We start from the raw sequence: 42,006 nt of genomic DNA, 5'->3' as shown, positions 1-42,006 counted from the left end.
TGAAACCTAATTTGAAGCCGAAGCTTCTAATTGGATTATCATCAACGAGTGCCCACACAGATTGATAGGTCTATATTGTTAAAGAGCTTGCTTTGCGAGAAGTTTTCTCTCAAAGCGGAGGTGCATTCTAGCGATTTGGTTGTTAGTGTCAAACACTTTTTTCAACTAATTTTTTGTAGAAGCTTTTTACCTCTCCGACCCTGCTGAAGCCTTGTGGCGTCTGCCGTGTCGATGGATGCGCATTATAGGGAGAAGATTTTCTTTGGCAAGACTAAAAATACATTTTTTCTAAAAAAGCATGCCAAGTGGATACTTTCCATCCAACCTCAAAATTACCCCGAAATAACACTCAAGATTTCTACAGCTTACCCACAAAAATCTGTGGATAACTACTCATCACTATCGAAGAAGTAAGAAATGCGTGAACGCGGATTAAGATACTCTTTGATTTTCTCCGGCAATTTAGACGGATGAATCGCGTTAACTATCTTTATATCCTTTGATGCAAGATCAATGATTGGCGCCTGCGTCCTTGGCACTGATGGGTCGTAAACCAATACATTTGGGAATAATAGATGCGATGCATTCACTGAGATAACCAAGCCCACCATATTATTGGAAAGCTGAACCACAGTTCCTGGAGGAAACACGCCCATAAACTTAATCAGGATATTCAGGTTTTCTTCTTTATATAGGTGTTTACAGTTCTTATATAAATGAGAGAGTGCGGTATAAGGAATTTTTTGCTCTGAGACTATAGGTGTATGACACAAGTTATCAAATGCGTTAGCTACAGCAATAATTTGAGCAAACTCGTTGATCTCATCTCCTTTCAGACCTTTGGGATAGCCAGACCCATCTCTTAGTTCATGGTGCTGTGCAATCACAACTCTTGCAACTTCGGGAAAACCTTCTATTTGGCTCGCAAGGTCTACTCCATATTTGGTGTGCAACTTTAAGTAGTTAGTTTCTGGTTCCGTCAGCGGTGCTTGCTTTCTTAATATTGCGGTAGGAATTTTTATTTTCCCGATATCGTGGAATAGCGCTGAGAATGAAAGCTCTTTCAACTGCGCAGCTGAGTACCCCTTAGCACGGCCAATCATCATGGCGATAACAGCAACGTTCAACGAATGGAAATAAATATCTTCAAACTCATTTTTACCGTTCATCAGGTGTAGAGTGACATTATCATCACACATTAACTTCTCGACGATATCTTCAATAAGAAGCTTCGCTTCATCAACGGCAGCTGTTGGACGATTACGAATTTTCGTCATGACCGAGCGCATACGCGCAAGAGAGCGCTCAAACTCTTTTTCGCACTGGATAACGCGTCGACGATACGCACTTAACTTTTCTATGCGGTTTTGTTTTTCTTGCCAAAGTTTTTGAGTTTCATGATCTAGCGACGCTTCATTCGTTACTCTATCAGCTTGTATCTGGTCGACTGGAAGTGGTGCGGCATCACTTTGCTCTGGATTAAAGTAAACGAACTTTACACCGAGGTGACGGATCATCTCGACTTGTTCTTGATCTTTAATCTTAAAACTATTGAGTAGAAAAGGGTGATCGTTCCACTTTAGCGGAAGACGGATATGTAATCCGGGTTGAATACGATCGACCGTAAGTTTAATGGCTGCCACTTATTCACTACTGATTTACGTTGCCTAAGAGAGTTAGAATACTAGTAAATTTTGTGAATAAATTCATCAGTAAGTATCAAAACATCAGATGGTCATTTCTAATGACCCATTTAAAGAGCAAAAGCAAGCTACTTTAAGGTTCGATCTGCTTTGCGTATTTTAAGCAGAGCCTCGAACGTTGGCTTATCTATTATTTCTTGACCTTTGACTAATCCCATTAATGTTTGTACCGCTACACGGGCCATATCACTGATAGGAAAGTGCACTGCCGACACTGTAGGATAAAGGCTTTCACAAAGGTCGACACTGTCAAAGCTAGTTAAAGAGATTTGCTCCGGTACTGAAATATTGTGCTCGTGTAAGTACTGCATTGCACCGACCGTCATTTCCTCACTGCAAGAAAAGACTGCAGTAACTTCAGGGTGTCGTTGTAAAATTGCAGCCATTGCATCATAACCACTTTGCCGACCATAATTCCCTTCTTCACACCAGCTTTCGTCAATATCGATACCTGCGTCCTTCATCGCATCAACGTACCCAAGCTTTCTTAATAAACTATTATGACGTTGGGATGGACCGGTAATACAGGCGATTTTTCTATGACCACCAGCTAAAAGATGCTCGACGGCAATACGGCTTGCATGATGATGATTAAAAGTAACGCAACGCTCTTCTATTCCTTCAACATAGCGATCCAGAAGAACGAAAGGCGTAGGCTGTTTTGCTAATTCACGTAAATCATCATCTGACAAATAACGACTATGGAGGACATAGCCATCACAACGCAGATCATTAAAACGCTGAATGGCTTCCTTTTCACCTTCTGCAGAATGATGTCCTTGAGCGGTAATCAGAAACTTTTTATGAATATCCAGCTCAGTCTGAACCTGCTCCATCATCTCGCCAAAGAAGCCCCCCGTATAGTAAGTCACCAATAAGCCAACCATATTACTGGATGAGGTTGCGAGTGAACGAGCAATCGCACTCGGGCGATAATTCAGTTGCGCCATAGCTTGCTCTACTTTTTTTCGAGTTTCTTCGCGAAACTTCCCCTCCCCATTAATGATTCGAGAAACGGTAGAGCGATTTACACCGGCGAGTTCGGCGACATCTTTAATCCTTGCCATAATGCTATTGGGTCCAACTGCAATTGTTATTAAATATCCGTTTGTGTAGAACGGCTGCCAGCAATTCGTAAGGTGCTTATAGGGGGCGAAGCTGGCAGCCTTTAATCATACACCGACCATTTGATTGGTAGAAACGAGCTCAGAGTAATCCGTGACAGCTATACCATGTTGAGCTAACTGTTCTTTTAAAATGGGAGAGGTTAGAACTTGTAACTCTAGCTCTCGCTGAAGCGCATAACCACTATTTAAAATCAGCGCTTGATCGGCCTCTGCCGGGTGGCACATCACCTCAACCAAATCATAGTCTGTCTTTAGACTCAATAAATGCGCCATCAAACCATCTAAACTTACTTTTTGATCGTAAAACTCGTCAGTAAAGACATACCTTGTTGTCATCGATTCTTGACACAAGCCAGTGCCCCGCAGTGGCACTCGGTATTCACTCGCTACCTCTTTAATAACGGGCAAAATTTGAGGGTGAGTATGCGCGTGATGATGGCTATCTAAGTGGCTTAGCTCTAACCCAAGCGATAAAAAATGTTCCACCTGAGCTTTTGCTTCGTCATAAATGACCTGAGTTTCGAAGTCCTGCTTACCCCACAGTTCGTCGTATTTGATAAAATGCGCTCGACCGTTGGTCAAATTAGGGTGCCCAGTTAGAGGCACTCCCGCTGTAAACCTAAGATGAACGCCAATTCTCAAGTCTGGATTATGGCGAGCCAACTCTAAAGCATGTTTCTCAGCATCCATACCGACCATCATGGTGGTTGAATGAACAACACCTTGCTGATGAGCTTTTACGATGCCGTTATTTACACCTCTCGTTAAACCAAAATCATCAGCATTAAAAATGACTTTCATTGGCGCCCTTCCTTAGTACTACAACGTCGTTAGTTTAAATTGAGGTAAATACGGAGCGTTCACCGCTAAGATATCATCCAGAATTGACTTGGCACGACCAATGTCTGGCACCAATGGGTTGTTGGTTAATGCCATGAGCGCTTTGTCATAATTACCTTCAACAGCAGCGTCTATTGTCAACTGTTCATATGCTTTGACTTGATAGAGTAATCCTTTGATATTGTTTGACAGCTCACCAACCGCAAGAGGTTTCGCGCCCCAACTACCAATCACCGCACTACACTCAATCACAGCATCGTCGGGGAGGCCGTTAATCGCTCCGTTATTTAAGACGTTAACAACATGAATACTATTACGATTGTTATAAATTGAATCAACCAAGTTTAGTGATGCATCTGAATAATAAGCCCCACCCCGTTCTTCTAACTCTTTCGGCTTATGATCGAGATTAGGATCTTGATAGAGCTTGAATAGCGCATTTTCTGTTTCCATTACCTGCTCAGCACGAGTGCCCTTTTCACCCGCGCTTTGTTTCTCTTCAGCGAGCATAGCATCGGTTTGATAGAAATAACGATGGTAAGGACATGGTATCGCCCCCAGCGCTTTTAAAAATGCTGGATCCCACGGTTCTTCCCAGATGTTCTTCATGCTGAAGTTAGCACCATCACCGACTTTCTCTAATACCGTTTGAGTAATATCTTCTCCATTGAGCCATGCTTTGTGCACCCAAACGAGATGGTTTAATCCGGCAAACTCCAGTTGTAGCTCTTTTGGCTCGCACTCCATCATTTCTGCGATCATCATTTCCATCGAAACCGGCACATTACATAAACCAATACTCTTTACTTTGGTGTACTTACTGACAGCTTCAGAGACCAAACCCGCAGGGTTGGTGAAATTGAGCATCCATGCATTAGGTGCCAACTCTTCAATATCTTTACATATATCAAGAATAACCGGGATGGTTCGCAGTGCTTTAGCAAAACCACCAGGGCCTGTTGTTTCTTGGCCAATGACGTCGTATTTAATTGGAATTCGCTCGTCATTAGCACGAGCAGCAAGGCCACCCACACGGAACTGCGTCATCACAAAGTCCGCATCTTTTATCGCAGCACGACGATCAAAGTCTGCTTTTATTTCAATCTTTGCACCTGCTTTGTCAACCATTCGCTGCGCTAGACCTTTGATAATCTCAAGCTTCTCAGCTCCTGACTCAATGTCCACAAAATGAATCTTCTTAACGGGTAAATATTCTAAGCGCTTAATAACCCCTTCAACCAGTTCAGGGGTATAGCTACTACCACCGCCAATAATGGCAAGTTTGATCGCCTCTCTAGACATTTTTCTCCCCCTTATTTGTTCGAGATTTTTTTGTTCAGTGCAACGATTTCTACAGCCATTTCTTGAGCCAAAATCGTGGTCATTAAGTGATCTTGAGCATGTACCATCACTAACGTCATCGGGACTTTCCCTTCCCCCTGATCTTCCTCAATCAACTGAGTCTGAATTAAGTGGGCTTTGTTAATGCACTCTCTTGCTTGAGAGAGCTTCTCCTCAGCCGCATCAAAATCTTGTTCTCTAGATAAACGTAACGCCTCGTAGCTCAAACTTCTGGCTTCGCCAGCATTACAGATGATCTCCATCACAACCAATTCTTGTTCCATCATTTTCTCTCCGAAAATCGGGCCGCGGTAATTGCGGCCCATTAAGCACCGTTAAGCAGTAACACCTTCACCTGAAGGTTGCGCCTCATCCTTAGTTTCTTTCGTCGTTGGTAGTTCTTGCTCCAACATTTGCTTCTCAAACATTTTGAAGAATGGGAAGTAGATAATTAGATCAAGAATCAATAAACCAATGACGAGCAATACTGGAGCAAAGGTCCAACCGCTACCCCACGAAGCACCTATCAGTGCTGGTGTTGTCCAAGGCGTTGTAGCGACCCCCATACCCACAAAGCCGACATGCACAGCAAAGTACGCTATCGTAGCGTTGATGACTGGAGCGAAGACGAACGGGATAAACAAGGTCGGGTTCATCACAACTGGGCTACCGAAGATCACAGGTTCATTGATTTGGAAGAAGCCAGGCACCGCACTCATTCGACCAATACTCTTAAGGTGAACAGAACGGCTAAATGACATCAGCATAACAAGAGCAAGTGTTGCACCAGAGCCACCGATAAAGATGTAAAAATCCCAGAAAGGCTGAGTAAATACGTTTGGAATCGGTTCACCTGCAACAAAGGCTTCGATGTTGGCACCAATGTTGGTCAAGAAAATTGGAGAAAGCAGCCCCACAACAATTGCAGCACCATGGATACCCGCAAACCAAAGTAGTTGGCAAAGCAATAGAGCGCCAATAATGGCAGGCAATGAGTTAGACGCACTAATTAAAGGCTTAAAAACTGCCATGACCGCATCTGGAATCAACATGTCGTACTGGGTTTGCACGAAAAGGCTAAGTGGGTATAAGGTAATGAATATCGCTAAGACTGGTAACAGCACTTCAAATGATCGTGCAATCGCAGGTGGAACTTGCTCTGGCATGCGAATCGTAATGTTGTGCTTTTTCATAAAACGGTAGAGCTCTACCGAGAAGAATGCACACATCACTGCGGTGAAGATCCCTGTTCCTCCCATGTGTGACATAGACAACGCGCCATCTTTAGCAGGGGCCGCGATGAGTAAAAAAGACATCAGCGACAATACAGCACTCGTGATCCCATCCATCTTGTAAGCCTTAGCTAAGCTATAAGCAACGCCGAGCGAAACAAAAATGGTCATGATCCCCATCGACATGTTGTAGGGCATCATTATGGTATCAAAATGTGTGGTGGCGAAATCGAGCCAAATTCGACCAAAAGTAAAGGTCGTGTCTTCGGCAAATGGTGGGAATGCAAAAATCAAAATGAAACTACCGACAATAATAAACGGCATTGCAACTATAAAACCGTCTCTCATTGCTCGAACATGGGGCTGATTCCCCACTTTTGCTGCTATAGGGGCTATATGCTTTTCGACTGCGCCTATAATTGCGTCATAAAGCTTCATAGAATCCATCCTTATTTTAGGCAAAAGAATCCCGCATCAAATATTTATATTTGATGTACAGTTATCTTTTTTTAATTTAAAACTATGGTTTAGTTAATTAATTCTAATGCTTGCTCTAGTACTTCTTCTCCCTTCATCATTCCATAATGCTGAGGAGAAATCGCATCAATGTTTTTACCATGCTCTTGCGCCGTTTTTCTTAGCTCTTCTAGCTGAAAACGTACTTGAGGCCCGAGAAGACAAACATCGTACTCTTTAATTGCATCTTCAAATGCATTCACTGACATCGCATCAATTTTGCACTCAATTCCTTTATTTTCAGCAGCTTGCTCCATTTTTTTAACAAGCATACTGGTTGACATCCCTGCGCTACAGCATAAAAGGATCTTTTTCATAGCCTTACTCCCGTTGTGTAAATTTCAACCTGCAAAAACTGTAGCAAAAATAACCAAGACAAAAAAGCGCAACCGGTTGCATTATTCGTGAACACAATCCCAATTTAGAAAATACGACCTGTTTTTTAGTAATTATTTAGGTCTAGGATAAAAGTCAGGAAATAAATTAAGACACCACATTAGGTTTCAAATTATCAATATATTACTACTGACAACGTCGTTATTAATTTCTAAAAAGGAATAGAGAATGAAATTTAATAAATTGGCTATTGCAACGCTTGTAAGTGCTGCACTATCACAATACTCATTTGCTCAAACCGACTCTAAAGGCACCATTTATCTAACGTTTGATGATGGACCAATCAATGCTTCTATTGACGTTATTCAAGTACTTAACCAAGAAGATATCAAAGCGACGTTTTACTTTAATGCTTGGCACTTAGACGGAATTGGTGATGAGAATGAAGACCGTTCGCTAGAAGCTTTAAAGCTCGCATTAGACACTGGTCATATTGTCGCGAACCATAGTTACGATCATATGGTTCATAACTGCGTTGATGAGTTTGGACCTAATAGCGCAGCAGAATGTAATGCTACCGGCGACCACCAGCTTAACTCGTACCAAGATCCTGTTTACGATGCCTCAATGTTTACAGAAAACTTATCTGTTTTAGAAAAGTATCTGCCTAACATTACAAGCTACCCAAATTATAAGGCGACAGAGTTTGCAAGACTGCCCTACACCAACGGCTGGCGCGTGACTAAAGACTTCAAAGCCGATGGGTTGTGTGCAACGTCTGATGACTTTAAACCTTGGGAACCAGGCTACGTTTGTAATATCAACGACCCATCAAACAGTGTGAAAGCCTCAATTGCGGTACAAAACATTCTGGCTAATAAAGGCTATCAAACACATGGTTGGGATGTGGATTGGGCACCTGAAAACTGGGGGATAGCAATGCCAGCCAACAGTCTAACAGAGGCAGAACCTTTCCTAGGTTACGTAGATGCAGCATTGAACAACTGTGCTCCTACCACCATCAACCCTATCAATTCAAAAGCACAAGAGTTTCCATGTGGTACACCACTCCACGCAGACAAGGTCATTATTCTAACGCATGAGTTTTTGTTTGAAGACGGTAAGCGAGGAATGGGCGCAACCAAGAATTTACCTAAATTAGCGGAATTTATCCGACTAGCAAAACAAGCTGGCTATGTATTCGATACGATGGATAACTACACACCAAACTGGCAAGTTGGTCATAGCTACAACGCTGGCGACTACGTCCTACATTTAGGCACCGTTTACCAAGCAGTGACCAGCCATAACGCACAGCAGGACTGGGCACCTTCCCCAACCTCTAGCCTTTGGACCAATGCTGATCCGGCAACAAATTGGGAAGTGAATGTTTCATATAAAGAGGGAGATGTTGTGACGTACTCTGGCAAACGTTATCTCGTCAACGTGCCACACGTATCTCAAGCCGATTGGACACCTTACTCACAGAACACCTTGTTCACAGCTCTATAAGCTGTTCCCTACTATTATCATGTAGTAGCTTGCGCGAGGTAATCCCTCGCGCTTTTTTATTTTTAGAAAAGTAAAAATGGAAAGCAGTAAAGAGTGGACTGACTGGGCCTGGCATTCCTGACGCCACGCTGGATTTGAATTCACAAACCCTATGTACAACAAAGCCCCGACTTACGTCGAGGCTTTATCATATGAATTATGGTACCCGTGGGCAGAGTTGATTGGACAAGCACTCCTACCGCCACCGCAAAGGCAACGCTAACTTTCTTTTGATATTTACAAGCACCTAAAACGACGAAAGGCCGCTATAAAAGCGACCTTTCTATGTATGGTACCGGTGGGCGGACTTGAACCGCCACGCCCGAAGGCAACGGATTTTGAATCCGTCGTGTATACCAATTTCACCACACCGGCATCTTTGGGCTATTGCCCTTTGATGGTTGGCATTATACGGAAGCTTTTGACCTGCGCAAGCAGAAATACCTTAAATAACTATCGTTTGCTGATAATTTCGCCACAAAGTGTGACAAAGCTGTACTCATAAGAAACGTACGCTCCATTTGCTACTACTGATCCAGGTGAAAATGAGTATACGTAACTCTTTTTAAATTCTATTCACTGTAATATCAGAAACATAACCATTCCCAATGCTCGACAAAGCCGTATGGACCATCTCGGCAGCATCTTCCGCTTGCATGAAGTGACTCGTGTCCATCGTGTTGCCGCTTGTCTTCCAGAATTCCGTATCCATTCCACCAGGATAAACCGCGATAATTTTCATCGGCTTTCCTTTTAACTCCAAACGAACCGACTCGATTAATCCTTTGACAGCCCACTTCACAGCGCAATACGTAGACTCTTGCGCTTTTGGTTGTTGAGCGGCTGTGGACATGATCATGACCACTTTTATCGGTTGATCTTTGTAACGCTTTACTAACTCTCTTAACACATGAATCGCAGAATTCAGGTTATTATCAATCAGTTTTTGAATCTCTTCCGGCTCCTGCTCTTCCAGTTCGCCAAAATAACCACTTCCTGCACTATGAATGACCATTTCAGGCGGCTGTTTCATCCCATCAAATAGGTGTTTCACATCTTGATGCAGTGAGAGGTTGCAAGCTTGATATCCGACGTTATGAGAGAGTTGTTTAGCTAATGCGGATAGTTTTTCTGTGTTTCTTCCTATGATATACGTCTCTTTGTCTTCCGCATCATAACGCTTTGCCAGCTCTGCCCCTAAACCGCTACTTGCACCTGTAATTACAATCATGGCTACCTCTTTTCTATCACATACTTTTAATGTATCTATCAATTAAGGTAACAGAATCTTGGTAATTCACACCTCAAGAACACCGTTCTTTGAAGCAAGCGGCTTTCTTACTCTCATGATGCATGAAATTCCAAGTAGAACGAGGAAGATTTAACCTATGCTTAAGCAAGAATAACTTTCTGAATTTTCTATCGACTTTCGAGTAAGAACTGAATAGGAGCATGCGAATGACTGGGTCAAAATGGCAATGGTTACTGAAGCAAATGACGCGCAAATTGTGGGTTCGCACATCACTTTATGCCTTACTTGCTGTCGCCACCGCCCTAATATCCATTGTTTTAAACCAGTTCATTACTCTGCCTCCTGCAATCAACGTCAGTAAGGATTTGCTTAACAACATATTAAATATCCTCGCGACTTCCATGCTTGCGGTGACCACATTCTCGCTCAATATAATGGTCTCAGCGTACAGTGCCGCTAGTGCAGGGGTAACGCCACGGGCCACCAAACTGTTGATGGAAGACAGCACAACACAAAATGCTTTGGCGACCTTTCTTGGCTCTTTTCTATTTAGTTTGGTAGGCATTATCGCGCTAGGCATTGGCGCCTATCATCAACAAGCACAAATTTATCTGTTCATCGTGACCATCGCCGTAATCGTGATGATCATACTCACTCTGCTACGTTGGATTCAGCACCTTTCCGTACTAGGGAGGGTCAGTGAAACCACGTCATACGTGGAGCAAGCCTTGTTAGATGCGATAAGAAAACGGGGCAAAGAGCGTTGGCTAGGTGCTCATCCGTGGAGCCACCCAGAACATAAACCCAGAGGAAGTACACCTATTTTCAGCCAAGAAATTGGCTACTTACAGCATGTTGATATGCATCATCTCGATAGTATTGCCGAAGCAAACCAATGCACCATCTATCTTGAACGACAACCAGGAAGTTTTGTGTATGTGAGTCAACCATTGGCTTGGGTTTGCGGAGCGTTGCCAGACGAAAACGAAATAACGGCAGCCTTCACGATTCGAACGGAGCGTTCCTATGATCAAGATCCTCGTTTTGGATTAGTCGTCATGGCGGAGATCGCCTCACGAGCTCTCTCCCCCGCCGTGAATGATAACGGTACCGCGATTGATGTTCTTGGGCGTTCTGTACGAGCCCTTTCATTATGGGGAGAGTTACTCAGCGAACCTCCCACCAAGACTCGATACCCTAGACTATTTGTGCCCGCATTGAGCTGCCAAGATTTATTTGATGATGTCTTTTTGCCAATCGCGCACGATGGTGCAGCGCAACTCCAAATACAGATTCGCCTACAAAAAGCCTTGCTGGCTCTTTCTAGTATGCACCCCAAGTTGTTTTTATCACCTGCAACCAAGCTATCAGAAAAAGCTTTAGCGCTCTCCTTGAGCCAGCATTATACCGAAGATGAGAAACACCAACTCTCTCATCTGTCTAATCTAGTTACAGACCAAAAAGCTAATTGTTAGGCAAGTAAAATTCAGTTGAAATAGGTTACCGAAAGGCCTTGTACATCATGATATGTGTTCATAACACACAGCAGAAAAGTCACTTCGTTTATGCATAATTAAAGACTCTGTGCGTTAGGTCTCTTTTCTCTTGGTGAGGGAATCTATATTCTGACGCACAATTTTTAAGGTAAGTGATGGAATAATGACGACGTCTACAACTCTTCCACCTGCAGGTCTCTTTCGTCGACTTGCAGCGTTGATTTACGACACATTGATTATTATCGCAATCGAAATGATGGCCGCAGGTATTGTTATGGCCGTTGTATTTGCACTAAATGCAGCAGGGCTGTTGAGCTATGGCGAGTACGCAGATGCCGCTGATATGCTCGGAAAGCACCCTGTATTAAGCCCTCTGTTTACACTGTATCTTGCGGTTGTGTGGATATACTTCTTTGTCTTCTTCTGGACGCGAGCAGGACAAACACTTGGGATGCGCGCTTGGAAACTTCGAGTTCGCAATGCCAAAGACGGCGCGCCGATTACAGTCACTCAAGCCCTGATTCGTATTGCAACATCTGGCTTTGGTTTGGCAAACCTGACTGTACCGATTGATCCCAAGAAACGTGGGTTCCACGACATTTGGGCAAAAACAGAGGTTGTTGTGTTGCCTAAGGCAAACTAACTTATCCGGGAATACAAAAAAGGAAGGCATAATGCCTTCCTTTTACATTTAGTCCGATGAAACATGGTTTATTCGGTGATACTTCAGCTACAGCTTTCTTCTCAGCAGCGCAATCGCAATCGCTAAGAACACCAGGCTCGGGGCCAATGCACCAAACACAGGGGATATGCCATACACCAAGCTTAATGGGCCAAAGAACTCACTGGATATATAAAAAGTAAACCCGGCAACCACGCCCGACAATACCCTTGCCCCCATGGTCACACTTCTGAGTGGACCGAAAACAAACGATAGCGCCATCAACATCATCACGGCAATTGAAAGCGGCTGTGTCAACTTACGCCAAAACGCCAATTCATAGCGAGACGCATCTTGCTCTGAAGCTTTCAGATAGGTCACGTAATCATACAAACCGCTCAATGATAACTCTTCAGGCTTTACCGTCACCACAGCTAGCTTATCTGGAGCCAATGACGTATGCCATTCCATCTGTTCGATGTCTTGCTTCGAAATCACGTTTTCATTTTTCATATCCGTGATTTGTACGTCGCGCATCAACCAATTGTTATCTTGTTGATAGTCGACCTCTTCAGCAAAGATAACCTTTTGTAGATTCTTATCATCATCAAAACGCCACATATTTAAAGCATAAAGCTTGTCGTCTTCGACTTTACCTATAAAGATAAAGTCGTTTGCGTCACGAGCCCAAACTCCAGAACGAACTGAGACAATACTACCTCCCGATATCGCAAACGCACGTAAGTCACGCGCCATCTTTTGTGCTTCTGGAGCGCCCCATTGCCCTAACGTCATAACGATAAGCATAAGTGGCACCGCCGTTTTGAGCACGGATAACCCGATATCCAACTTTGAGAAACCAGCAGCTTGCATCACCACCAGCTCAGAGCTTGACGCCAACATACCCAAACCAATAAGGGCACCGAGTAATGCTGCCATTGGGAAGAACATTTCGATATCACGCGGCACACTGAGCAACACAAAGTACAACGCATGAGTGAGGTCATACACGCCTCGCCCTACTTTACGTAGCTGTTCTACATATTTAATGATGCCCGATAAGCCAACAAACGTCGCTAAAACCAAGGCAGTGGTAGAGATGATGGTTCTACCGATGTAAAGGTCTAAGATTTTGAACACAGCTTACGCGAGCCTCTTCTTACGGAATTTGTCTTTTATTCGTCGAGCAGCAACGCTGTCCATCATATTGGCCATGATTGCGACAATCAGTAACATCGCATTAATTGGCCACATGCCGATTGCCGCCGGAATGTCACCATCTTCTAATGCAGATTTTGTTGCACTAATCGCCAGGAAATACGCTAGATAAATAAGAATCGCGGGCCCCATTTTGGCAAATCGTCCCTGACGCGGATTCACCGCCGACAAAGGAATAACCAGCATCGTTAAGAGTGGAATACACACAAATAACGAAATTCGCCATTGCAGCTCTGCTTGCGCTTCTGGGTCTGGGTGTCCGATCAAATCAACCGTTGGGTACGCTTCCCAATCTCGCCCTTTCTTTTTGACCTCACGCTGGCCGATAACGCCTTCGTATTCATCGAATTTTGTGATCATATATTCAACGCGAGTAGGCACACCTTCATAACGCGTGCCTTCTTTCATGGTGATGACCTGACGGCCGTCCGACAGTTCTTTTACTTCACCAGAGGACGAGAACATCACACTCGGCAATACTGAATCTCTCGGGCGCATCTGCGCGACAAAAACGTTGCTCAATGTATTGTCTTTAATGTCATCAATGAACACAACCGATGAACCATCTGGCGTGCCTTGGAATTGCCCTTTCTTTAGCAAGTCAACGCTGTTTTCTGCCGCCACTTGTTCATAAAGTTGCTCTACACGGTCTTGAGACCACGGCGATAACCACAATGCATTAAAAGCCGCCACAGCAGAAGTAATCAGCGCTAAGTACAAGGCCGCTTGTACCAAGAATTTGTTACCAATACCTGTCGCGTTCATCACGACAATTTCGCTCTCTGCATACAGACGACCAAATGTGATCAATATGCCGATATACAGACTTAAAGGCAGCATTAATAGACCCATTGCTGGCATATTCAAACCAACAATCGAGAAAATCAATCCAGCAGGAATATCCCCATCAGAAGCATCAGCAAGAACACTTATGAATTTCTGGCTTACAAACACCAAAAAAAGTACGAAAAAAATCGCAAATTGGCTCTTGAGTGTTTCGCGGATCAAATATCTAACAATAATCACGCTGAAATTACCTATACAAAACTTGTTTTTTTGGTCGAATCACTATAGTTTCCCGTTGAACCATTTATTTTTTTAAAAATTATAAACTAGATGTTAGTCGCTTAATCAGCTCTGCATGTAAGCCTGGAGCTAAAATTCAACAAGTAAGCGATCATTATCTAACATTTAGAGCAATTTGTCTTCAGGATGTAGGAGTACGCATGGAGTTCAGTGTAAAAAGTGGCAGTCCAGAGAAACAACGTAGCGCATGTATCGTTGTTGGTGTGTTTGAACCACGTCGCCTTTCTCCAGTAGCCGAACAACTTGATAAAATCAGTGACGGTTACATCAGTTCACTACTTCGCCGTGGTGATCTAGAGGGTAAACCTGGTCAGATGCTGCTACTGCATCAAGTACCAGGTGTTTTGTCAGAGCGCGTTTTACTTGTCGGTTGCGGCAAAGAACGTGAACTTGGCGAGCGCCAGTACAAGGAAATCATTCAAAAGACGATCAGCACACTTAACGAGACAGGCTCAATGGAAGCGGTATGTTTCCTAACTGAACTGCATGTTAAGGGTCGCGATACATACTGGAAAGTACGCCAGGCTGTAGAAGCGACTAAAGATGGTCTATACACATTTAATCAATTCAAGAGCGTTAAACCTGAGACTCGCCGCCCACTGCGCAAGCTTGTTTTCAACGTACCAACGCGTCGTGAATTAAACTTGGGTGAAAAAGCAATCACTCATGGTCTCGCTATCGCATCAGGTGTCAAAGCCTCAAAAGACCTTGGCAACATGCCGCCAAACGTAGCTAATCCAGCTTACCTTGCTTCTCAAGCTCGTCGTCTAGCGGACGATTACGAAACCGTAACCACCAAAATTATTGGTGAGCAAGAGATGGAAAAACTGGGTATGACCTCTTACCTAGCAGTAGGTCGTGGTTCTAAAAACGAATCTATGATGTCTATCATCGAGTACAAAGGTAACCCTGACTCAGATGCAAAACCTATTGTGCTAGTAGGTAAAGGTCTAACCTTCGATTCAGGCGGTATCTCTCTAAAACCGGGCGAAGGTATGGATGAGATGAAGTACGACATGTGTGGTGCGGCATCGGTATTCGGTACAATGAAAGCGCTAGCGAAGCTAAACCTACCAATTAACGTTATTGGTGTTCTAGCAGGCTGTGAAAACATGCCAGGCAGCAACGCTTACCGTCCAGGTGATATCCTAACGACCATGTCTGGTCAAACTGTAGAAGTTCTGAACACGGATGCGGAAGGTCGTCTTGTTCTTTGTGACGCACTGACTTACGTAGAGCGTTTCGAACCAGACTGCGTGGTTGACGTTGCAACCCTAACTGGTGCTTGTGTTATCGCACTAGGCCACCACATCAGTGGCGTTATCTCTAACCACAATCCTCTTTCTCATGAGCTAGTTAACGCTTCAGAGCAAGCGAGTGACCGTGCATGGCGTCTACCAATGGCAGATGAGTACCACGAGCAGTTAAAGAGCCCGTTTGCGGATATGGCAAACATTGGTGGCCGTCCTGCTGGTACTATCACTGCGGGTTGCTTCTTGTCTAAGTTTGCTAAAAAGTACAATTGGGCACACGTCGATATCGCAGGTACTGCGTGGAAATCAGGCGCAGCGAAAGGCTCAACGGGCCGTCCTGTCTCAATGCTTGTCCAATTCCTTTTGAACCGCAGCGGCCAAGAGACAGAAGAGTAATTTCTGAACAAAATCTAAAAGGGCCGCAAGGCCCTTTTTTATTATCCTAATTTTCTAAAATGAAAGTGGGACTTAAGATGGTCTTAGGAAGAGACCCAAGGCAAGTGAGAGAATGATGCAAACTGCAACCTTCTACATCATTAACGAAGAGAGCCCGCAAGCAACGGTGGCTGGCTTTGAAGAGTACATTGTGTTTTTGGCGCAGCACTTTGCCCGCCAAGGCGCTAAAGTGTATTTAAACTGCCAAGACAAACCACACGCCGAGCAGCTCGCTGAAGCCTTTTGGCAAGTTGATGCAGACAAGTTCATGGCACATAACCTCGTAGGCGAGGGACCGAAATACGCCACCAATATTGAGATCGGCCATAACGGTGTAAAGCCGTCTTGGAATCGTCAATTGGTAATTAATTTGGCGGAAAATGAGACAACCTTTGCGAACAAGTTTGCTCAAGTGGTAGACTTCGTGCCCTGCGAAGAAAAAGCTAAACAACTCGCAAGAGAAAGATATAAAATTTACCGTCAAGCAGGTTACCAGCTGCAAACGATCGAAATTCAATATCCTTAACGGTCAATCCTTATAGTTAAGGCGATCTTGTTAAGATCCCTCACTTATAAAGATTGACTAAGATTCAACCATCAACGTATCCATTAAAAGAGCGCTATGGAAAAGACATACAACCCAACTTCAATCGAACAAGCTCTGTATCAGACTTGGGAAGAGAAAGGCTACTTTAAGCCACACGGTGACACTACTAAAGAATCATACAGCATCATGATCCCGCCACCGAACGTCACTGGTAGCCTACACATGGGCCACGCGTTCCAAGATACGATCATGGATACGCTTATCCGTTGTGAACGTATGAAGGGTAAAAACACCCTTTGGCAAGTAGGTACTGACCACGCTGGTATCGCAACTCAGATGGTTGTTGAGCGTAAGATCGCTGCAGAAGAAGGCAAAACAAAACACGATTACGGTCGTGAAGCTTTCATCGACAAAATCTGGGAATGGAAAGGCGAATCTGGTGGCACTATCACTAAACAGCTTCGTCGTCTTGGCGCATCAGTAGACTGGGACCGTGAGCGCTTTACGATGGACGATGGTCTATCTAACGCCGTTCAAGAAGTGTTCGTACGTCTATACGAAGACGATCTAATCTACCGCGGTAAGCGTCTAGTTAACTGGGATCCAAAGCTACACACAGCGATTTCAGATCTAGAAGTAGAGAACAAAGATACTAAAGGCAACATGTGGCACTTCCGCTACCCATTAGCAGATGGCGCTAAAACAGCGGACGGCAAAGACTACATCGTTGTTGCAACGACTCGTCCAGAGACCATGCTAGGCGATACGGGTGTTGCAGTTAACCCAGAAGATCCACGTTACAAAGATCTTATCGGTAAAGAAATCATCCTTCCTATCGTTGATCGTCGCATCCCAATCGTGGGCGATGAGCACGCAGATATGGAAAAAGGTACTGGCTGTGTGAAAATCACACCTGCGCACGACTTCAACGACTACGAAGTTGGTAAGCGCCACCAGCTACCAATGATCAACATTCTGACTTTCGACGCGAACATCCGCGACGCAGCAGAAGTATTCAACACTAACGGCGAAGCAAGCGACGCTTACAGCACTGAGCTACCAGCTAAATACCACGGTATGGAGCGTTTTGCCGCGCGTAAAGCTATCGTTGCTGAATTCGACGAGCTAGGTCTACTTGAAGAAGTGAAAGATCACGATCTACAAGTTCCTTACGGCGACCGTGGTGGCGTGGTTATCGAACCAATGCTAACTGACCAATGGTACGTACGTACTGCGCCTCTAGCGAAAACAGCAGTTGAAGCAGTAGAAAACGGCGACATCCAATTCGTTCCTAAGCAATACGAAAACATGTACTTCTCTTGGATGCGTGACGTTCAAGACTGGTGTATCTCTCGTCAGCTATGGTGGGGTCACCGCATCCCAGCTTGGTACGACAACCAAGGTAATGTTTACGTAGGTCGCACTGAAGAAGAAGTTCGCAAGAACAACAACCTAGAGTCAGTAATTGAGCTGCACCAAGACGAAGACGTACTGGATACATGGTTCTCTTCTGCGCTATGGACGTTCGGTACTCAAGGTTGGCCAGAGCAAACTGACGATCTGAAAGTATTCCACCCTTCAGACGTTCTAGTAACTGGTTTCGACATCATCTTCTTCTGGGTTGCGCGCATGATCATGATGACCATGCACTTCGTGAAAGACGAAAATGGCAAACCACAAGTACCATTTAAGACAGTTTACGTTACCGGCCTAATCCGTGACGAAAACGGCGACAAGATGTCGAAGTCGAAAGGTAACGTACTTGACCCAATCGACATGATCGATGGTATCGACCTAGAGTCTCTAGTAGAGAAGCGTTGTGGCAACATGATGCAGCCTCAGCTAGCGAAGAAGATCGAGAAGAACACGCGTAAGACGTTTGAAAACGGTATCGAAGCATACGGTACAGACGCACTGCGTTTCACCCTTGCAGCAATGGCATCAACAGGTCGCGATATCAACTGGGATATGAAGCGTCTTGAAGGTTACCGTAACTTCTGTAACAAACTATGGAACGCAAGCCGTTACGTAATGATGAACACAGAAGAGCAAGATTGTGGTTTTGGTGAAGGTGAGATCGAGTACTCACTAGCAGACAAGTGGATCGAGTCTCAGTTTGAACTCGCAGCGAAAGCGTTCAACAACCATATCGACAACTTCCGTCTAGATATGGCTGCAAACACACTTTACGAATTCATCTGGAACCAATTCTGTGACTGGTACCTAGAGCTAACTAAACCCGTTCTATGGAAAGGTACTGAAGCGCAACAGCGTGGTACTCGCCGTACACTAATCACGGTACTTGAGAAGACGCTACGTCTAGCTCACCCTGTGATTCCTTACATCACAGAAACTATCTGGCAAAGCATCAAGCCACTAGTTGACGGTGTTGAGGGCGAGACAATCATGCTACAAACTCTGCCTCAGTTTGACGAAGCGAACTTCCACCAAGAAGCGCTAGACGACATCGAATGGGTGAAAGCGTTCATCACTAGCATCCGCAACCTACGTGCTGAGTACGACATCAACCCTGGCAAGCCTCTAGACGTTATGCTGAAAGCAGCGAATGAGAAAGACGCCTCTCGTCTAGAAGCAAGCAAACAAGTATTGATGTCTCTAGCGAAGCTAGAAGCAGTACGCGTGCTTGAAGCTGGCGAAGAAACCCCAGCGTGTGCAACGGCACTGGTTGGCAAGTCTGAGCTGATGATCCCAATGGCGGGTTTGATCGACAAAGATGCAGAGCTTGCTCGTCTAGATGGCGAAATCAAGAAGACGCACGGCGAAATCAAGCGTATCGAAGGCAAACTGGGCAACGAAGGCTTTGTAGCGAAAGCACCTGAAGCGGTTGTTGCTAAAGAGCGTGAGAAGCTTGAAGGCTACAAAGAGACACTAGCTAAGCTAGAAGAGCAGAAGACAACGATCGCTGCACTTTAAGCCTCAGTGAAAGAGAAGAACTAACACTTCTCACTTTGAATCCAAAGGTTGGCCATCATGGTCAACCTTTTTTGTATATCTTTCACCAAAAACCATCATCAATAGCTTTCCCCTATCGCAACAATACTCATCATCCATTAGCATTAATGAGAATTATTATCAATAATAAACTCATCGAAACAAACACGATTGAGTAATTATCATGAAAAAGACACTAACTTTCGCAGCACTGCATTTTACTATCGCATTTAGTGTCGCTTACGTACTCACAGGCGACGTTTTAATTGGTAGTTTAATTGCCATGATTGAGCCTTCAGTGAACACCGTAGCCTTCTACTTTCATGAAAAGGCATGGGCAAAAGTCCCAGCACTTAAAGCTCGTCAGTGGATGACCAAATTAAAAACCGCAAGCTTTGCGACCGTACACTTCAGCGTCGCTTTTACCGTGGTTTACTTACTAACAGGTGATGCATTTGTCGGCGGCGTAATGGCGATGCTAGAGCCGAGTTTGAATACGGTGGCTTACTACTTCCACGAGAAAGTATGGATGCGTAAATCATCAGCAAAAACTCCAGCACCGCAGTTTTGTTTACATCACCACGCTTAAACATGGAGGCTCACTACATCTCCTAACGAGCCAAATGACATTTATCATTGACAAAGTTGCGCACCGCAATTAATTTAATTGCGGTGCGCAACTTTATTTTTAGAGGTAAGTGATAATGAACGCTCGTCAACTCCGACACTACTCCCGTCAAGCCGTCCGATTGCTTGGTATGCTCGATAAACAATGCGGCGATGTCGCTCTTACCCCGGTACAAGCGCACGCGTTAGGTGAAATCCAATTGCAGCCATTGACCATCAACCAACTGGCGCAGCAGCTTAGTGTCGACAAGTCCAATGCAAGCCGCACCATTACTGGTTTGATTAAATTAGGTTTGGTTGAGAGCATCGAAAACCCGAAAGATAAACGAAGCCAACTCGTAGCACTCACAATTCAAGGACAGCAGGCGTTAGCGCAACTAGACCAACAACAAAGCAGCTTTTTTGAGCAGTTACTTACACAACTTGATGACTGTGAGCAAGAACAACTCAAACTTGGTTTAGAGACTTACCTAAAAGGGCTAACAAAAGTGTGTCAGGCTGAGGAATACTTTCTTCGACCTCTTACTAAAGCAGACAACCCGCAAGTCGCAGATGTGATTCGTAAAGTCTCTGCTGAATACGGCTTAACCGCAGACAAAGGTTATGGTGTGGCCGATCCAACGCTTGATGATATGTATTCGGTTTACAATCAATGCGGCGCCGCCTATTGGGTCATTGAACATCGCGGAGAGATCGTTGGTGGCGGTGGCTTTGCCCCTTTAGCTGGTGAGCCAAATGTGTGTGAGCTGCAAAAGATGTACTTCTTACCTCAAACACGAGGACACGGTTTAGCCAAACGCATCGTCGCATTGAGCTTACAACTGGCGAAACAGCTTGGGTATCAGCAGTGCTATTTAGAAACGACCGAATGTCTAAGAGAGGCGGTAGGCTTGTATGAAAAGCTAGGCTTTGAGCATCTCGATGCCCCGCTTGGGCAAACAGGGCATGATGCATGTGAAGTCGTAATGCTTAAGGTACTGTAATAAAAATATTATCAGACGTTAAAGCACAACATGGGTAACGCAAAGCTCCCGGCTCAATGCAACAGTGAAGTTTTGGCGTTGTCCATCCAATTCAACAGACAACTGATAGAGATCATTTGGATCAGGGTCATTAAGATCAGCATACTTTGGCGCTTCAATCTGAAAGAGTGCGCTGGCGTGATCTGCACGAACGTCAATTGGGATATGGTAAGTCATGCCATTAAACTTTACCGCTGCTGACACTAGCCCCGGTGCAAATGTCTGGTAATACAAATCGACCTTAAATTCACACCCGCCACCATGGTGCCAAATCTGCTCGGTTGCCACGCGATCTAAACGCACGTTGCGAATAAACTGCAAGTACGGTTCTTGCCACACGCCCAGTCGCTCATCACTTTTCTTATATTGATGTTCAGAAAGCGGGCACAGTTCTGGCTTATCCTCATCGAATAAAAGATCTTCTTCTTCCTCTAGGAACAATATCTCAAAGCGATTACGCCCCATTTGCATGTATGGGCGAATGTCTTTCTTATACACACTTTGCGAGCCATCACAATCAAACACAGCCACGCCGTTCAAACGTACCTCCGCATGGTAATCAACACCACCCATTACCATTTCCACTGCAGGAAATGCCATCATCGCCTCGTCCACTTCAATGTCATGCATCAGGTGCCACTCTTGCTGACGAATTGCTTCTTCCGTCAATTCATCAGGCAGGACCAGACTTAAAGGGGCGGGAAAAGTGATGTCATCCTGTGGAATCGAGAGGTCCGTCAGTGGAGAGACTTGCCATAAACCGGCGAGTGAGAGTTGCATATACACCTTGCGCTAGATCAATTTTCACGCATTATAGGGAGAAATCCCCTATAAACTCAATGTGAATTATTTATTACCTCCACATACATCTGTTGTTGGATGCCATTTTCAAGGTATAAAAAAACCAGCGTTAAACGCTGGTTTTTCTAAAAGAGGTGAGCTTTGATTACTCGTCGTCTTCATCTTCTTCAGGGTAAAGCGCATCTTCGCCTTCGTAGTACGTACCCCAACCGTCATAGATGATGTCGTATTTTTCTGCCAAGTGAATCAGTTTTTCAACTTGCGCATCAATGGCTTCTGCGTCTAATGCTGATTCCATGGTTGCGTCACAGCAAAGCAACTTGTTGCCATCTTCATCTTCAGTTTCTTCCGCTTCAAGCACTTCAAAGCCCATCTTGAATGCTTCAACTACCGCTTTTTCTAGCGTGTCAAAATCTTCTGCAAACAGGTGGTGCTCGATTTCGTATAGCGAATCTGGATCGCTGCCATCTTCTAGCAATGCTGCAATGATATCGCGAGTCTCTTCCTTTTGAATCTCAATTAATTCTTCTACTGATAGATATTCATCTTCGTGAGACATGTTTTGGCTCCAGATTAGTTACTTGATAGAAACACTATACCCGATACTGAGTATGCTGATCCGGTGAAATATGGCATGGATTGCGATGAAAAGCCACAAACAAACATCATACCACCGCGATTCTTATCGGTTATTTGAATATAAATATTAAACCGACCATGCAAAGAAACAAAAAATTAACAAAAAATGGCATTTTTTAATATTCAGAACATCCTAACTGACACTTAATGCGGTTATTTTCTCTTTCTGTGCGTGTTTATGGCGCTTTCTTGAATACACTCACGTGTAAAACGAAGAAGCATAACGAATAAATTTACTTCAATAATGCATAATTGAGAATAAAAATGTACGTTTTATGCACTATGCATGTATTCTTTCTCAATGGGAAAATTAGAATAAAAACGCACGCTCTCCACGTTTCACAAAATAGAATTAAAACCCAAACCAAAACTTCATTAGCAAAACAGGCAAAACTAAAATCTAAAAAACAATAAAAATTCAGAATATAGGCAAAGCGTAGTGATTTGCATCTTTCTAGGAAGCTTGTCATAACTAACGGCTGGAAAATTTGTAAGGATACAAAATGAGCAAGCTGTACGTTGGATCAGAAGTTGGTCAACTTCGACGAGTTCTATTAAATCGCCCAGAGCGCGCCCTAACCCACTTAACTCCATCAAACTGTCATGAATTACTGTTTGATGATGTTCTTGCTGTAGAAGCGGCAGGTGAAGAGCACGATGCGTTCGCACGCACGCTACGCGATCAAGATGTAGAAGTGCTTCTCCTCCACGATTTACTGGTCGAAACCCTCGCCGTTCCAGAAGCAAAACAGTGGCTGCTAGATACTCAGATTTCTGACTTTCGTTACGGGCCAACCTTTGCGCGAGACCTACGCCAATATTTTTCAGAAATGGATGATGAACACCTTGCCAGCATCTTTTTAGGTGGCTTAGCTTACTCAGAGCTACCGATCACCTCATCTTCTATGCTGCCAAAAATGAAGCGTCCGCTGGATTTTGTTATTGAGCCGCTACCTAACCACCTATTTACGCGTGATACCTCATGCTGGGTTTATGGTGGTGTATCGCTCAACCCAATGATGATGCCAGCACGCCAACGTGAAACAAACCACTTACGTGCGATTTATCGTTGGCACCCAATTTTTGCTGGCCAAGACTTTATCAAATACTTCGGTGATGATGATCTGCATTATGATAATGCGAATGTCGAAGGCGGTGATGTGTTGGTTATTGGTAAAGGTGCAGTTCTGATCGGTATGTCTGAGCGCACGACCGCGCAAGGTGTAGAAAACCTTGCAGCGAGCCTGTTTAAGGCAGGACAAGCAACCGAAGTGATTGCGATTGATCTGCCTAAACACCGTTCATGCATGCATTTAGACACCGTAATGACCCATATGGATGTGGACACGTTCTCTGTTTACCCAGAGATCATGCGCAAAGATCTCGACACATGGCGCTTAACACCAAAAGGCAACGGTGAAATGCATGTTGAAGCCTCACATAACTATCTGCACGCGATTGAGTCCGCTCTTGGCTTAGATCAGCTGAAAATCATCACCACTGGTGGCGACAGCTATGAAGCGGAACGCGAACAATGGAATGACGCCAATAACGTTCTAACTGTAAAACCGGGCGTAGTAATTGGTTACGAACGCAACGTATACACCAACGAAAAATACGATAAAGCTGGCATCAAAGTACTGACAGTACCTGGTAACGAGCTTGGTCGTGGTCGCGGTGGCGCTCGCTGTATGAGCTGTCCAATAGAACGAGACGATATATAACTTACTCGTCCCTTTACATTAGGTGAATCAAAACTAAGGTTGATGTGAATACATCAACCTTTTTTAGCTTTAATTAAAAATAATTATTCACAATAAAAGCATTTATATGTTTTAATGAATTCTATTAATCTAATCACATGTACTAAGGGACGAGCTATGGCTTTCAATTTACGTAACCGCAACTTTTTGAAGCTATTGGACTTCTCAACCAAAGAAATCCAGTTTTTGCTCGAACTGTCTGCAGAGCTGAAAAAAGCTAAATATGCAGGAACAGAGCAGAAGACACTTCAAGGTAAAAACATCGCACTAATCTTTGAGAAATCTTCGACTCGTACCCGATGTGCGTTTGAAGTCGCTGCCTTTGACCAAGGTGCTCAAGTCTCTTACATCGGCCCTTCTGGCTCGCAGATCGGTCATAAGGAATCGATGAAAGACACCGCTCGTGTTCTTGGTCGTATGTACGACGGGATTGAATACCGAGGCTTTGGCCAATCCATTGTTGAAGAGCTTGGTACTTATGCTGGTGTTCCAGTGTGGAATGGTTTAACGGATGAGTTCCACCCAACCCAGATCCTTGCTGACTTCCTGACCATGCAAGAGCACGGCCGTGGTAAACAGCTACATGAAATAACCTTCGCTTACCTAGGTGATGCACGCAACAACATGGGTAACTCACTTATGGTGGGCGCAGCGAAAATGGGCATGGATATTCGCCTTGTCGCGCCAAAAGCGTTCTGGCCTGAAGAAGAGCTCGTGGCAACTTGTCAAACTATCGCGCAACAAACCGGAGCAAAAATCACGTTAACAGAAAGCGTTGAGGAAGGTGTGAAAGGTTGTGACTTCCTATACACCGACGTTTGGGTGTCTATGGGTGAGTCTGCCGAGGCATGGGATGAACGTGTAGCATTAATGACACCTTATCAAATCAATATGGACGTGATTAAGCAAACGGGTAATCCACATGTGAAATTCATGCACTGCCTTCCAGCTTTCCACAATGATGAAACCACCGTCGGCAAAGAAGTCGCTGAAAAATACGGCATGAAAGGCCTTGAAGTAACAGAAGAGGTATTTGAATCAGAATACTCCATCGTATTCGACGAAGCTGAAAACCGTATGCACACCATCAAAGCCGTGATGGTTGCGACGCTAGGAAGCTAACCAGCGCGCAAAAACAGCCGCTAAAAACCATGATGTAATCGCTTGCGCTCACGAAAGTTAAGCGTATAATGCTCGGCAATTTGTCTGAGGATTAAGAAATGACCACGCTGATTGCTGACGTAAAAACGCGATTTGCTCTCGCTAAGCGACTACGCTTACGTGGTGTTATTTTCGTTAATTCTATTGAATTTTAAAACCTCCCCATTGGGGAGGTTTTTTTATGTCCAAAATTCCTTTCGGTTATTTGGATGTAGTCATCAATGTTATAGGGAAGAAGATCATGGCGAACTCGCTTTACCAGAAGCACATCATCTCTATTCCAGAGCTTTCACGCGAAGAACTGGAACTTATCGTAGAAACAGCAGGTAGCCTTAAAAAAGCACCTCGACCAGAACTGATTAAAAACAAAGTCGTTGCAAGTTGTTTCTTTGAACCATCAACACGTACACGTTTATCGTTTGAAACAGCGATTCAGCGCATTGGTGGTGACGTGATTGGCTTTGATAATGATGGTAATACCTCTCTGGCGAAAAAAGGCGAAACACTCGCAGATTCAGTACAAGTCATCTCTTCTTACGTCGATGCCTTTGTGATGCGTCATCCACAAGAAGGCGCCGCTCGCTTGGCATCTGAATTTTCAAATGGCGTGCCAGTGATCAACGCGGGCGACGGTGCAAACCAACACCCAACTCAAACGCTACTCGACCTATACACCATCGCGGAAACACAAGGGCGTCTAGACAACCTGAACGTCGCATTCGTAGGTGACCTAAAATATGGCCGCACAGTGCACTCACTGACTCAAGCCTTAGCAAAGTTTAACAACATCCGCTTCTTCTTTGTTGCACCAGATGCGCTGGCAATGCCAGATTACATCTGCGAAGAACTAGACGAAGCTGGCATTCAATATAGCCTACACACAGACATGGAAAGTGTGATTCCTGAACTGGATATTCTGTACATGACTCGCGTACAGAAAGAACGCTTTGACGAATCGGAGTACGCGCACATTAAATCGGCGTATATTTTGACAGCTGCATTACTCGAAGGGGCGCGCGAAAATCTAAAAGTACTCCACCCACTACCACGTGTGGATGAAATCACAACCGATGTTGATAAAACGCCTCACGCTTACTTCTTCCAGCAAGCTCAAAATGGCGTATACGCTCGCCAAGCACTGCTGGCGCTTGTTCTAAACGAAACACTGTAATCGAGGGGAAAAATCATGGCTAAAGAAACTCAATTGCAGGTAGAAGCAATCAAAAATGGTACGGTCATCGACCACATCCCTGCGCAAATCGGCATCAAAGTATTAAGACTGTTCGATATGCACAATTCATCACAGCGCGTTACGATTGGTCTGAACTTGCCATCATCGGCACTCGGTCATAAAGATCTACTGAAAATAGAAAATGTGTTTATTAATGAAGAGCAAGCGAGCAAGTTGGCGCTGTATGCTCCTCACGCGACCGTGAACCAAATCGAAAACTATGAAGTGGTGAAAAAGCTCGCGTTAGAGCTTCCAGAGCGCATCAATGATGTCTTCGAATGCCCAAATTCAAACTGTATTTCTCACAATGAGCCAGTAGAAAGCAGCTTTAGCGTATTCGAAAAGAAACAAGAAATCCGTCTAAAGTGTAAGTACTGCGAGAAAGTGTTCTCACGTGAGATCGTAACCGAACGATAAACACACCGTACGACTAGGCGTGATACGTTTAAAATACCCCGCAATGCCGGGGTATTTTACTCTTTACCTACCACGGGTTTAGAGGCAAACTGAGAATCTTTATTCCCTACAACTGATGGAAAAATCAAATGACGAAAGTACTTCACACTGAATCTGCACCAGCAGCAATCGGTCCTTACGTTCAAGGCGTAGATCTAGGTAACATGGTTCTTACTTCAGGCCAAATCCCAGTAAACCCAGCGACAGGTGAAGTGTCTGCTGATATCGCAGAACAAGCTCGTCAGTCTCTAGAAAACGTAAAGGCTGTGGTTGAATCTTCAGGCCTTAAAGTGTCAGATATCGTGAAGCTAACGGTTTTTGTTAAAGACCTAAACGACTTTGGCACGGTGAACGAAGTTTACGGCAAGTTCTTTGATGAGCACGGCGTAGCAAACTACCCTGCACGTTCTTGTGTAGAAGTCGCTCGCCTACCGAAAGATGTTGGTATCGAGATTGAAGCAATTGCAGTTCGCAAATAATTGCACTTGCTGACAAACATAAAAAACGGGTAGCTCAGGCTACCCGTTTTTTATTGTCTTTTCGTGATGATATCGCAGTAAAACTTAAGCAGCATTACGCTGTTTGACTTCTTCATCTAACGATTCAAGCTTCTCTTTCATCTGTTCACGACAGATATTCGCTAGCTCGCGAATGCCCTCTTTACCATAGCCTTCTGTACTGATTGGAGGTAGCATTTCAACAATCACATGACCATTGTTCCAACGGTTCAGCTTAATTTTATTCGTCGAGCTACATACGATAGGAATGATTGGCACACCTGCACCAATTGCCGCATGAAAAGCACCTGTTTTGAATGGCAGCAAACCACGCCCACGAGAACGCGTGCCTTCTGGGAACATCCACACCGAAACATCACTTTCTTTCATGCTGCTCACGACCTGATCGATAGTACCTTTTGCTTTAGAGCGATTCGCTCGGTCAATCAGAATGTTACCCGTAAGCCAGTAAAGCTGACCAAACAGTGGCATCCAAGCCAAGCTCTTTTTACCTACTGTCACAACTTTCGGAGTCACAGCAGCAGAAACAGTAAACATGTCCCAGTTGTTCTGGTGGTTAGCAATGTAAACATGTTGTCCGCGTGAATACGCATCTTCAGGGATACGCAGCTCTAACTTAATCCCAAATACACGAGACATCTTGGCAAACAAGCGGCCAAAAGTGAAAACGTGCTTAGGGTTTCGGGGGCTTAATAGGCAGTAACCACAACCACCAATAAACATAACAATCGCAAAGATAGCGACAGCAAATACACGTAACAGTGCAATCATTCTTGTTCTCCAGGAACCGGCTTTTGCCAGATACAGCTATTAATTTCTCTCTTTCCATAAAGGATAACTATGGTCATGAGAGTGATATAAAAAAGCCGAAACTCAGGTTTCGGCTCTCTTGATATCCAAGTTACCTGCGGTGCAGTTTAACTTGCCTCGCTCACTCGCTCAATATTTGCGCCAAGTGCAGCCAGTTTATTTTCGATTTTGTCGTAACCGCGGTCGATATGGTAAATACGATCAACGATGGTTTCGCCTTTAGCAATACAGCCCGCAATTACCAAACTAGCCGAAGCTCGTAGGTCGGTTGCCATCACTTGCGCACCGCTGAGTGACTCAACATCACCACAGATAACAGTATTGCCTTCAATCTCGGCTTTCGCGCCCATACGCATCAATTCTGGTACGTGCATAAAGCGGTTTTCAAAGATAGTCTCAGTGATCACGCCGCCGCCTTTCGCCATCATGTTTAGTAGCGTAAATTGCGCTTGCATATCGGTCGGGAAGCCTGGATGCGGCGCTGTACGTACACTCACTGCTTTCAGCTCGCGATCGGTCATATCTACTGAAATCCAATCTTCACCCGTTTCGACAAGCGCGCCAGCTTCTTCTAGCTTGGCTAGAACCGCTTCAAGCAAATGAGCGTTAGTGTTACGACATACTACTTTACCGCCAGATACCGCAGCAGCGACAAGGAATGTTCCCGTCTCGATACGGTCGGCAACCACGTTGTGTTTACAACCACCTAGGCGCTCAACACCTTCAATTGTGATCGTATCTGTACCTGCACCAGAAATTTTTGCACCAAGCTTATTTAGGAAATCCGCTGTGTCTACAATTTCAGGTTCACGCGCCGCGTTGTCTAACGTTGTAGTGCCTTCAGCAAGTGCTGCAGCACACATGATGGTGATCGTCGCGCCTACGCTGACTTTATCCATCACGATGTGCGCACCTTTTAGACGACCATCAACCTCAGCTTTAACGTAACCATCTTCAAGCGTAATCGTTGCGCCCAGCTGCTCTAGGCCAGAAATATGCAGATCAACAGGACGAGCACCGATAGCACAACCGCCAGGTAGAGAAACCTGACCTTGACCAAATCGCGCTACGAGCGGGCCCAAAGCCCAAATAGAAGCACGCATGGTTTTCACCAAATCATACGGTGCGCAGTATTCAGTAATGCTACTAGGATCGACGTGAACAGAACCATTACGGCTTACTTTCGCGCCTAAACGCTTAAGCAGTTCCATGGTTGTATCGATATCACGAAGGTGTGGCACGTTTGCCACTTCTACAGGCTCTTCCGCCAAGATAGACGCAAATAAAATCGGCAGTGCTGCGTTTTTTGCACCGGAAATGGTCACTTCACCAACGAGTGGTTTATCTGACCCAATAACTCGAAACTTTTCCATCAATAAACCTTAAAGCGACATCAGTTTCTTATCACGAGCCCACTCTTCTGGTGTGAACGCTTTAATTGATAATGCGTGAATGTCGTTACGCTGGATGTATTCCATCAGAGGACCATAAATTAACTGCTGCTTCTTAACGCGGCTCATTCCATCGAAACAAGCATCAACAGCAACCACCTCATAGTGGCTACCTTCACCTTTTACATGCACTTCTTGAAGGTTTAGTGCTTCTTCTAATAACTGTTGTACTTTTGCGCTATCCACAATTTACCCCTGATAATTCTGTATGTGTTTGGCCACTAAAGATTCAACATTGCTCAGTTGAAACAAAGTGCGCAGTTGCGCCGGCACGAAACTGAGCATTATATGACAGTTTTGCTTTTTTGCATGCTCTAATAAGTGGATTAACATCACCATTCCTGCAGAGTCGACGCGCTCTATCTCTTTTAACGAGCATTCCAGCTCAGCTTGAGCTGGTTGCCATTGCTGAGCATACGCCCACAATGAGGGCACCGTATCTCTATCAAGTGCCCCTGTTAGCTTAAGAATGTTTTGATCTAATTGCCACTGAGCGGGAGTCTGGGCCATTATTTCTTCGCCTCAAAGCGAACCGGTTCCGCAGCTAATTTTTCTAGATCTTTCGCGACAGATAGAATGCCTTCTTGACGAATTTTGCTATTCCATTCTGACTGTTTGCTAGAGAGTAAACTAATGCCTTCCGCAATCATATCGAACGCTTCCCACTCGCCAGATTTGTTGTCTTTACGCAATTTGAACTCTAGCTTGATGTTTGGACGCGGCGTATCGATGATATTAACTTTAATGCTGGTAATACGCTTAGAGTCATCAATGCTAGGCTCAGGACCAAATTCAATTTGTTGGTCACTGTATTGCGTTAGCACTTGGGCATATGAAGCAATTAAGTACGCGCGAAATGCATCGATAAACTCAAGTACGTCTTCACGTTTCGCTCCTTTTAGGTTTGGACCTAGGAGCTTTAACCCAGCATAGCGGTAGTTGACGTAAGGCATTAGCTCTTCTTCGACAATCACTTTGAGTAAATCTGGGTCTTGTTTGATTTTCGGCTGCTCGGCTTTTAACCTTTCGAACGTGACTTCAGCCACTTGTTTCATCATCTTATAAGGTTCAGTTTTATCCACTTCTGCTGCACTTGTACCAAACGCGCTAAACACAGCACAAACTGAAAGTAATAATCTCGCTAACATAGTTATTCCTTACTTGAATCGTCTGAACCACCTACGCTGTAAAGCACTTGACCAATTAAGTCTTCAAGCACGAGCGCTGATTTGGTGTCTTCGATGGTATCGCCATCGACCAGCATGACTTCATCGTCAAAAACAAAGCCTGGTACTAAACCAATGTATTGCTCACCAATCAAGCCAGACGTCAAAATTTGTACGCTCGACGTTTCTGGGAATTGATTGTATTTGCTATTGATCGATAGAGTTACAACAGGTAATAAGTTATCTGGGTTAAGCGAAATATTGCTTACCCGGCCAATCACAACCCCACCCACTTTTACTGGCGAGCGAACTTTTAAACTACCAATATTATCGAACTCAGCTTTGAGGGTGTAAGTATCACCAGAGCCAATGCTTTTTACGTCAGCAACTTGAAAAATCATCACAAGAATCGCGCAAATTCCCGCTAATACAAAGCTGCCAACCCATAATTCAGTTTTACGTGTTTGTTGCATGATTAATTCCCAAACATCAATGCGGTCAGTACAAAGTCTAGTCCTAGTACTGCTAAAGAAGAATGCACAACAGTGCGCGTAGTTGCTCGGCTGATCCCTTCCGAAGTTGGAATAGCATCATAACCATTAAATAGAGCGACCCAAGTAACCGTAATTGCAAACGCAAAGCACTTGATCATACTGTTACCAATATCCTGTCCTAGTTCAACTGAGGACTGCATCGCTGACCAAAAACTGCCATGGTCAACACCTTTCCAGTCAACACCAACAAGCTGGGCGCCCCAAATACCCACCGCCATGAAAATCATAGCCAGTAATGGCATTGAAATAGCGCCAGCCCAAAAACGTGGCGCAATCACTCTTTTCAAAGGATCTACCGCCATCATTTCAAGGCTAGAGAGTTGCTCCGTCGCTTTCATCAAACCTATCTCTGCAGTTAACGCAGAGCCTGCACGACCAGCAAACAGAAGTGCAGTGACAACGGGCCCTAATTCACGTAGCAATGAGAGCGCCACCATTTGCCCCAAACTGCCCTCTGCGCCGTAATCCACCAGCACAACATAGCCTTGTAGGCTCAAGACCATACCAATGAACAACCCAGATACGACGATTATCGCCAGAGACTGGACGCCTACGGAATAAAGTTGTTTAACGAGCAGAGGAAAGCTTTTAAGCGGTTGTGGCTTAGTAAACAGTGCCCCAATCAGCATGAAAGTCGCACGACCAAATGCTCCGCAGATGGAGAGCGTTCGTCTACCTAGTGAGGCGACAAAATGCATAAAGTTATCGACCATCAAATAAGTCCTTTTCGATACTTTGAGAAGGGAAGCGAAACGGTACAGGGCCATCTGCATCACCTTGTAAGAACTGCTGAACGCGAGGGTCAGGATTCTGATTAAGCTCTTCTGGTGTGCCAAAAGCGATAATTTTGCCATCGGCCATCAGATAAACCCAATCGGCAATACTCATCACTTCAGGCACGTCGTGAGAAACGACTATAGAAGTTAAACCTAACGCTTGATTTAGATTACTAATGAGCTCAACCAAGACACCCATGGTGATTGGGTCTTGTCCGACAAATGGTTCATCATACATGATTAAATCAGGATCCAGGGCGATCGCACGCGCCAACGCAGCGCGTCTAGCCATGCCACCCGATAGCTCGCTCGGCATCAATTGTGCTGCGCCGCGTAGACCGACGGCTTCAAGCTTAAGCAACACCATGGTACGAATCAGCTCTTCAGATAAATTCGTATGCTCTCGCAATGGGAAGGCGACGTTATCAAAGACATTCAAATCAGTGAATAAAGCTCCTGATTGAAACAACATGCTCATTTTCTTTCGAGCATGGTAGAGTTTTTTACGCGAGAGAGAGGGAATATTGTCGCCATCAAACCAGATCTCTCCTTGCTCGGGATACAACTGACCACCAATTAAACGCAGCAGTGTAGTTTTACCTATTCCCGATGGTCCCATAATGGCCGTCACTTTGCCCTCAGGAACATGCAGATCAATACCATCAAAGATCTTGCGCTCTCCCCGTGAAAAAGTGAGGTTGTTCACGGTGACTAAATCGTTGTTCGACATATCATCTCTTCTACTGTCGGAGCGTTGCAACTCACGGCATCATCAACCAGACACACAACGGAGTTGAATTTCACGTTTAATAAAGTAACGTCGGTACATTTATTAGGCTGCAATCATAAGCACATTGGCTTTGAATTTAAAGCACTGTTCAATTAAATAAAGTCGAGTATATACCTGCAATTTTTTGTGGATTACGATCAAATCAGCGCAAAGTGTTTAAATCCTAGACAAGAATTGCTGATTTAAATGAACGACATTTGCATACATTTTCGTTACTAACCTTTAATTTATTCGTCGTTTATCTTCCATTTTAGGCCGCAAAAGGTCAAAATTAGCGGTTATTCATTTTACTTATTTAATACTTAGGAATTCTCATGCTCGAAGCCGTAGCGTTGCTTATAGTCGGTCTTGTTTTGCTCGTATGGAGTGCAGATAAACTTGTTTTTGGTTCTGCAGCGATAGCCCGCAACGTCGGTATTTCACCTCTTGTCATCGGCATGACAATCCTTGCGATGGGCTCTTCTGCGCCAGAGATGATGGTTTCTGCAACCGCAGCCTGGGACGGAAAAACCGATACTGCAGTGGGTAACGTTTTAGGCTCAAACATCGCGAACATCGCGTTAATCCTAGGTATTACAGCACTCATCAAGCCTCTGTCGATTAGCTCCGCGGTCATCCGCCGGGAACTGCCATTAATGATTGCTGTAACAGTACTCGCCGGTATTCTGCTTTGGAATAGCCATCTCGGTTTTTATGAAGGTGTCTTATTGTTTGTACTCTTTGGGGCATTTTTATTTGCTATGTTGCAGATCAGCCGCAAAGAACAAAAATCAGGTGATGTTTTTCTTGATGACCAAGAGTCAGAGATCCCAGAAGGCGTCAGCAACCCTAAAGCGATCATGTGGGTGGTTATTGGCCTGATACTGCTTCCTTTGGCAGCAAGCATGCTAGTGGATAACGCGGTGATTATTGCAAAGTATTTTGGCATGAGCGATCTTGTCATCGGTCTGACTATCATTGCCATCGGTACTAGTCTACCTGAGCTCGCAGCATCGCTTGCTGGTGTTTTAAAAGGTGAAGACGACATGGCCGTCGGTAACATTATTGGCTCGAATGTGTTTAATATTCTGGCCGTAATGGGCATTCCTGGCATCATTAATCCATCGGTGCTGAGTGAGTACGCGATGGGGCGTGACTTCTGGGTCATGTTAGGCGTTTCACTGTTACTTGTCGCGATGTGTTTGGGTAAATCACGCAGTATTAACCGTATTGAAGGTGCAATCTTGTTTGCATGCTTTCTAGGTTATCAAGTGTACTTATTCGCAAACATGGCCGCTTAATTACCACGATAAATAAGTAGAGAACTGATATGTCCAATCAATTTGATTTTCGCGCTGCTGCTAAACAAGTTCTTGATATCGAAGTTGCTGCTCTGCAAGAGCTGGATACCTACTTTGATGATCAATTTGAGAAAGCGTGCGAACTGATCCTTTCCAACAGCGGCAAAGTAGTCGTTATGGGTATTGGCAAGTCAGGCCACATTGGTAACAAGATTGCTGCGACTCTGGCAAGCACGGGGACTTCTGCGTTTTTCGTTCACCCTGGCGAAGCAGCGCATGGCGACTTGGGCATGATCAGCCCTGGAGATATTGTGCTCGCAATTTCTAACTCTGGTGAGTCAAACGAAATTCTGTCTCTATTTCCGGTATTAAAACGCCTGAACATCAAGATAATTAGTATGACAGGCAAGCCAGAATCCAATATGGCAAAACTGTCTGACTTGCACCTACAAATTACGGTACCTCAAGAAGCTTGCCCACTAGGGTTGGCACCGACCAGCAGTACCACGGCCACATTAGTAATGGGAGACGCATTAGCCGTAGCCCTACTCCAAGCGCGTGGTTTTTCTGCCGAAGATTTTGCTCTATCTCATCCAGGTGGCGCGTTAGGGAGAAAACTGCTGCTTAAGTTGTCTGATATTATGCACTTTGGAGAAGCGTTACCTAAAGTTTCTCCAAACGCATTGATTCGCGATGCCCTGCTTGAAATTTCAGAAAAAGGGCTAGGCATGACCGCTATCGTCGATGAACACGATGCTATGCTTGGTATATTCACCGATGGTGATTTACGTCGCACCTTAGACAAACGCATTGATATTCATACGACCGCGATTGGCGAAGTCATGACGACAAATCCAACCACAGCGCACCCTGATATGCTAGCGGTTGAAGGTTTGAACTTGATGCAGAATAAAAATATTAACGCTCTGATTTTATGTAAAGACGAAAAAATTGTGGGTGCACTGAACATGCACGATTTACTAAAAGCTGGCGTGATGTAATATCAGCACAAACATTTAAATCATTTATTACACAAATAAAGGCAATGGTCAGGGAAGTACTGAGCTAAACGATAGGCCTTCATTATATGAGTTTTACTCGCCTTATTTATTTGCTCTTGATCTTCGTTGTCGCATGGTGCGGTTATTACCTACTGACCCCAAAAGGCAACGACGCAATTCAAGTAGCACCAGATTCTGAACTGCCCATGTTCAGTGGTACTGGACTGGAAAACATCACCTATGGTGAAGATGGTGTCCGCAGTTACATCATCCGCTCCACGAACTTAGACCATTATGCTAAGAGTGGAGATACCATTTTTAATAACCCGACTTTGATGGTTTACCGTGAAGGTAGCGTCATTGAATGGAAGGTGACGGCCACAAGAGCCGTGTTAGATGAAGACCAAGTCTTAACGTTATATGACAAGGTCTTAATGCAAAATCTTCTGCCTGGTGCGAGTTTTGATACCATGGCAACAGACAAGTTAGTCATTAATCTAACCAATCGTGATTTTAAAGCTGATCAACAGGTCATGTTGGTTGGGCCACAATTTGAAACTACTGGAGGCGCAATGCAAGGCAACTTAAAGCAGCATACCGCAACTCTGACAGACGAAGTTCAAGGTCGATATGAAACCGTTACACCTTAGCCTACTGGCACTGGTATTGGCGGCGCCTCAAGCGCTGGCACTTAAGTCGGATACTCAACAACCGGTTTACATTAACTCTGACACCCAACAGGTGGATATGAAGAGTAACCAGGTTATCTTTAAAGGCGATGTATCTCTTAAGCAAGGTAGCATCAATATCGATGCTGATAGAATCGTGGTAACGCGCGATCCTAAAACCGAAGCCATCAAACAGATTCAAGCATTTGGTAAACCTGCGAAGTTTTCTCAGCTGATGGACGATGGTAAGACACTGAGTGGTCAAGCTGTGGAGCTGGATTACCGTATTTCTACAGACGAATTGACCATGAAAGGTCAAGCGCAACTGGCACAAGACAACAACACCATTAAAGGTTCTTCGATTCGTTACCAAATTGGTAAACAAAAGCTAGTCGCTGATAGCTCTAAGGAAGAGCGCGTTACGACCATTTTGCAACCCAATCAGATAGAGAACTAATATGGCAGTACTGAGTGCGAAAAACTTGGCGAAAAGCTACAAAAAGCGCAAAGTCGTAACCGATGTTAGCTTGGAAGTTGAATCTGGTCAGATTGTTGGGCTGCTAGGCCCAAACGGCGCAGGTAAAACCACCTCGTTTTATATGATTGTCGGCTTGGTGCCACGAGATGAAGGCACCATCACCATTGATGATAAAGACATCAGTATTCTGCCGATGCACAGTCGTTCGCGTCTCGGGATTGGCTACCTTCCGCAAGAAGCGTCGATTTTCCGTAAGCTGTCGGTAGAAGATAACATCATGGCTGTACTCGAAACTCGTCAAGAAATGACACGTGAAGAGCGCCAAGATAAGCTGGAAGATTTGTTGGAAGAATTCCACATTCAGCACATCAGAACCAGTGCGGGTATGGCACTATCAGGGGGTGAGCGACGCAGAGTGGAAATCGCTCGCGCTTTAGCAGCCAACCCTCAATTCATTTTGTTGGATGAACCTTTCGCAGGTGTTGACCCAATCTCGGTTAATGACATCAAGAAAATCATCGAGCATCTACGCGATCGCGGCCTCGGAGTGTTAATCACTGACCATAACGTGCGTGAAACACTGGACGTATGCGAAAAAGCCTATATCGTAAGCCAAGGGCACCTAATTGCATCGGGAACTCCGGCAGAAGTTCTCAATAATGAACAGGTGAAACAAGTTTATCTCGGCGAACAATTCCGTCTATGATTATATTAGGAACGGTAAGATTCTGAGCATTACAAGGTAAGTAACACTGAATGAAACCTTCATTACAACTCAAGCTAGGTCAACAGTTAGCCATGACGCCACAGTTGCAACAAGCGATTCGCTTACTGCAACTGTCGACACTCGATCTTCAACAGGAAATCCAAGAAGCCTTGGATTCAAACCCATTATTGGAAGTTGAAGAAGGCCAAGATGAGCCTCTAGCAAACGGTGAAGATAAATCAGCGGTCGAGGCTGCTGATAGCAACAGTGCTAACGAACCAGCAGACATTGACGTTCCAGACAGTTCAGACGTGATTGAGAAGTCAGAGATCAGCTCTGAACTTGAAATCGATACCACTTGGGATGACGTCTACAGCGCGAATACCGGTAGCACTGGCTTAGCTCTTGACGATGATATGCCCGTCTACCAAGGCGAAACCACGGAATCATTGCATGACTACCTAATGTGGCAGCTTGACCTGACACCATTCAGTGAAACTGATCGTACGATTGCATTAGCGATTATTGACGCTGTTGACGACTACGGTTACCTAACCCTATCTCCTGAAGAAATTCATGAGAGCTTCGATAACGAAGAGATTGAGTTAGACGAAGTAGAAGCCGTTCGTAAACGTATTCAGCAGTTCGATCCGCTCGGTGTGGCATCACGCAACTTACAAGAGTGCCTACTGCTACAGCTAGCGACTTTCCCAGAAGACACACCGTGGCTTGCTGAAGCCAAAATGATTCTTGCGGATCATATTGATCACCTAGGGAACCGTGATTACAAGCTAGTCATCAAAGAGACTAAGCTGAAAGAAGCCGATCTCCGTGAAGTCCTCAAACTTATCCAGCAGTTAGATCCTCGTCCCGGTAGCCGTATCACACCGGATGATACCGAGTACGTAATTCCAGATGTGTCCGTTTTTAAAGACAACGGCAAATGGACCGTTTCTATCAACCCAGATAGCGTTCCAAAATTAAAAGTTAATCAACAATATGCTCAATTAGGCAAAGGCAATAGCGCGGATAGCCAGTACATCCGCAGCAATTTGCAAGAGGCAAAATGGTTAATTAAGAGCTTAGAGAGTAGAAACGAGACGCTACTCAAAGTTGCAAGATGTATTGTTGAACATCAACAAGATTTCTTCGAGTATGGTGAGGAAGCCATGAAGCCAATGGTACTAAATGATGTAGCCTTGGCAGTGGACATGCATGAATCCACGATTTCTCGTGTAACAACACAAAAATTTATGCATACACCACGTGGCATTTTTGAATTGAAGTACTTCTTCTCTAGCCATGTTAGTACTGACAACGGCGGAGAATGTTCGTCAACAGCAATTCGCGCACTCATTAAAAAGCTGGTCGCAGCAGAGAATACTGCTAAACCACTGAGTGATAGCAAGATTGCTGCTCTTCTGGCTGACCAAGGGATTCAGGTCGCGAGACGTACGATAGCCAAATATCGAGAATCCTTGGGAATTGCCCCTTCAAGTCAGCGTAAACGCCTACTATAAGGCACTAACTGAAAAGGAAAGTCTATGCAAATCAATATTCAAGGCCATCACGTTGATCTTACCGATTCAATGCAAGACTATGTAAATTCTAAGTTTCAGAAGCTCGAAAGGTTCTTCGACCATATCAATCAAGTACATGTTGTACTAAAAGTTGAAAAAATCACTCAAATCGCGGAAGCTACGCTTCATATAAATCAAGGCGAAATCCACGCATCAGCTGATGACGAAAATATGTATGCCGCGATCGATTCGCTGGTAGATAAATTGGTTCGCCAACTCAATAAGCACAAAGAAAAACTAAACAGTCATTAATCATGCAACTGAGCGAAATACTGTCATTGGACTGCACCAAGAGTGCGGTCCACTGCACGAGTAAAAAACGCGCCCTTGAAATGATCAGCCGCATCGTGGCTGATCACACGGGCCAAGATTCTACCGAACTGTTCGAGTGCATGCTCAACAGAGAGAAAATGGGCAGTACTGGTATCGGAAACGGTATTGCGATCCCACACGCTAGAATGCAATCGAGCGACAAGGCTATTGCTGTCTTGCTGCAATGTGATGAAGCCATTGAATTCGATGCGATTGATAATCGACCTGTCGACCTTCTTTTTGCGCTCCTTGTACCAGAAGAACAGTGCAAAGAGCACCTCAAGACTCTATCCTCTATGGCAGAACGTCTGAGCGATAAGCAAGTATTGAAACTACTGCGCAATGCTCAGAGTGATGAAGAACTTTACGACATCATGATTCACCAATAAGCAGGACGGACATCATGCGACTAATCGTGGTTAGCGGGCACTCAGGTGCCGGTAAGAGTATTGCGCTGCGCGTACTGGAAGACTTAGGTTACTACTGTGTTGATAACCTCCCAGTGAATTTGCTGGACGCATTTGTTCACTCTGTTGCTGACAGCAAGCAGAATGTTGCGGTAAGCATTGATATTCGCAATATCCCTAAAAAGCTAAAAGAACTGACTGGTACACTGGAGCAGTTGAAAACAGAGCTTGATGTGACCGTGCTTTTCTTGGACGCCAATAAGGAAACGCTACTCAAACGCTACAGCGAAACACGCCGAATCCACCCTTTATCTTTAGGTGGCACCTCTCTCTCCCTTGACCAAGCCATCGAGCGTGAGAAAGAAATTTTAACACCACTTAAAGCGCATGCCGATCTTGTACTGAACAGCAGCGGACAATCTTTGCATGAGTTGAGTGAAACCGTGCGTATGCGTGTTGAAGGCAGAGATCGCAAAGGGCTTGTTATGGTATTTGAGTCTTTTGGCTTCAAATATGGCCTGCCTTCCGATGCCGATTACGTATTCGACGTTCGCTTCTTGCCCAACCCACATTGGGAACCAGCGTTGCGCCCACTTACGGGTTTGGATGCCCCTATCGCCGCATTTTTGGAGCAGCACCAATCGGTGTTAAGTTTGAAATACCAAATTGAAAACTTTATAGAGAATTGGTTACCTCTGCTCGAGAAAAACAACCGCAGCTACTTGACCGTTGCAATAGGTTGTACCGGTGGTAAACACCGTTCGGTGTACTTAACTCAGCAAATCGGTGAGTACTTCGCCAATAAAGGACACCAAGTGCAAATTCGCCATACCTCACTAGAGAAAAACACTAAGGAGTAGCTGTGGAGTTAAGTCGTAAAGTATTGATTCAAAATCGCCTTGGCTTACATGCTCGCGCAGCCGTCAAACTGGTCGAACTGGCCCAGAGCTTTGAAGCGGTCATCACTATCGACAATGAAGAAGACAAAACCGCCACAGCAGACAGCGTAATGGGTTTATTAATGCTTGAGTCTGCTCAAGGACAGTACGTCACAATCCACGCTGCGGGTGAGCAAGCAGAAGAAGCACTGGATGCCGTTTGCCACTTAATCGAAGATAAATTTGATGAAGGCGAGTAATTTACTCGCTTTTTTATTACCTCTCACTCTCCTTCCCCTCACAGCTCCAAGAAATAAATTTGCTTAGTATCATAAGTTGTTATTAAAAGGCGCCTAGAATTAAGTTATTATTCAACGCATTGTAAATATCAGGAATTGGGAGGAATGAATGGCAGAGCAAATTGAATTCGACCAAGCTCACCAAGCCCTCCAAGAAGTCACAGAAGCGCTAGAAAATGGCCGCTTCGTCCATGTTCGTCGTCAGTTACAGGACATGGAACCTGAGGATATAGCTCACCTTTTAGAAGCCTCTCCACGCAAAAGCCGTGAAGTTCTCTGGCAACTCACCGACCCTGAAGACTACGGTGAAATCCTCGACGAACTGAACGAAGACGTCAAAGATAGTCTCGTATCCAAAATGGCACCAGAAGCGCTTGCAGAAGCGACAGAAGGCATGGATACCGATGACGTGGCTTATGTACTGCGTAGCTTGCCAGACAACCTGTCACGCGAAGTCCTGTCGCAAATGGACTCCTCTGACCGTCTGCGTGTCGAAACCGCCCTGTCCTACCCAGAAGACACTGCAGGTGGACTGATGAACACCGACGTTATCACGATTCGTGGTGACGTAGATGTGGACGTGGTTTTACGTTATCTGCGTATGAAAGGTGAACTACCAGAAGCAACGGATGCACTTTATGTCATTGATGAAGAAAGCAAACTGATTGGTGAACTACCCATTACTCTGCTGATCACGACCCAGCCTGATGTCAAAATTGTCGACATCATGGAAGATGCTGACGAAGCGATTACTGTCGATACCAGTGATTCAGATGTTGCTAGTCTGTTCGAACGTCGTAACTGGGTCTCTGCTCCTGTCGTAGACGAGAATCAGCATCTCGTTGGCCGTATCACTATCGATGACGTAGTTGACGTTATCCGTGAAGATGCCGAGCACTCGATGATGAGTATGGCAGGTATGGACGATGACGAAGATACCTTCGCACCCGTTGTAAAATCAGCTCGCAAACGTAGTATCTGGCTTGGGGCTAACGTGTTGGCCGCACTCGCTGCCGCTTCTGTTTCTAACATGTTTGAAGCCACGCTAGACCAGATGGCTGCCATTGCCGTATTGATGACGATTGT

General features: G+C 44.8%; 44 protein-coding genes and 1 tRNA gene (1 of these 45 cut by a window edge). 24 read left to right on the top strand and 21 right to left on the bottom strand.

The genetic code is table 11. From position 1 onward, the window contains the following. Nucleotides 1-389 precede the first annotated feature (389 nt). The 7 genes from ACWYVB_RS19550 to ACWYVB_RS19520 all read right to left on the bottom strand — a co-directional run bounded on the left by ACWYVB_RS19550 (nt 390) and on the right by ACWYVB_RS19520 (nt 7,076). Complete coding sequence (locus ACWYVB_RS19550) at nt 390-1,643, bottom strand: HD-GYP domain-containing protein (RefSeq protein ID WP_012841389.1); 1,254 nt, start codon at nt 1,641-1,643, stop codon at nt 390-392. Nucleotides 1,644-1,771: 128 nt separating this feature from the next. Beyond that, the gene (locus tag ACWYVB_RS19545) at nt 1,772-2,770 is read right to left on the bottom strand and encodes a LacI family DNA-binding transcriptional regulator (protein WP_395222542.1); all 999 of its coding nucleotides are present in this window, start codon (nt 2,768-2,770) and stop codon (nt 1,772-1,774) included. A 105-nt stretch (nt 2,771-2,875) separates the two neighbouring features. Further along, nucleotides 2,876-3,631: a chitin disaccharide deacetylase gene (chbG, locus tag ACWYVB_RS19540; RefSeq protein ID WP_395222541.1), complete on the bottom strand. Its 756-nt coding sequence runs from the start codon at nt 3,629-3,631 to the stop codon at nt 2,876-2,878. 18 nt (nt 3,632-3,649) lie between these two features. Beyond that, complete coding sequence (locus ACWYVB_RS19535) at nt 3,650-4,972, bottom strand: 6-phospho-beta-glucosidase (RefSeq protein ID WP_005397437.1); 1,323 nt, start codon at nt 4,970-4,972, stop codon at nt 3,650-3,652. A gap of 11 nt (nt 4,973-4,983) precedes the next feature. Next, the gene (locus ACWYVB_RS19530) at nt 4,984-5,295 is read right to left on the bottom strand and encodes a PTS lactose/cellobiose transporter subunit IIA (protein ID WP_031780628.1); all 312 of its coding nucleotides are present in this window, start codon (nt 5,293-5,295) and stop codon (nt 4,984-4,986) included. Nucleotides 5,296-5,346: 51 nt separating this feature from the next. Continuing rightward, entirely contained in the window at nt 5,347-6,681 is a 1,335-nt protein-coding gene (locus ACWYVB_RS19525) for a PTS sugar transporter subunit IIC (RefSeq protein ID WP_005397441.1), read from the bottom strand. Nucleotides 6,682-6,770: 89 nt separating this feature from the next. Beyond that, on the bottom strand, nt 6,771-7,076 hold the full coding sequence (locus ACWYVB_RS19520) for a PTS sugar transporter subunit IIB (protein ID WP_025767645.1): 306 nt from the start codon (nt 7,074-7,076) through the stop codon (nt 6,771-6,773). Nucleotides 7,077-7,323: 247 nt separating this feature from the next. Between ACWYVB_RS19520 and ACWYVB_RS19515 the strand changes: the two genes are divergently transcribed. Continuing rightward, nucleotides 7,324-8,607: a carbohydrate-binding protein gene (locus tag ACWYVB_RS19515; RefSeq protein ID WP_395222540.1), complete on the top strand. Its 1,284-nt coding sequence runs from the start codon at nt 7,324-7,326 to the stop codon at nt 8,605-8,607. A 329-nt stretch (nt 8,608-8,936) separates the two neighbouring features. On the opposite strand, the gene ACWYVB_RS19510 is transcribed toward ACWYVB_RS19515, so the two are convergent. Together ACWYVB_RS19510 and ACWYVB_RS19505 are read right to left on the bottom strand one after the other, a co-directional pair. Then, nucleotides 8,937-9,021 (bottom strand) — tRNA-Leu (locus ACWYVB_RS19510). Between the two features lie 190 nt (nt 9,022-9,211). Next, the gene (locus ACWYVB_RS19505; protein ID WP_395222539.1) at nt 9,212-9,877 is read right to left on the bottom strand and encodes an SDR family NAD(P)-dependent oxidoreductase; all 666 of its coding nucleotides are present in this window, start codon (nt 9,875-9,877) and stop codon (nt 9,212-9,214) included. A gap of 227 nt (nt 9,878-10,104) precedes the next feature. Here ACWYVB_RS19505 and ACWYVB_RS19500 point away from each other — a divergent pair, with 227 nt between their 5' ends. After that, entirely contained in the window at nt 10,105-11,373 is a 1,269-nt protein-coding gene (locus ACWYVB_RS19500) for a DUF2254 domain-containing protein (RefSeq protein ID WP_395222538.1), read from the top strand. Nucleotides 11,374-11,557: 184 nt separating this feature from the next. Next, complete coding sequence (locus ACWYVB_RS19495) at nt 11,558-12,037, top strand: RDD family protein (protein WP_005397453.1); 480 nt, start codon at nt 11,558-11,560, stop codon at nt 12,035-12,037. An 87-nt stretch (nt 12,038-12,124) separates the two neighbouring features. On the opposite strand, the gene lptG is transcribed toward ACWYVB_RS19495, so the two are convergent. Both lptG and lptF read right to left on the bottom strand, forming a co-directional pair. Next, a complete protein-coding gene (gene lptG, locus ACWYVB_RS19490; RefSeq protein WP_046873614.1) occupies nt 12,125-13,195 on the bottom strand; it encodes an LPS export ABC transporter permease LptG in 1,071 nt (356 codons plus the stop codon). A 3-nt stretch (nt 13,196-13,198) separates the two neighbouring features. Continuing rightward, nucleotides 13,199-14,299, bottom strand: a complete 1,101-nt coding sequence (gene lptF, locus ACWYVB_RS19485; RefSeq protein WP_006742363.1) for an LPS export ABC transporter permease LptF — start codon at nt 14,297-14,299, stop codon at nt 13,199-13,201. A gap of 200 nt (nt 14,300-14,499) precedes the next feature. On the opposite strand from lptF, the gene pepA reads away from it, so the two are divergent. From pepA to ACWYVB_RS19460, 5 genes are all read left to right on the top strand, one after another. Next, the gene (gene pepA, locus ACWYVB_RS19480) at nt 14,500-16,008 is read left to right on the top strand and encodes a leucyl aminopeptidase (protein ID WP_005397459.1); all 1,509 of its coding nucleotides are present in this window, start codon (nt 14,500-14,502) and stop codon (nt 16,006-16,008) included. Nucleotides 16,009-16,123: 115 nt separating this feature from the next. Beyond that, nucleotides 16,124-16,573 (top strand): DNA polymerase III subunit chi, encoded by a 450-nt coding sequence (locus tag ACWYVB_RS19475; RefSeq protein ID WP_046873623.1) that lies wholly within the window; start codon nt 16,124-16,126, stop codon nt 16,571-16,573. A gap of 96 nt (nt 16,574-16,669) precedes the next feature. Beyond that, on the top strand, nt 16,670-19,528 hold the full coding sequence (locus ACWYVB_RS19470; RefSeq protein ID WP_109170275.1) for a valine--tRNA ligase: 2,859 nt from the start codon (nt 16,670-16,672) through the stop codon (nt 19,526-19,528). A 202-nt stretch (nt 19,529-19,730) separates the two neighbouring features. Then, nucleotides 19,731-20,135 (top strand): DUF2061 domain-containing protein, encoded by a 405-nt coding sequence (locus ACWYVB_RS19465; protein ID WP_203346900.1) that lies wholly within the window; start codon nt 19,731-19,733, stop codon nt 20,133-20,135. Nucleotides 20,136-20,250: 115 nt separating this feature from the next. Beyond that, nucleotides 20,251-21,156, top strand: a complete 906-nt coding sequence (locus ACWYVB_RS19460; protein ID WP_395222537.1) for a bifunctional helix-turn-helix transcriptional regulator/GNAT family N-acetyltransferase — start codon at nt 20,251-20,253, stop codon at nt 21,154-21,156. 18 nt (nt 21,157-21,174) lie between these two features. Here ACWYVB_RS19460 and ACWYVB_RS19455 read toward each other — a convergent pair whose 3' ends face one another. Beyond that, on the bottom strand, nt 21,175-21,975 hold the full coding sequence (locus tag ACWYVB_RS19455) for a glycosyl hydrolase 2 galactose-binding domain-containing protein (RefSeq protein WP_395222536.1): 801 nt from the start codon (nt 21,973-21,975) through the stop codon (nt 21,175-21,177). 166 nt (nt 21,976-22,141) lie between these two features. After that, nucleotides 22,142-22,555 (bottom strand): ribonuclease E inhibitor RraB, encoded by a 414-nt coding sequence (gene rraB, locus ACWYVB_RS19450; RefSeq protein WP_005381081.1) that lies wholly within the window; start codon nt 22,553-22,555, stop codon nt 22,142-22,144. Nucleotides 22,556-23,138: 583 nt separating this feature from the next. On the opposite strand from rraB, the gene arcA reads away from it, so the two are divergent. The 5 genes from arcA (at nt 23,139) to ACWYVB_RS19425 (ending at nt 27,725) form a co-directional block, all read left to right on the top strand. Further along, nucleotides 23,139-24,359, top strand: coding sequence for an arginine deiminase (arcA, locus tag ACWYVB_RS19445; RefSeq protein ID WP_006742359.1), 1,221 nt, complete (start codon nt 23,139-23,141; stop codon nt 24,357-24,359). A gap of 156 nt (nt 24,360-24,515) precedes the next feature. Next, entirely contained in the window at nt 24,516-25,520 is a 1,005-nt protein-coding gene (locus tag ACWYVB_RS19440) for an ornithine carbamoyltransferase (protein WP_230238644.1), read from the top strand. 280 nt (nt 25,521-25,800) lie between these two features. Further along, nucleotides 25,801-26,730 carry an aspartate carbamoyltransferase gene (gene pyrB, locus ACWYVB_RS19435; protein WP_005381085.1) on the top strand — a complete coding sequence of 310 codons (930 nt, stop codon included), beginning with the start codon at nt 25,801-25,803 and terminating at the stop codon, nt 26,728-26,730. 15 nt (nt 26,731-26,745) lie between these two features. Further along, entirely contained in the window at nt 26,746-27,207 is a 462-nt protein-coding gene (pyrI, locus tag ACWYVB_RS19430; RefSeq protein WP_005381086.1) for an aspartate carbamoyltransferase regulatory subunit, read from the top strand. Nucleotides 27,208-27,335: 128 nt separating this feature from the next. Beyond that, nucleotides 27,336-27,725 carry a RidA family protein gene (locus ACWYVB_RS19425; protein WP_005381087.1) on the top strand — a complete coding sequence of 130 codons (390 nt, stop codon included), beginning with the start codon at nt 27,336-27,338 and terminating at the stop codon, nt 27,723-27,725. 84 nt (nt 27,726-27,809) lie between these two features. Here ACWYVB_RS19425 and ACWYVB_RS19420 read toward each other — a convergent pair whose 3' ends face one another. From ACWYVB_RS19420 to mlaF, 8 genes are all read right to left on the bottom strand, one after another. Further along, entirely contained in the window at nt 27,810-28,535 is a 726-nt protein-coding gene (locus ACWYVB_RS19420; protein WP_005381088.1) for a 1-acylglycerol-3-phosphate O-acyltransferase, read from the bottom strand. Nucleotides 28,536-28,681: 146 nt separating this feature from the next. Then, nucleotides 28,682-29,947 carry a UDP-N-acetylglucosamine 1-carboxyvinyltransferase gene (gene murA / locus ACWYVB_RS19415; RefSeq protein ID WP_046873610.1) on the bottom strand — a complete coding sequence of 422 codons (1,266 nt, stop codon included), beginning with the start codon at nt 29,945-29,947 and terminating at the stop codon, nt 28,682-28,684. A 9-nt stretch (nt 29,948-29,956) separates the two neighbouring features. Next, nucleotides 29,957-30,211 carry a BolA family iron metabolism protein IbaG gene (ibaG, locus tag ACWYVB_RS19410; RefSeq protein WP_005396230.1) on the bottom strand — a complete coding sequence of 85 codons (255 nt, stop codon included), beginning with the start codon at nt 30,209-30,211 and terminating at the stop codon, nt 29,957-29,959. Nucleotides 30,212-30,214: 3 nt separating this feature from the next. Next, nucleotides 30,215-30,535, bottom strand: coding sequence for an STAS domain-containing protein (locus ACWYVB_RS19405; RefSeq protein WP_005396231.1), 321 nt, complete (start codon nt 30,533-30,535; stop codon nt 30,215-30,217). Next, a complete protein-coding gene (mlaC, locus tag ACWYVB_RS19400; RefSeq protein WP_457529828.1) occupies nt 30,535-31,173 on the bottom strand; it encodes a phospholipid-binding protein MlaC in 639 nt (212 codons plus the stop codon). The genes ACWYVB_RS19405 and mlaC overlap by 1 nt, the downstream gene beginning before the upstream one ends. Nucleotides 31,174-31,175: 2 nt before the next feature. Next, on the bottom strand, nt 31,176-31,664 hold the full coding sequence (gene mlaD / locus ACWYVB_RS19395) for an outer membrane lipid asymmetry maintenance protein MlaD (RefSeq protein WP_012841383.1): 489 nt from the start codon (nt 31,662-31,664) through the stop codon (nt 31,176-31,178). Between the two features lie 2 nt (nt 31,665-31,666). Continuing rightward, nucleotides 31,667-32,458 (bottom strand): lipid asymmetry maintenance ABC transporter permease subunit MlaE, encoded by a 792-nt coding sequence (gene mlaE / locus ACWYVB_RS19390; protein ID WP_005396234.1) that lies wholly within the window; start codon nt 32,456-32,458, stop codon nt 31,667-31,669. Further along, the gene (mlaF, locus tag ACWYVB_RS19385) at nt 32,448-33,251 is read right to left on the bottom strand and encodes a phospholipid ABC transporter ATP-binding protein MlaF (protein ID WP_005396235.1); all 804 of its coding nucleotides are present in this window, start codon (nt 33,249-33,251) and stop codon (nt 32,448-32,450) included. Before mlaF ends, mlaE begins: the two co-directional genes overlap by 11 nt. 374 nt (nt 33,252-33,625) lie before the next feature. Here mlaF and ACWYVB_RS19380 point away from each other — a divergent pair, with 374 nt between their 5' ends. The 11 genes from ACWYVB_RS19380 to mgtE all read left to right on the top strand — a co-directional run. Beyond that, the gene (locus ACWYVB_RS19380; RefSeq protein ID WP_005396236.1) at nt 33,626-34,591 is read left to right on the top strand and encodes a calcium/sodium antiporter; all 966 of its coding nucleotides are present in this window, start codon (nt 33,626-33,628) and stop codon (nt 34,589-34,591) included. 29 nt (nt 34,592-34,620) lie between these two features. Further along, nucleotides 34,621-35,592: an arabinose-5-phosphate isomerase KdsD gene (gene kdsD, locus ACWYVB_RS19375; RefSeq protein ID WP_005396237.1), complete on the top strand. Its 972-nt coding sequence runs from the start codon at nt 34,621-34,623 to the stop codon at nt 35,590-35,592. An 86-nt stretch (nt 35,593-35,678) separates the two neighbouring features. Continuing rightward, nucleotides 35,679-36,242: an LPS export ABC transporter periplasmic protein LptC gene (gene lptC, locus ACWYVB_RS19370; RefSeq protein ID WP_005396238.1), complete on the top strand. Its 564-nt coding sequence runs from the start codon at nt 35,679-35,681 to the stop codon at nt 36,240-36,242. Beyond that, a complete protein-coding gene (lptA, locus tag ACWYVB_RS19365) occupies nt 36,223-36,717 on the top strand; it encodes a lipopolysaccharide transport periplasmic protein LptA (protein WP_005396239.1) in 495 nt (164 codons plus the stop codon). The genes lptC and lptA overlap by 20 nt, the downstream gene beginning before the upstream one ends. Before the next feature lies 1 nt (nt 36,718). Beyond that, nucleotides 36,719-37,444 carry an LPS export ABC transporter ATP-binding protein gene (gene lptB, locus ACWYVB_RS19360; protein ID WP_005396240.1) on the top strand — a complete coding sequence of 242 codons (726 nt, stop codon included), beginning with the start codon at nt 36,719-36,721 and terminating at the stop codon, nt 37,442-37,444. Between the two features lie 50 nt (nt 37,445-37,494). Beyond that, nucleotides 37,495-38,964: an RNA polymerase factor sigma-54 gene (locus tag ACWYVB_RS19355; RefSeq protein WP_005396241.1), complete on the top strand. Its 1,470-nt coding sequence runs from the start codon at nt 37,495-37,497 to the stop codon at nt 38,962-38,964. Between the two features lie 24 nt (nt 38,965-38,988). Next, the gene (gene hpf / locus ACWYVB_RS19350) at nt 38,989-39,276 is read left to right on the top strand and encodes a ribosome hibernation promoting factor (protein WP_005381114.1); all 288 of its coding nucleotides are present in this window, start codon (nt 38,989-38,991) and stop codon (nt 39,274-39,276) included. A gap of 2 nt (nt 39,277-39,278) precedes the next feature. Then, a complete protein-coding gene (gene ptsN, locus ACWYVB_RS19345; RefSeq protein ID WP_237312666.1) occupies nt 39,279-39,725 on the top strand; it encodes a PTS IIA-like nitrogen regulatory protein PtsN in 447 nt (148 codons plus the stop codon). 14 nt (nt 39,726-39,739) lie between these two features. Next, nucleotides 39,740-40,603, top strand: coding sequence for an RNase adapter RapZ (rapZ, locus tag ACWYVB_RS19340; protein WP_006742353.1), 864 nt, complete (start codon nt 39,740-39,742; stop codon nt 40,601-40,603). A 2-nt stretch (nt 40,604-40,605) separates the two neighbouring features. After that, nucleotides 40,606-40,881, top strand: a complete 276-nt coding sequence (locus tag ACWYVB_RS19335) for an HPr family phosphocarrier protein (RefSeq protein WP_005396244.1) — start codon at nt 40,606-40,608, stop codon at nt 40,879-40,881. Between the two features lie 148 nt (nt 40,882-41,029). Continuing rightward, nucleotides 41,030-42,006, top strand: the 5' portion of a protein-coding gene (gene mgtE, locus ACWYVB_RS19330; protein ID WP_006742352.1) for a magnesium transporter. 382 nt of this gene lie beyond the right edge of the window; only the first 977 of its 1,359 coding nucleotides appear in the window; it begins with the start codon at nt 41,030-41,032; the stop codon falls past the right edge of the window.

The organism is Vibrio sp. JZG10, assembly GCF_054064075.1.
The sequence above is the reverse complement of the archived record's forward strand: the minus strand, read 5'-3'. Positions and strand labels throughout refer to the sequence as shown.

Coding starts and splice junctions, on each gene's coding strand:
- ACWYVB_RS19405 (WP_005396231.1), bottom strand. CDS start 30,535: ATGGCCCAGACTCCCGCTCAGTGGCAATTAGATCAAAACATTCTTAAG.
- ACWYVB_RS19465 (WP_203346900.1), top strand. CDS start 19,731: ATGAAAAAGACACTAACTTTCGCAGCACTGCATTTTACTATCGCATTT.
- ACWYVB_RS19515 (WP_395222540.1), top strand. CDS start 7,324: ATGAAATTTAATAAATTGGCTATTGCAACGCTTGTAAGTGCTGCACTA.
- mlaC (WP_457529828.1), bottom strand. CDS start 31,173: ATGTTAGCGAGATTATTACTTTCAGTTTGTGCTGTGTTTAGCGCGTTT.
- lptB (WP_005396240.1), top strand. CDS start 36,719: ATGGCAGTACTGAGTGCGAAAAACTTGGCGAAAAGCTACAAAAAGCGC.
- ACWYVB_RS19500 (WP_395222538.1), top strand. CDS start 10,105: ATGACTGGGTCAAAATGGCAATGGTTACTGAAGCAAATGACGCGCAAA.
- hpf (WP_005381114.1), top strand. CDS start 38,989: ATGCAAATCAATATTCAAGGCCATCACGTTGATCTTACCGATTCAATG.
- mlaD (WP_012841383.1), bottom strand. CDS start 31,664: ATGCAACAAACACGTAAAACTGAATTATGGGTTGGCAGCTTTGTATTA.
- murA (WP_046873610.1), bottom strand. CDS start 29,947: ATGGAAAAGTTTCGAGTTATTGGGTCAGATAAACCACTCGTTGGTGAA.
- ACWYVB_RS19475 (WP_046873623.1), top strand. CDS start 16,124: ATGCAAACTGCAACCTTCTACATCATTAACGAAGAGAGCCCGCAAGCA.
- pyrB (WP_005381085.1), top strand. CDS start 25,801: ATGGCGAACTCGCTTTACCAGAAGCACATCATCTCTATTCCAGAGCTT.
- ACWYVB_RS19525 (WP_005397441.1), bottom strand. CDS start 6,681: ATGAAGCTTTATGACGCAATTATAGGCGCAGTCGAAAAGCATATAGCC.
- lptA (WP_005396239.1), top strand. CDS start 36,223: ATGAAACCGTTACACCTTAGCCTACTGGCACTGGTATTGGCGGCGCCT.
- pyrI (WP_005381086.1), top strand. CDS start 26,746: ATGGCTAAAGAAACTCAATTGCAGGTAGAAGCAATCAAAAATGGTACG.
- ACWYVB_RS19530 (WP_031780628.1), bottom strand. CDS start 5,295: ATGGAACAAGAATTGGTTGTGATGGAGATCATCTGTAATGCTGGCGAA.
- ACWYVB_RS19420 (WP_005381088.1), bottom strand. CDS start 28,535: ATGATTGCACTGTTACGTGTATTTGCTGTCGCTATCTTTGCGATTGTT.
- ptsN (WP_237312666.1), top strand. CDS start 39,279: ATGCAACTGAGCGAAATACTGTCATTGGACTGCACCAAGAGTGCGGTC.
- mlaF (WP_005396235.1), bottom strand. CDS start 33,251: ATGTCGAACAACGATTTAGTCACCGTGAACAACCTCACTTTTTCACGG.
- pepA (WP_005397459.1), top strand. CDS start 14,500: ATGGAGTTCAGTGTAAAAAGTGGCAGTCCAGAGAAACAACGTAGCGCA.
- ACWYVB_RS19455 (WP_395222536.1), bottom strand. CDS start 21,975: ATGCAACTCTCACTCGCCGGTTTATGGCAAGTCTCTCCACTGACGGAC.
- ACWYVB_RS19505 (WP_395222539.1), bottom strand. CDS start 9,877: ATGATTGTAATTACAGGTGCAAGTAGCGGTTTAGGGGCAGAGCTGGCA.
- ACWYVB_RS19440 (WP_230238644.1), top strand. CDS start 24,516: ATGGCTTTCAATTTACGTAACCGCAACTTTTTGAAGCTATTGGACTTC.
- arcA (WP_006742359.1), top strand. CDS start 23,139: ATGAGCAAGCTGTACGTTGGATCAGAAGTTGGTCAACTTCGACGAGTT.
- ACWYVB_RS19470 (WP_109170275.1), top strand. CDS start 16,670: ATGGAAAAGACATACAACCCAACTTCAATCGAACAAGCTCTGTATCAG.
- lptC (WP_005396238.1), top strand. CDS start 35,679: ATGAGTTTTACTCGCCTTATTTATTTGCTCTTGATCTTCGTTGTCGCA.
- chbG (WP_395222541.1), bottom strand. CDS start 3,631: ATGAAAGTCATTTTTAATGCTGATGATTTTGGTTTAACGAGAGGTGTA.
- ACWYVB_RS19355 (WP_005396241.1), top strand. CDS start 37,495: ATGAAACCTTCATTACAACTCAAGCTAGGTCAACAGTTAGCCATGACG.
- ACWYVB_RS19535 (WP_005397437.1), bottom strand. CDS start 4,972: ATGTCTAGAGAGGCGATCAAACTTGCCATTATTGGCGGTGGTAGTAGC.
- ACWYVB_RS19520 (WP_025767645.1), bottom strand. CDS start 7,076: ATGAAAAAGATCCTTTTATGCTGTAGCGCAGGGATGTCAACCAGTATG.
- kdsD (WP_005396237.1), top strand. CDS start 34,621: ATGTCCAATCAATTTGATTTTCGCGCTGCTGCTAAACAAGTTCTTGAT.
- ACWYVB_RS19425 (WP_005381087.1), top strand. CDS start 27,336: ATGACGAAAGTACTTCACACTGAATCTGCACCAGCAGCAATCGGTCCT.
- rraB (WP_005381081.1), bottom strand. CDS start 22,555: ATGTCTCACGAAGATGAATATCTATCAGTAGAAGAATTAATTGAGATT.
- ACWYVB_RS19460 (WP_395222537.1), top strand. CDS start 20,251: ATGAACGCTCGTCAACTCCGACACTACTCCCGTCAAGCCGTCCGATTG.
- ACWYVB_RS19380 (WP_005396236.1), top strand. CDS start 33,626: ATGCTCGAAGCCGTAGCGTTGCTTATAGTCGGTCTTGTTTTGCTCGTA.
- mlaE (WP_005396234.1), bottom strand. CDS start 32,458: ATGGTCGATAACTTTATGCATTTTGTCGCCTCACTAGGTAGACGAACG.
- ACWYVB_RS19495 (WP_005397453.1), top strand. CDS start 11,558: ATGACGACGTCTACAACTCTTCCACCTGCAGGTCTCTTTCGTCGACTT.
- rapZ (WP_006742353.1), top strand. CDS start 39,740: ATGCGACTAATCGTGGTTAGCGGGCACTCAGGTGCCGGTAAGAGTATT.
- ACWYVB_RS19545 (WP_395222542.1), bottom strand. CDS start 2,770: ATGGCAAGGATTAAAGATGTCGCCGAACTCGCCGGTGTAAATCGCTCT.